Source organism: Richelia sinica FACHB-800 (assembly GCF_014698825.1).
GTDB lineage: Bacteria > Cyanobacteriota > Cyanobacteriia > Cyanobacteriales > Nostocaceae > FACHB-800.
Genome location: NZ_JACJTT010000034.1, coordinates 1 through 57,671 on the forward strand (window position 1 = coordinate 1; position 57,671 = coordinate 57,671).

Annotated in this window: 58 protein-coding genes (1 of these 58 running past the window's edge); 29 read left to right on the forward strand and 29 right to left on the reverse strand. The window is 39.5% G+C overall.

The window, feature by feature from the left end; all coding sequences use genetic code 11:
• Window positions 1-297: 297 nt before the first annotated feature.
• A complete protein-coding gene (locus tag H6G73_RS19030; protein ID WP_190607339.1) occupies window positions 298-1,269 on the reverse strand; it encodes a stage II sporulation protein M in 972 nt (323 codons plus the stop codon).
• Between the two features lie 85 nt (window positions 1,270-1,354).
• Here H6G73_RS19030 and H6G73_RS19035 point away from each other — a divergent pair, with 85 nt between their 5' ends.
• Entirely contained in the window at window positions 1,355-2,212 is an 858-nt protein-coding gene (locus H6G73_RS19035; protein ID WP_190607341.1) for a glycerophosphoryl diester phosphodiesterase membrane domain-containing protein, read from the forward strand.
• 3 nt (window positions 2,213-2,215) lie between these two features.
• Window positions 2,216-2,998: an RDD family protein gene (locus tag H6G73_RS19040; RefSeq protein WP_190607343.1), complete on the forward strand. Its 783-nt coding sequence runs from the start codon at window positions 2,216-2,218 to the stop codon at window positions 2,996-2,998.
• Window positions 2,999-3,008: 10 nt separating this feature from the next.
• Here the strand turns inward: H6G73_RS19040 and H6G73_RS19045 are convergent, their stop codons facing one another.
• Window positions 3,009-3,632, reverse strand: coding sequence for a class I SAM-dependent methyltransferase (locus tag H6G73_RS19045; protein WP_190607344.1), 624 nt, complete (start codon window positions 3,630-3,632; stop codon window positions 3,009-3,011).
• A 93-nt stretch (window positions 3,633-3,725) separates the two neighbouring features.
• Between H6G73_RS19045 and hemH the strand changes: the two genes are divergently transcribed.
• From hemH to H6G73_RS19060, 3 genes are all read left to right on the forward strand, one after another.
• Window positions 3,726-4,889, forward strand: a complete 1,164-nt coding sequence (gene hemH, locus H6G73_RS19050) for a ferrochelatase (protein WP_190607346.1) — start codon at window positions 3,726-3,728, stop codon at window positions 4,887-4,889.
• Window positions 4,890-5,005: 116 nt separating this feature from the next.
• Window positions 5,006-6,277 carry an MFS transporter gene (locus H6G73_RS19055; RefSeq protein WP_190607348.1) on the forward strand — a complete coding sequence of 424 codons (1,272 nt, stop codon included), beginning with the start codon at window positions 5,006-5,008 and terminating at the stop codon, window positions 6,275-6,277.
• A 67-nt stretch (window positions 6,278-6,344) separates the two neighbouring features.
• On the forward strand, window positions 6,345-7,298 hold the full coding sequence (locus tag H6G73_RS19060; RefSeq protein ID WP_190607350.1) for an N-acetylglucosamine kinase: 954 nt from the start codon (window positions 6,345-6,347) through the stop codon (window positions 7,296-7,298).
• A gap of 277 nt (window positions 7,299-7,575) precedes the next feature.
• Here H6G73_RS19060 and H6G73_RS19065 read toward each other — a convergent pair whose 3' ends face one another.
• From H6G73_RS19065 to rsmA, 4 genes are all read right to left on the reverse strand, one after another.
• Window positions 7,576-11,226, reverse strand: a complete 3,651-nt coding sequence (locus H6G73_RS19065) for an NACHT domain-containing protein (protein WP_190607351.1) — start codon at window positions 11,224-11,226, stop codon at window positions 7,576-7,578.
• 228 nt (window positions 11,227-11,454) lie between these two features.
• The gene (locus H6G73_RS19070) at window positions 11,455-11,778 is read right to left on the reverse strand and encodes a DUF3082 domain-containing protein (protein WP_190607353.1); all 324 of its coding nucleotides are present in this window, start codon (window positions 11,776-11,778) and stop codon (window positions 11,455-11,457) included.
• Window positions 11,779-11,803: 25 nt separating this feature from the next.
• Window positions 11,804-12,751: a 4-(cytidine 5'-diphospho)-2-C-methyl-D-erythritol kinase gene (ispE, locus tag H6G73_RS19075; RefSeq protein ID WP_190607354.1), complete on the reverse strand. Its 948-nt coding sequence runs from the start codon at window positions 12,749-12,751 to the stop codon at window positions 11,804-11,806.
• A gap of 17 nt (window positions 12,752-12,768) precedes the next feature.
• On the reverse strand, window positions 12,769-13,590 hold the full coding sequence (gene rsmA, locus H6G73_RS19080) for a 16S rRNA (adenine(1518)-N(6)/adenine(1519)-N(6))-dimethyltransferase RsmA (RefSeq protein WP_190607356.1): 822 nt from the start codon (window positions 13,588-13,590) through the stop codon (window positions 12,769-12,771).
• Between the two features lie 221 nt (window positions 13,591-13,811).
• Here rsmA and H6G73_RS19085 point away from each other — a divergent pair, with 221 nt between their 5' ends.
• Window positions 13,812-14,420: a hypothetical protein gene (locus tag H6G73_RS19085; RefSeq protein WP_190607357.1), complete on the forward strand. Its 609-nt coding sequence runs from the start codon at window positions 13,812-13,814 to the stop codon at window positions 14,418-14,420.
• 15 nt (window positions 14,421-14,435) lie between these two features.
• Here H6G73_RS19085 and H6G73_RS19090 read toward each other — a convergent pair whose 3' ends face one another.
• Window positions 14,436-15,530, reverse strand: coding sequence for a hypothetical protein (locus tag H6G73_RS19090; RefSeq protein WP_244997434.1), 1,095 nt, complete (start codon window positions 15,528-15,530; stop codon window positions 14,436-14,438).
• 266 nt (window positions 15,531-15,796) lie between these two features.
• Between H6G73_RS19090 and H6G73_RS19095 the strand changes: the two genes are divergently transcribed.
• The gene (locus H6G73_RS19095) at window positions 15,797-16,906 is read left to right on the forward strand and encodes a serine/threonine-protein kinase (RefSeq protein ID WP_190607359.1); all 1,110 of its coding nucleotides are present in this window, start codon (window positions 15,797-15,799) and stop codon (window positions 16,904-16,906) included.
• Window positions 16,907-17,077: 171 nt separating this feature from the next.
• Here the strand turns inward: H6G73_RS19095 and wecB are convergent, their stop codons facing one another.
• Both wecB and H6G73_RS19105 read right to left on the reverse strand, forming a co-directional pair.
• Entirely contained in the window at window positions 17,078-18,190 is a 1,113-nt protein-coding gene (wecB, locus tag H6G73_RS19100) for a non-hydrolyzing UDP-N-acetylglucosamine 2-epimerase (protein WP_190607360.1), read from the reverse strand.
• Between the two features lie 131 nt (window positions 18,191-18,321).
• Window positions 18,322-18,693: a hypothetical protein gene (locus H6G73_RS19105; RefSeq protein ID WP_190607361.1), complete on the reverse strand. Its 372-nt coding sequence runs from the start codon at window positions 18,691-18,693 to the stop codon at window positions 18,322-18,324.
• A gap of 611 nt (window positions 18,694-19,304) precedes the next feature.
• Between H6G73_RS19105 and H6G73_RS19110 the strand changes: the two genes are divergently transcribed.
• From H6G73_RS19110 to H6G73_RS25015, 9 genes are all read left to right on the forward strand, one after another.
• Window positions 19,305-20,594: a type IV pilus twitching motility protein PilT gene (locus H6G73_RS19110; protein WP_190607363.1), complete on the forward strand. Its 1,290-nt coding sequence runs from the start codon at window positions 19,305-19,307 to the stop codon at window positions 20,592-20,594.
• A 41-nt stretch (window positions 20,595-20,635) separates the two neighbouring features.
• Window positions 20,636-21,391, forward strand: a complete 756-nt coding sequence (locus H6G73_RS19115) for a circadian clock KaiB family protein (protein ID WP_190607365.1) — start codon at window positions 20,636-20,638, stop codon at window positions 21,389-21,391.
• Between the two features lie 131 nt (window positions 21,392-21,522).
• Complete coding sequence (locus H6G73_RS19120) at window positions 21,523-22,305, forward strand: MBL fold metallo-hydrolase (RefSeq protein ID WP_190607366.1); 783 nt, start codon at window positions 21,523-21,525, stop codon at window positions 22,303-22,305.
• A 53-nt stretch (window positions 22,306-22,358) separates the two neighbouring features.
• Window positions 22,359-22,685 carry a divalent-cation tolerance protein CutA gene (gene cutA, locus H6G73_RS19125; RefSeq protein WP_190607369.1) on the forward strand — a complete coding sequence of 109 codons (327 nt, stop codon included), beginning with the start codon at window positions 22,359-22,361 and terminating at the stop codon, window positions 22,683-22,685.
• A 30-nt stretch (window positions 22,686-22,715) separates the two neighbouring features.
• Window positions 22,716-23,270 carry a 1,2-dihydroxy-3-keto-5-methylthiopentene dioxygenase gene (locus H6G73_RS19130; protein ID WP_190607370.1) on the forward strand — a complete coding sequence of 185 codons (555 nt, stop codon included), beginning with the start codon at window positions 22,716-22,718 and terminating at the stop codon, window positions 23,268-23,270.
• A 133-nt stretch (window positions 23,271-23,403) separates the two neighbouring features.
• Window positions 23,404-24,036, forward strand: coding sequence for an HAD-IB family phosphatase (locus tag H6G73_RS19135; protein WP_190607372.1), 633 nt, complete (start codon window positions 23,404-23,406; stop codon window positions 24,034-24,036).
• A 122-nt stretch (window positions 24,037-24,158) separates the two neighbouring features.
• A complete protein-coding gene (gene mtnB, locus H6G73_RS19140) occupies window positions 24,159-24,785 on the forward strand; it encodes a methylthioribulose 1-phosphate dehydratase (protein WP_190607374.1) in 627 nt (208 codons plus the stop codon).
• A 19-nt stretch (window positions 24,786-24,804) separates the two neighbouring features.
• The gene (locus H6G73_RS25010) at window positions 24,805-24,996 is read left to right on the forward strand and encodes a putative quinol monooxygenase (RefSeq protein ID WP_313948595.1); all 192 of its coding nucleotides are present in this window, start codon (window positions 24,805-24,807) and stop codon (window positions 24,994-24,996) included.
• The gene (locus H6G73_RS25015) at window positions 24,974-25,105 is read left to right on the forward strand and encodes a putative quinol monooxygenase (RefSeq protein ID WP_313948597.1); all 132 of its coding nucleotides are present in this window, start codon (window positions 24,974-24,976) and stop codon (window positions 25,103-25,105) included. The genes H6G73_RS25010 and H6G73_RS25015 overlap by 23 nt, the downstream gene beginning before the upstream one ends.
• A 32-nt stretch (window positions 25,106-25,137) precedes the next feature.
• Here the strand turns inward: H6G73_RS25015 and H6G73_RS19150 are convergent, their stop codons facing one another.
• The 8 genes from H6G73_RS19150 to H6G73_RS19185 form a co-directional block, all read right to left on the reverse strand.
• Window positions 25,138-26,586, reverse strand: coding sequence for a Ni/Fe hydrogenase subunit alpha (locus tag H6G73_RS19150; RefSeq protein WP_190607376.1), 1,449 nt, complete (start codon window positions 26,584-26,586; stop codon window positions 25,138-25,140).
• A gap of 168 nt (window positions 26,587-26,754) precedes the next feature.
• Window positions 26,755-27,369, reverse strand: a complete 615-nt coding sequence (locus tag H6G73_RS19155) for a CP12 domain-containing protein (RefSeq protein ID WP_190607378.1) — start codon at window positions 27,367-27,369, stop codon at window positions 26,755-26,757.
• An 84-nt stretch (window positions 27,370-27,453) separates the two neighbouring features.
• A complete protein-coding gene (locus H6G73_RS19160) occupies window positions 27,454-27,999 on the reverse strand; it encodes an NADH-quinone oxidoreductase subunit B family protein (RefSeq protein WP_190607380.1) in 546 nt (181 codons plus the stop codon).
• Window positions 28,000-28,022: 23 nt separating this feature from the next.
• Complete coding sequence (locus H6G73_RS19165) at window positions 28,023-28,544, reverse strand: DUF3122 domain-containing protein (protein WP_190607382.1); 522 nt, start codon at window positions 28,542-28,544, stop codon at window positions 28,023-28,025.
• A gap of 36 nt (window positions 28,545-28,580) precedes the next feature.
• A complete protein-coding gene (hoxU, locus tag H6G73_RS19170; RefSeq protein ID WP_190607383.1) occupies window positions 28,581-29,297 on the reverse strand; it encodes a bidirectional hydrogenase complex protein HoxU in 717 nt (238 codons plus the stop codon).
• Window positions 29,298-29,421: 124 nt separating this feature from the next.
• Complete coding sequence (gene nuoF / locus H6G73_RS19175) at window positions 29,422-31,023, reverse strand: NADH-quinone oxidoreductase subunit NuoF (RefSeq protein ID WP_190607385.1); 1,602 nt, start codon at window positions 31,021-31,023, stop codon at window positions 29,422-29,424.
• On the reverse strand, window positions 31,010-31,522 hold the full coding sequence (hoxE, locus tag H6G73_RS19180; protein ID WP_190607387.1) for a bidirectional hydrogenase complex protein HoxE: 513 nt from the start codon (window positions 31,520-31,522) through the stop codon (window positions 31,010-31,012). The genes nuoF and hoxE overlap by 14 nt, the downstream gene beginning before the upstream one ends.
• A 2-nt stretch (window positions 31,523-31,524) precedes the next feature.
• Window positions 31,525-32,061, reverse strand: coding sequence for a universal stress protein (locus H6G73_RS19185; protein ID WP_190607389.1), 537 nt, complete (start codon window positions 32,059-32,061; stop codon window positions 31,525-31,527).
• Window positions 32,062-32,986: 925 nt separating this feature from the next.
• Here H6G73_RS19185 and H6G73_RS19190 point away from each other — a divergent pair.
• Both H6G73_RS19190 and H6G73_RS19195 read left to right on the forward strand, forming a co-directional pair.
• On the forward strand, window positions 32,987-37,489 hold the full coding sequence (locus H6G73_RS19190) for a response regulator (RefSeq protein ID WP_190607391.1): 4,503 nt from the start codon (window positions 32,987-32,989) through the stop codon (window positions 37,487-37,489).
• A gap of 53 nt (window positions 37,490-37,542) precedes the next feature.
• Window positions 37,543-37,929: a response regulator gene (locus tag H6G73_RS19195; protein ID WP_190607393.1), complete on the forward strand. Its 387-nt coding sequence runs from the start codon at window positions 37,543-37,545 to the stop codon at window positions 37,927-37,929.
• 158 nt (window positions 37,930-38,087) lie between these two features.
• Here the strand turns inward: H6G73_RS19195 and H6G73_RS19200 are convergent, their stop codons facing one another.
• Window positions 38,088-38,822, reverse strand: a complete 735-nt coding sequence (locus H6G73_RS19200) for a glutamine amidotransferase (RefSeq protein WP_190607395.1) — start codon at window positions 38,820-38,822, stop codon at window positions 38,088-38,090.
• Between the two features lie 477 nt (window positions 38,823-39,299).
• The gene (locus tag H6G73_RS19205) at window positions 39,300-40,256 is read right to left on the reverse strand and encodes a diiron oxygenase (RefSeq protein ID WP_190607396.1); all 957 of its coding nucleotides are present in this window, start codon (window positions 40,254-40,256) and stop codon (window positions 39,300-39,302) included.
• Window positions 40,257-40,644: 388 nt separating this feature from the next.
• Between H6G73_RS19205 and H6G73_RS19210 the strand changes: the two genes are divergently transcribed.
• The gene (locus H6G73_RS19210; RefSeq protein ID WP_190607398.1) at window positions 40,645-41,688 is read left to right on the forward strand and encodes an adenosine deaminase; all 1,044 of its coding nucleotides are present in this window, start codon (window positions 40,645-40,647) and stop codon (window positions 41,686-41,688) included.
• Between the two features lie 10 nt (window positions 41,689-41,698).
• Here the strand turns inward: H6G73_RS19210 and H6G73_RS19215 are convergent, their stop codons facing one another.
• Window positions 41,699-41,842: a hypothetical protein gene (locus H6G73_RS19215; RefSeq protein ID WP_190607400.1), complete on the reverse strand. Its 144-nt coding sequence runs from the start codon at window positions 41,840-41,842 to the stop codon at window positions 41,699-41,701.
• Window positions 41,843-41,886: 44 nt separating this feature from the next.
• The gene (locus tag H6G73_RS19220; protein WP_190607402.1) at window positions 41,887-42,222 is read right to left on the reverse strand and encodes a rhodanese-like domain-containing protein; all 336 of its coding nucleotides are present in this window, start codon (window positions 42,220-42,222) and stop codon (window positions 41,887-41,889) included.
• Window positions 42,223-42,426: 204 nt separating this feature from the next.
• On the opposite strand from H6G73_RS19220, the gene mutL reads away from it, so the two are divergent.
• A complete protein-coding gene (mutL, locus tag H6G73_RS19225) occupies window positions 42,427-44,097 on the forward strand; it encodes a DNA mismatch repair endonuclease MutL (RefSeq protein WP_190607403.1) in 1,671 nt (556 codons plus the stop codon).
• A 414-nt stretch (window positions 44,098-44,511) separates the two neighbouring features.
• Window positions 44,512-44,784, forward strand: coding sequence for a hypothetical protein (locus H6G73_RS19230; protein WP_190607405.1), 273 nt, complete (start codon window positions 44,512-44,514; stop codon window positions 44,782-44,784).
• Between the two features lie 121 nt (window positions 44,785-44,905).
• Here H6G73_RS19230 and rsmG read toward each other — a convergent pair whose 3' ends face one another.
• Window positions 44,906-45,661: a 16S rRNA (guanine(527)-N(7))-methyltransferase RsmG gene (rsmG, locus tag H6G73_RS19235; RefSeq protein WP_199317773.1), complete on the reverse strand. Its 756-nt coding sequence runs from the start codon at window positions 45,659-45,661 to the stop codon at window positions 44,906-44,908.
• 73 nt (window positions 45,662-45,734) lie between these two features.
• A complete protein-coding gene (locus H6G73_RS19240) occupies window positions 45,735-46,406 on the reverse strand; it encodes an ABC transporter ATP-binding protein (protein WP_190607407.1) in 672 nt (223 codons plus the stop codon).
• A 19-nt stretch (window positions 46,407-46,425) separates the two neighbouring features.
• Between H6G73_RS19240 and H6G73_RS24900 the strand changes: the two genes are divergently transcribed.
• From H6G73_RS24900 to H6G73_RS25170, 5 genes are all read left to right on the forward strand, one after another.
• Entirely contained in the window at window positions 46,426-46,560 is a 135-nt protein-coding gene (locus H6G73_RS24900) for a hypothetical protein (protein WP_256443755.1), read from the forward strand.
• Window positions 46,561-46,693: 133 nt separating this feature from the next.
• Complete coding sequence (locus H6G73_RS19245) at window positions 46,694-47,593, forward strand: Sll0314/Alr1548 family TPR repeat-containing protein (RefSeq protein ID WP_190607409.1); 900 nt, start codon at window positions 46,694-46,696, stop codon at window positions 47,591-47,593.
• A gap of 223 nt (window positions 47,594-47,816) precedes the next feature.
• Window positions 47,817-48,269, forward strand: a complete 453-nt coding sequence (locus H6G73_RS19250) for a DUF3531 family protein (protein WP_190607411.1) — start codon at window positions 47,817-47,819, stop codon at window positions 48,267-48,269.
• An 8-nt stretch (window positions 48,270-48,277) separates the two neighbouring features.
• Entirely contained in the window at window positions 48,278-48,709 is a 432-nt protein-coding gene (locus H6G73_RS19255; RefSeq protein ID WP_190607413.1) for an NUDIX hydrolase, read from the forward strand.
• 109 nt (window positions 48,710-48,818) lie between these two features.
• Window positions 48,819-49,052 (forward strand): Uma2 family endonuclease, encoded by a 234-nt coding sequence (locus H6G73_RS25170; RefSeq protein ID WP_190607415.1) that lies wholly within the window; start codon window positions 48,819-48,821, stop codon window positions 49,050-49,052.
• Between the two features lie 12 nt (window positions 49,053-49,064).
• Here the strand turns inward: H6G73_RS25170 and H6G73_RS19265 are convergent, their stop codons facing one another.
• Window positions 49,065-49,397 carry a hypothetical protein gene (locus H6G73_RS19265; RefSeq protein ID WP_190607417.1) on the reverse strand — a complete coding sequence of 111 codons (333 nt, stop codon included), beginning with the start codon at window positions 49,395-49,397 and terminating at the stop codon, window positions 49,065-49,067.
• Window positions 49,397-49,789: a hypothetical protein gene (locus H6G73_RS19270; protein ID WP_190607419.1), complete on the reverse strand. Its 393-nt coding sequence runs from the start codon at window positions 49,787-49,789 to the stop codon at window positions 49,397-49,399. The genes H6G73_RS19265 and H6G73_RS19270 overlap by 1 nt, the downstream gene beginning before the upstream one ends.
• A gap of 184 nt (window positions 49,790-49,973) precedes the next feature.
• Between H6G73_RS19270 and H6G73_RS19275 the strand changes: the two genes are divergently transcribed.
• Window positions 49,974-51,398: a DUF3370 domain-containing protein gene (locus H6G73_RS19275; protein ID WP_190607420.1), complete on the forward strand. Its 1,425-nt coding sequence runs from the start codon at window positions 49,974-49,976 to the stop codon at window positions 51,396-51,398.
• A gap of 93 nt (window positions 51,399-51,491) precedes the next feature.
• Here H6G73_RS19275 and H6G73_RS19280 read toward each other — a convergent pair whose 3' ends face one another.
• The gene (locus tag H6G73_RS19280; RefSeq protein WP_190607422.1) at window positions 51,492-51,797 is read right to left on the reverse strand and encodes a small RNA NsiR4-regulated ssr1528 family protein; all 306 of its coding nucleotides are present in this window, start codon (window positions 51,795-51,797) and stop codon (window positions 51,492-51,494) included.
• 154 nt (window positions 51,798-51,951) lie between these two features.
• Here H6G73_RS19280 and H6G73_RS19285 point away from each other — a divergent pair, with 154 nt between their 5' ends.
• Window positions 51,952-52,338: a hypothetical protein gene (locus tag H6G73_RS19285; RefSeq protein ID WP_190607424.1), complete on the forward strand. Its 387-nt coding sequence runs from the start codon at window positions 51,952-51,954 to the stop codon at window positions 52,336-52,338.
• A 156-nt stretch (window positions 52,339-52,494) separates the two neighbouring features.
• On the opposite strand, the gene H6G73_RS19290 is transcribed toward H6G73_RS19285, so the two are convergent.
• From H6G73_RS19290 to H6G73_RS19300, 3 genes are all read right to left on the reverse strand, one after another.
• The gene (locus H6G73_RS19290) at window positions 52,495-52,758 is read right to left on the reverse strand and encodes a hypothetical protein (protein WP_190607426.1); all 264 of its coding nucleotides are present in this window, start codon (window positions 52,756-52,758) and stop codon (window positions 52,495-52,497) included.
• 65 nt (window positions 52,759-52,823) lie between these two features.
• A complete protein-coding gene (ppc, locus tag H6G73_RS19295) occupies window positions 52,824-55,856 on the reverse strand; it encodes a phosphoenolpyruvate carboxylase (protein ID WP_190607427.1) in 3,033 nt (1,010 codons plus the stop codon).
• Between the two features lie 409 nt (window positions 55,857-56,265).
• Complete coding sequence (locus tag H6G73_RS19300) at window positions 56,266-56,502, reverse strand: hypothetical protein (RefSeq protein ID WP_190607429.1); 237 nt, start codon at window positions 56,500-56,502, stop codon at window positions 56,266-56,268.
• A gap of 218 nt (window positions 56,503-56,720) precedes the next feature.
• Between H6G73_RS19300 and H6G73_RS19305 the strand changes: the two genes are divergently transcribed.
• Window positions 56,721-57,671: the 5' end (the start) of a DUF1574 family protein gene (locus H6G73_RS19305; RefSeq protein WP_190607431.1), read on the forward strand. Its footprint extends 2,007 nt past the window's final position; 951 of the gene's 2,958 nt are visible here — the first part of the coding sequence; it begins with the start codon at window positions 56,721-56,723; the stop codon falls past the right edge of the window.

Here is a 57,671-nt window from a genome sequence, read left to right on the forward strand (position 1 = left end):
CAAGGACGTTCTGTTATTGACTTTTTTGACCAAGCTATCAAAGCAATGGTTAACCCTGCTGTGCAGACTCCTTCTTTAATTCCTCACATTTAGACCTGAATCCTTACAGATAAACACAAGGGTAAAATCTACTGTCATTCCCAACTAAATCAAGGCACAGAATTTGTCGTTGAACTACCCATTCATCAGATCAAAACTACCAAACCCCTAATTAAGGTTAAAGAAACAAATTAGTCAATTTTCGTAGGACATACTTTCATCTAGGGCTTGATAGAGAAAATTGAGAAAGGGCGTAATTTAACGCCCCTTTAATTTTCTTGATGGATTTCTTCGACAATACATGACTAACAGAATAAATAAACTCAAGCCTGTTAAATACTTGATTTCATCAGGCACCATTGGATTAGGGGAGAAAAATCCCTCAATAATACCAGCAATTACCAACAAAGGTATAATCCCAAATACCAATTTTACTGCAAGAGAACCAGATAACTTTAGGGCATCCCAACGGCGATATTGACCAGGAAATAAAATTGCTTTAGCAATCACAAAACCTGCACCACCCGCAAAAAAGATAGCAGGTAATTCCAGTGCACCGTGGGGAAAGACAAATGCCCAAAATGGATAAGCAAGATTATTTTGCCCCACCAAAGTACCAATGGCACCAATTAATAAGCCATTAAATACCATTAAATAAGCAGTATATAAACCGGCACTAATTCCCCCCGTCACAGCACCAAAGGAAACAGAAATATTATTAATCATAATATTAGTTGATGCCAAAGGCTCTATCCCCACAATTGAACCCATCCATAACTTACCTTCATCTCTGACTTGAGAAATTAACTGGTCTGGGACTATTAACGTTAAAAAACCGGGGTCTTGCCATGCGTACCACCAAGCTACTAAGGCACTAAATAAAAATAAAGCTGTAGCAATAAAAATATAAATAAATGTTTTCTGGACAACAGATGGAAATCCCCATAAATAAAAATCTACAACTGCTTGCCATTCTTGCCGTCGAGAACCTTGATATATCTGAGTATAGGCACGAGTAGTTAAGGATTGTAAACTTTGAGTTAAAGTCTGACCAGCTTTTTGTGTACGGGCCCTAGCCAAATCTGCGGCTACGGATCGATACAAGCTGGCTAATTCGCGAATTTCTCCAGCCCGGAGAGATTTTAATCCCTTGGTTTCTAGCTTCTTTAACAAAGAATCTAAACGTTGCCAGTTTACTTCTTTTCGTCCTATCCAACGTTGAATATTCATAAAGTTTGAGAATAATAAGTTGAACTTAGATTAAGATAGCGTGAAAAGCAGTATTTTAATTTCCAAAAGCGTTTATTTTACGCCTATGTCTAAAAATTTTGGTTCACCTAACTCTATGCAGCCCCTGAATGTAGGTAATGTGGTGAGTGCTGGATTGAGATTATATAGGTCTCATCTCAAAGAATATATTTTATTAGCCTTAAAGGCTCATTTTTGGTTACTAGTTCCCTTTTATGGTTGGGCTAAGTTTTACGCACTATCAGCATTAATTGCTCGGTTATCCTTTGGCGAATTGGTTAATCAACCTGAACCTGTAGAATCAGGAGAAAGATTTGTTAATTATCGAATTGGCAAGTTTTTTACGTTATTGTTTCTCCTATTTGGAGCCAGTTTAGCCATAATGATAGGCTTAGTAGCTTTATTGTTTGTAGCTAATTTCGCTATAGGGGCTATCTTTGGTACACTAGCATTTCAGTTACAGAATATTGGATTGATACTAATGACGATTTTGGCTTATATCGTCGTCAATTTAGTAATTTTCTTGGCTTTATTTTGGATATTTACGCGATTCTATTTGGTGGATTTACCTCTAGCTATTGAAGAAAATGTCAATGCTAGTTCTAGCATTAGTAGAAGTTGGGAACTAACTAAAGGTAATGTTTGGCGACTGATGCTAATTTCCTTTGTTGCTGGATTAATAACCCTGCCTTTACAAATTCTGGTACAGATTGTTAGCGCAATTCTTCAATATTTATTTGCATATATATTTTCAGAAAATTCATTGCTCATGAACTTACTGGTTGCTGTATTTCTCATTGCTCTCTCTTTTGGTGCAGGGGCGTTAATACTACCATTTTGGCAAACAATTAAAGCTGTGATTTACTTTGATCTACGCACTCGTCGTGAGGGTTTGGGTTTACAGTTACGCGATCGCGAGATTTGAACTATGCACTTATTCAACCGTGTTAAATTCCGCACACCTGAAAGCGTTGAACTAGAGTTTACCCTGGCTGGTATTGGCAGTCGTGCCTTAGCTTTAGTCATTGATTATCAAATTTTAGCACTCCTACTCGTCCTATTTATCTTCATCTGGCTCTTTATTTCCGAGCAATTAATGGATGTAGGAGTAGAATTTTTTGGAGCCTATTTTGGTTTATGGTTAACAGCCATATCTTTACTCATTTTAGCGAGTATTTACGCAGGTTACTTTGTTTTTTTTGAAACTATTTGGCATGGACAAACACCTGGTAAACGGATCGCTAAAATTCGAGTAATTCGTGATGATGGCAGACCCATAAGTTTACCACAAGCTGCCCTGAGAGCTTTACTTCGTCCTATAGATGAAATATTATTTATTGGCGCTTTTTTAATTATTTTTAATCAGGCAGAAAAACGGCTGGGTGACTTGGCAGCAGGAACTATTGTCATTCAAGCTGACACAGGGAATAAAAACACTAATTTAGTCATTTCTGAAGGCGGAAAATCATTTTATTCACAGCTATCACAAATGGCAGATTTATCACAGTTATTACCTGATGATTTTGCCATTATTCGTGAATATTTACTTCGGCGTAACGGCATGTCTAACAAATCAAAGGCATCCCTATCATTAAAATTATCTCAACAAGTACAATCAATTATTGGCTTAGAAACTTTACCAGCAGACATATCTGCTGATGTGTTTTTAGAAGCTGTGTATTTAGCTTATCAACAATCAGAATTGTACTAAAACATCATTTTCATTTTCGTGCTTGAATCACCTGTAAACTGCCTCCGGCATACAACTTAGGTGCAGGTACACTAAAGCCGACTTGGGTCAACAACTGTGGTAAATCTGTTTTTAACAATTGCCAAGCTGTTTCTGTTTCAAATAACCAAAAAAACATCGCCACACCAGGCCAAAATATGGGATTGGTTGGGGGATGAAAATCTACTAAAGTAAATAATCCACCAGGTTTTAACACGCGATAAACCTCTTGAAGGATTTGCCATATTTGTTCAGGCTGCATTTCATGTAAGGCTGCGCTGGTATGGACAACATCAAACTGGTGATCTGCAAAGGGCATATTTTCAGCAAAAGCTTCTACATAGGTAGCATTAGACACATTACTCCTAGCACGCTGGAGAGAACGAGGGGAAGCATCCAACCCTGTAACATTTGGTGACAGCTTCAGTAAAAATTCCGTTGCTTGACCACTCCCACAACATAAATCTAGAATTTGACTACCTGAGTCAATTGTTAAGCCTTGCAAAGCCAATTGCCGGAATCGAGCCTCACCCCCGACGCTTAAAGCCGCTAAACGGGAGATGCCATCGTAAAGCCATTGATAACGGTAGCTTAAGTCTCTTAAAATTGTTGCCATTGAATCTTTCCTGAGTGTTAAGCTTTATATTTAATAAAGATATATTGTTAACATTAGTAAAAAAACTGTAAGGATTGGGGGAAAGTGACTGCTATGGGTCGTGTAGGCGTTTTATTACTCAATCTCGGTGGCCCGGATAAGTTAGAGGATGTAGGGCCGTTTCTGTATAACTTGTTTTCTGATCCAGAAATTATTCGCCTACCATTTCGCTGGTTACAGAAACCCCTAGCGTGGTTTATTGCTGTCCGCAGAACTGGGAAGTCCCAAGAAAACTATAAGCAAATTGGCGGCGGTTCACCACTGCGACGGATTACAGAAGCACAAGGAAAGGCACTGCAAGAGCAGCTGACAGCGTTGGGACAAGAGGCTAATATTTACGTAGGAATGCGTTATTGGCATCCTTATACAGAGGAAGCGATCGCTCAACTTACCACAGATACCCTGGATAAGCTGGTCATTCTTCCACTCTACCCCCAATTCTCTATTAGTACCAGTGGTTCGAGCTTCCGGCTATTAGAAAAACTGTGGCAAGAAGACCCCAAACTGCAACGCATAGATTACACCGTCATTCCTTCTTGGTACAAGCAACCAAACTACCTGCGGGCTATGGCGGAACTCATTGCCCAAGAAATTGATCAATTTCCAAATCCTGATCAAGTCCACATCTTCTTTAGCGCCCACGGTGTACCGAAAAGTTATGTAGAAGAAGCCGGCGACCCCTACCAACAGGAAATTGAGGAATGCACCTATTTAATTATGCAGACCCTCAAACGCCCCAATGACCACACTTTAGCTTATCAAAGCCGTGTCGGCCCAGTAGAATGGCTGCAACCATACACAGAAGACGCACTGCAAGAACTAGGCGCTAAGGGTGTAAAAGACTTGGTAGTAGTTCCCATTAGCTTTGTTTCTGAACACATTGAAACATTGCAAGAAATAGACATTGAATATCGAGAAATCGCAGAAGAAGCGGGAATTCATAATTTTAAGCGTGTTCCTGCACCTAACACCCATCCCTTGTTTATTCAAGCATTAGCAGATTTGGTAATTGATGCCCTAGAAGAACCAAATCTCAAACTTTCCCAAGTCACCCAAATGAAGAAAAAGGTGAAAATGTATCCTCCAGAAGCTTGGGAATGGGGTATGACCACCAGTGCGGAAGTTTGGAACGGCCGTATTGCTATGCTTGGTTTTATTGCCTTGATTATTGAATTAATTACCGGTCAAGGTTTATTACATCTTGTGGGACTTCTGTAAATCCTGTCTATCTTCAAGGGAGGATGCGTCCCTTGGCGCATCATCAAATCTTGACATCAGCCCTGTCAAATCTCACCATGGTGGGTGTGAAATTTGAGTTTTGGGATTGAGTATCCATGTCAACTGACCCTTCCAGTCCTTCCCCCTGGCGATTTATTCCCACACTATATTTTGGCGAAGGAGTTCCCAATGTCATTATTAGTACAGTAGCTGTAGTTCTTTATAAAAAGCTGGGAATAGATAACAACCAAATTACCGCCTGGACTAGCTTTCTGTATCTTCCTTGGGTATTGAAAATGTTTTGGGGGCCATTGGTGGATATTTACGCCACCAAAAGAACATGGATACTCACAACTCAATTTGCTATGTGTTGCTGCTTGAGTTTAGTGGCTTTATCCCTACAACTACCAAACTTCTTTTTTATCTCTTTAGCTGCATTCACTTTAGGAGCATTTGTTTCTGCTACCTATGACATTGCCACAGACGGTTTCTACATGCTTGCCCTGAATTCAGAACAGCAGGCTTTTTTTGTAGGTATTCGTTCCTTATTCTATCGTTTGGCGATGTTGTTTGGCAGTGGATTTTTATTAGTTTTAGCTGGTTATTTAGAAAATAAATTAAATTATCATACTGCCCTGAGTTGGAGTATGACTATCGGGTTTGCAGCACTGATATTTGCTATTTTATTTATTTATCATCGCTTTACTTTACCCTTTCCTGAATCTCAAAAAACTAATAAATTGCCTCCAGCAGCAACATCAATTCCCTTTTGGCAAATCATTAAAACATATTTCCAGCAAGGAAAAATTGGCGCTATTCTAGCATTTATCTTGCTTTATCGATTTGGGGAAGCAATGCTGCTCAAAGTTGCGGCATTATTTCTAGTGGATGAAGTTGCTCAGGGAGGATTAGGTTTATCTACAGATGAATTTGGCTTAGTTTACGGAACCTATGGAGTTTTATCATTAATCATTGGTGGGATTTTAGGTGGAGTATTAATTGCCCGCTATGGGTTAAGAAAATGTTTATTACCGATGGCATTGGCTTTAAATCTGCCTAATATTTTTTATGTATATTTAGCTTATTATAAACCCGGACTCTTATTAATATATCCTTTAGTTTCCTTAGAACAATTTGGTTATGGTTTGGGATTTACTGCCTTTAGTGTCTATTTAATGTACATTTGCCAAGGCGAATATAAAACTTCTCATTATGCCATTTCCACTGGTTTGATGGCCTTGGGATTGATGTTGCCGGGAGCAATTAGCGGTACTATTCAAAAATCTCTAGGATATCCTTTATTTTTTGTTTTGGTTTGTTTATTGACTATTCCAGGGATAATTACTATATTTTTTATACCTTTAGCAGAGGAAAAATTGGATAAGTGACCAATTTCAATGCTAATAAAAATAATTTTTTGATTGCTGAAAAAATAATTAACTTTTCAGGTAGAGCATGAGCTACGTTTTAGGTATAGATGGTGGTGGGACAAAAACTGTATGTATTTTAATGGATGAGAATCGTCAAGTTGTGGGACGTGGTGAAGCAGGTGCATCTAATTATCAAACTATTGGCATATCTAATACTATTAATTCCATTAATTTAGCAATTCAAAGAGCAATCGCCGAGAGAAAAGATTTAACTATTATCGGTGCTTGTTTAGGGTTGGCTGGTGTCAGTCGTCCTAGAGATATCGAAGTAATTAAAGATTTATTAATGGATTTACAGTTTTACCAAAACTTGCCTTTAAATTGGCAATTAAAACTAGATAGTATTGTCATTTGTAATGATGCTTTTATTGCTTTAGTTGGCGGTCTTGGTCACGGAACAGGAATTGTAGCTATATCTGGCACAGGTTCAATTATTTTTGGTCGTAATCATCTTGGTGAAACAAAACGTGTGGGTGGCTGGGGTCATATTTTAGGGGATGAAGGTAGCGCCTATCAAATCGCAGTTTCAGGGATGCAAGCGGCATTAAAATCCTATGATGGTAGAGAAATTTCAACTAGTTTAGTTGCTGGTTTTCAAGAACATTTAGGATTGGCAAATATAGAAGATTTAATTGAAGTTGTCTATCGTCGTGGGTGGGGAGTGAAAGAAATAGCCGCTTTAGCTGCAATTGTCGATTCGGCAGCAGTTAATGGTGATGCTATAGCTAATCGCATTATTGAGGATGCTGTGCAAGATTTAGTCAAGGCAACATCGACTGTAATTGAGGCAATTTTTCACGATAATGAAGGCTGTGAAATCGTTACATCTGGGGGTGTATGGCAAGGTAAAGCCAATATGCAAGGCAAATTTGCAGGATTAATTGGGGAAAAGTTTCCGCAAGTGCAAGTGATTTCTCCCAAGTATGAACCTGCTTATGGTGCAGCTTTATTGGCTTTAGAAAATATTCGCTGTTGTTAGTGGTGTATTCAAGAGTTTATCCTTCCAGCGGGTATTATTTGGAGTTGATGGCTAAAAAACGAAATGAGTTACTTTCGGTTGTTGAACCTCAAGGTGGTGTGGGAAAGCGGTTGAGTTTGTTTTGAGTGGGGAATTATACTAATAATGATAGCGATCGTCTATGGTAATGGGGTGATCGCATAGTATGACTATAATGGGTTTCAGGATATAATCAGTATAGTGATATAAAAATTCAAGCAATTAGGCTAATATTAATCACATGATATAAGGAAATTATTCAATCATTTGGAACTAACAACATCTGCGCCTCAATATTTGCCCAAAGTTTGGGTGACACACGAATAGATGCTTGTTTACACTGAATGAGCAAGTTATTTGCGTAAAGATAATTTTCAAGAGATTCGACCTCCGACTCAGATAGGTTAATCATATCTGGTGTAAGATTAAAAACATTGAATAAAATTTGTTGAATACGCTGAATAAATGTTCGATAAGCTGCCTGTGCTTGTTTTTTATCAGGTATGTTAGTTTTCAGTGTATTAAGTTCACAAATTAACATAGTAAAATTAACGTTATTAAATATTTTTAATTCTTCAAGTTTGCGAATGTAATTAATAACTTGAGTAATGTCGTTTGTACTGGTAATAGTTATAGCATTCTCAATAGAGATAGAGATAGAGTAGGTATTAGCAATAGAGATAGCGTAGGGGTTGGTACTGATGATAGCTATGGCAACTGCACGTTTCCCAACTGGTTTATAATCACCTTGAGAGCCTACTGTGACTTCTTCCGCCCAAGTCAATAAAGCTGTTAATTTTGGGGTATTGATATATTTTTGTAGTTCCTTTTCCATCCACAGTAACAAATCATCCGCACCACCCCGCATTACCCCAGCAACTAATAAAAATTTCTCTTTCCAGCGTTTATGCGTCAGATGTTCATTAACTAATTTTTCAACTAGGCGATGATCATCAATATATTGTGCTGTTAAATATTCCTGTAGCGTCAAATGAGAAAATGAAAATACATCTTCTGCACGTCTTACTAAAATTCCTTGTTTGCTAACAATAGCATTTAAAACCGCTTCACCATCTAAATCCTCTGGTGCATTTAAATTACTTGATAAGAAGTTCTTAATTTGTTCAACAATTTCCTGTTGGGAGAAAAACAGCCGATTAGACACAAAACCTGTATAGGCAATTTCTGATAATAATACTTCTTCTAAATCTGTATACAGTCCTTGATAAATTTCATCCCGTAAAATTCGCTTTTCTGAAGCCCATTCTTCTAACAATATCCGCAATGCTTTTCTACATAACACACTGCGATTATTAGGAAAATTTTGGGAACGTTCATATACTAAACAGAGAAAAGTCAGTAATAAAGGTGTATGTGCCAACTCTTTTGCAGCTTCATTTTCTGGCTTTTGTAGTAATTCCCAACATTTATTACTTGTTTGTGCTTGTTTATCATCTTCTTGATGAAACCAGTTATTAATAAATTGTTGAATTTGCTCATCATCAAAATCAGTCATAGCCACATCAGTAAACCGGCGGAAATTATGACGATAAGCTGCTGTTCGACAGGAAACTATAAACCGATTTTTATCATATTTGTCAACAAAATTTTGAATTTTATTAATTGTCGTAGTTAAGTTTTGACTAGGGACTTCATCCAAACCATCCAATAAAATTAATAATTTACCTTGTTCTAAAACTTTAGCTGTAAATTTTTCTGGAACTGGACAGTTACAAGTACGAAATTCTTCAATAATAAATTTTTCAATATTAATTTCGCTAGATGTAAACCTTTTTAATTCAATAAAAACCGGAATACAATCATGTTTAAATTCTCCTTCTTTTCCTTTGAGTGCTTCCAGTCCCATTTTTCGTAAAAAGGTAGACTTACCCGTACCTGGTTCACCAAGCACCATCAAATATTGTTTTTCGTTAACAACTTGAATTCCTGGCAGTTTTTTACGCCCTTGAGAATTGAACCTCCGTCTTTTTGCTTCACGATATGATCTTTCCAATGTCTCAATAGATGGAAAACTACGAATAGCTTCATCATTTAGAAATTGTACTGCTGTATAAACAGATTCACACTTAACAGGTTCACGCATTCCCAGAACTTTAAGAATACCGTATCTTTCTTCGTAGTAAAGCTTGATGTATTCTCGTATCTCTGGTGTTATCAGATAGTCAATATTATTGGTAATGGTAATTTCATTTTTTAGCTTTCTCAGTTTGTCATTCAGTTCATGATTTATAACAAAAGGATTTATCAGGTCAAAAGCATCAAAACCTGATTGAACATCCGCTTCAATTATTTGTAAAATAATCTCTTTCAAAGTATCAAATTCAAAATCAGCTATTTTAGTCAAAATATACTCTTTAACCAGAGGGAGAACATTGTAACATCCATTCTGTTGATTAACCAAAGACAGTTTCTCTAAAGCTACCAAACCATCTTCTGTATCTAATTTTGACAAGTTTGCTATTTTTCCTAAAAATTCACGATTATTTTTATAAGTAGATATACAGATACAAATTAACAAAGTATAAGCTGCTTTTTCTTTAATTAAAGACAGAGCATTTTCAAAGCAGAATCTGGCAATGTCACCCTGTGCATTACCAAGCCTATGGAAAACATTTTGTATTTCATAACCGTATGCAACTTGAGAAACACTCCAGACTACTGCTAACGGTACACCTCCTGTACGTTTGAAAAGTAGTTCTGCTTCTCCTTGACTTATTTGTACCTTCTTCTTGTCACTTTCTTGTCTTATTAAAAAGAATGTCTCATCCTTACTCATACCAGTTAATCGAATCGCCGCAGCAATATCAATCCGATGACGAGTAGTTACAATACATTTAGTTGGAGGTGGTAGTTCCCGTATAAATGTATAAACTCGTTCATCATCTATTGTTTCTAAATTATCAATAATTAAGAGCGTTCTTTGATGACTTAATTCACGATTGACAAGAGTATTTTGATTATCAAATTGACAATCAGTGATATTATCTTTTTCCAGACAAATTGCAATAGCAGTATAAATATCGTGGATACTTTGGTTAACTTGCGGTCGTGATTTAATACCATCTGCTGTTAGTATAGCCGATTTAGCTGATATCCATATAATTGCTTCAAATCCCTCACCTTTAGGGAGTTTTTCAAATTCATTTAGATAGTAGTGGGCAATTTCAAGTGCTAATGCTGATTTACCAATTCCACCTACACCGTCTATAACAATAGCCCAAACTCGATCCTTTGGATGTAAAAGCTTTTGTAAAGAGGCTAGTTCTTCTTTACGACCTACAAAATTTGTATAATCAGGCTGTGGCAAATTATGCAATACTTTTTTGCTATTTACTCTAGCAGGTGAGGGAACAGAAAGAATTTCTCTCTTTAAGGCTGAAACTTCCGTTGGATCTGCAACAACTACATCTTGACCAACTCTAATTAGTACAGTTCCTTTTCTAAAGGTCAAACCACGAGTGGGTAAATCACTATCAAGTTTAATTACATCAGCCGCAGGAGGAATTTCTATAACTAAAATGTTTATGTTTTCCTTATATAATATTAACTCCAACTTAATATCTGGAGGTGAAGGGCTGCATACACGTCTCAATCTTCTTAAAGTAGTATTTCGCAAATCTTCAAGTTTGAATACATTATCAATATAGGATACATCGTATAGTTGACGTGGTTGATTGGATGTTTCTTTTTTATCATCAACACCAAATATCAAATATGCCGATTCACCTGCATACCCTAAATTTCCATTCGACAATGAAATTAAATCTTTTAAGAATTCTCCCCAACCCTTTTCATCTAATTCATTAGTACCAGAATACCACTCACTCTTAAACTCAAGCTTTGGATTTTCTTGTTGTTCAATTTTCTCTTTTAGTTTGTTTTTTTCCATACAAATTTATTAATTATTAATTAGTGTGAAGTATAGCTTTTTCTCTTTTTTAAAGTAGGTAATAGCGCACCATCCCCTCAAGCGGGGATGGTTGGGGAGGGGTTTATTCAATGTGTTGGTTGCTTTGGGAGAATTAGTATTATTTACTTTGCCAAAAGGCAACTACAGAGGGGTGTTATTATGTGCATCTTCAGAAAAAATTAGTATTACCTTTTGATTGGCAGTAATTTAATTGTTTTTCGGTTTGCTGAGTTGTTGTAATAATATTTGTGCGCCTAAAGCTAATAAACCAACGGCTACAAGTCCAAAGACTCCAGCACCTAAAGCGACTACACCGACAACTAGAGTTCTGACGGCTGAGGCTATTTTAAATACGATTTCGTTATCGGTATGGATGGGTTTAGCAGCAAAGGTAGTAGCGATCGCTATCATTAAGGAATAGGCAGCATAGGCTAATCCCCCGGAAATGACTGACCCCGTTAAACACCGGAATGGACTAGTGGTTACATCTGTGGGCGTTGTGGTGGTTGGTGTTAATTTTGGTTCGTTCATAAATTCGGTTTGGGGTGTAGGTACTTCAGGCAGCTAGATTAATCCCATGGGCAATTGTCTTGGTTACAAACAATTCTAAATCGGGATTGGGAATGGCTGTTCTAATTTGCTGTTTCACTACTTCGGCTTGTTCTGGAGATTCAACAATGGCGAAGACGGAAGGGCCAGAACCAGACATCATACTTGCTAAAACGCCTGGTTGTTGAGCGAATAATTCTCGCAGTTCCACTACTTGGGGATATGCTGGCAATACGACTTTTTCTAAATCATTATGTAATTTACTAGCGATCGCTACTGTATCTTGATGTGATATCGCTTTGACTATTTCCCCAGAATGGACAGCGTGGGCACGGGACGCAAAACCATCACTATCTCGAATGTAGGAACTACCAAATTCTTGTCGATAGGTTTTGTAAGCCCAAGGGGTGGAAACTTCTAAACTTCGATATTTACCTAAGACTAAATTGATGTTCTCTAAACCAGGGAGGGGGGCTAGTTTTTCACCCCGACCAGTAGCTATGGCTGTGCCTCCCCCAATACAAAAGGGGACATCGGAACCGAGAGTTGCCCCTAATTCCTCTAGTTCTGGTTGGGTTAAACCCAGATTCCACAATAAGTTTATCCCAACTAAGACCGCTGCGGCGTTGGTGGAACCACCAGCTAAACCGGCGGCTACGGGAATGCGCTTTTTCACGGTGATATCTACGCCACCAAATTGACTATAAGCATCGGGAAACTGTTCTGCCATCAGTGCCGCAGCACGATAAACCAGGTTAGTTTTATCTGTAGGCACTTGGGGATGATCGCAATAGACGCGGATATAATCGGTGCTAGCAGCATGAATATCAATTTGGTCTGCGAGGCTGATGGTTTGCATGATCATCGCTAATTCATGATAACCATCGGGGCGATCGCCGATAATTTCTAGGTAGAGGTTGATTTTGGCTGGCGCAATTAAGCTATAAGAACGCATAACAAGGGGAAATTTTGCTAATCATCACCCACTACTATCTGATTACTCAGGGCCACCCATTGGGCAACGCTGAGGTCTTCAGCCCGTGCTTGGGGATTTATTTCTAATTGTTCCAGTAATTGAGTCAAGCGATCGCGTTCTATTACCGATTGCAAATTATTTCGTAACATTTTTCGTTTGGCCCCAAACCCTAATTTGACCAATCTCTCTAGTTTTTTGGGGTCATTGGCTGGTATTTCTATGGGTTGGGGAGTGAGGCGCACCACCGCTGAATCTACCTTGGGAGGGGGGTAAAATGCCCCTGCGGGGACGTGACAAATTAATTCACACTTGGCTAAATATTGCACCCGCACTGATAACGCCCCAAAATTTTTTGACCCTGGTTTGGCATAGAGTCTTTCTGCTACTTCTTTCTGAATCAGCAGGACGATGGAGGTGAATGGTTGGGGCTGAGGATGGGCAATGGTTCCCAACAACTTCTCAATGATGGGGCCAGTGATGTTGTAGGGAATATTGGCCACTACTTTGTTTGGTTGTTGAAAATTGGCAAAGGGTTGTAGCAGAGATGATAAATCCAGGGTGAGGAAATCCCCTTGCAGTAGTAAAAAGTTGTCGATATTACCAATCTTTTTCGCCAGGAGTGCACACAAGTCCCGGTCAATTTCCACCGCTACCAGGGACTGGACTAGGGGTAATAAGCGTCGGGTGAGAATGCCAGTACCAGGGCCAATTTCCAGAATGCGATCGCTTTCTGTACACTCAGCCGCTTTGACAATTGAGTTGAGAGCTTTTTCGCTTTTGAGCCAATGTTGAGCAAATTGCTTGCGCGGTCGAACCATTTATTTGCCAATGATATTGATATATCCAGAAGGATGAGGTAGATGTTTTATTATTGTCTACTATCACTCATTCTTTATAATAATTTTTTAGTTGGTTCTGATACTACATTGTTTTCTTTGCCAGGGGATAATATTTCCATAACGCCTCAATCAGGAATTAGTCTCTAGTTAAATACTAAAGATTAAAAACTCAACATTAATAACAAATTAGGTTTGTTCTGATGTCAAAGGTTTATACTACCCACGAGCTAATTCAAATTTTGGCAGCCGAACGCCAAGCTTGCTTAAAGGGAGAACGCCTAAAGTTAGAGGTGACAGTCTCTGGCAATCCACTCATAGACCAGTTTATTAAACCAGAGGGACTGCAAAAATTTACTGCCTATCAAGATTTTAAAGCCGCTATTCATCAATATCAGATAGATCATCATGTGTCTGGAATTGTCTGGAAAGAAGTCACAATTAAGGGACAAACTTTAAAATACCCAGAAATAGATGCTCATTTAATTGCCCTACCTGGTGATTTAGAGTTATTAAAGATAGCCAAACCAGCAATTTTAGATTTTTGGTCTGTCATCACTCTGAATATGGATTTATTTCTCAGTTTTAATCATGGCAAACAGTATCAACAAATTACTCCCGTTGATGTAGACAGAATCGCCCAAAGAACTGAATGGGCAACTTTATTAAAATGGGAAAATACTAACTTTTTAGAAATTGTTTTGCAATTGGGATGGGGCAAACCAGAAGAAGCTTGTTATCAAAGAGGTAGACCCCATTCTGGTAGCGAATTTATTCACGCGGTTAACCCTGGTAATTACCCTATTGGTTAATGAAGTAGTCTGATTTCACTCCAACAATTCTGAGGAAAACATTAAAGACAGGGTTTGAAATGATGGCATTAAAGTATTGACTTGCTCAGGAGTCAGGTATTCTTGGATTTCAAATCTGAGTAAATGTAGCATCTGCCGCACTAATTCCCATTCCACCTTTAATGTGGGATAAAGCATCACACATAAGGGAAATAATTCTTCTTGAATGGCAGAGATGTTGCCTTCTAAAGCGGATAACCAGAGGTAGACTTGGAACATCTCCACATCTCGCACACTGGAAGTTTTCACGATACTGTCATGTAAACTCCCAGACATAGAGGTGTAATTGGGAAATAGTTCAATCACTCTTTTGCAAATCTTCTTGGCAATTTTTGTGCTGACTGGTAATAGTTTCTGCACAGCCATAATTACAGGTGAATTATAATCATGTTTGGCTGCCGCTTCATAGGCACGCTGTAAAGGCATATACAAGTGGTCATCCACTACTTTAAAATAAGCACCAACCAGCGATCGCTCGTATGGATTTAACTCCTCTAACAGCATTTGCCCAGTGTAATGAAATTGCAAACTGACAAAACCAATGACTCTAGGGTCAGGAGTTGTATATTTCTTTCTAATAGCTCCTAAATCTGCACCAATCACTTTAGCAAGATGCACAGGTGCAATATTTTGAATATATGCTTCCAAAGCCTGGTCATAAACCAAATTTCTTTTCTCGGCTAATTGATTGACAGGAGAGAAAAAATCTGCGGTTTCTGATTGTGCATATACATCCAAGGCTTTTTGGTAAATTTTAAAAGAATCTGCGGCAATATCCCAAGGATTAATTACATTTGCATCGATGCGATGCAGTTTCACTTGTTCTGATAGGATAAATTCTGTTTTGCTCCAAGCCTTGGCACTGACAGTCCGCAAGGATGTCAAAATTTTCTGAGAGGTTTGTTTACGTCCTTCTGTTGATACTATCTCTGACCAATTAATCTGCTCAGGATTTTCTTGTTCTTCAGTATCCACCAGTAGGTTTTGTAAGTATTTCTTGGCCCACTCCTGTGCTAAAAATCCACCGCTTATTTCTTTTGCAACATCTGATAGCGAATCTGTATCGTTCACTGGATTTAAATCTTTGCCTAAGACTTGTCTAATGAGAAATATTATTTCTTGGTTTTGTACTAGTATTTAAATTATCTTAAATATTTTTAATATTATTTGCTACTGAGTCTAAAATTGAAAGATTTTGCCTTTGTATCTGCTGATAGATCACCATCAAAATCTGTTGACGGTTTATGTCAATTCAGGAGAAAACAGTAGTAACAAATATTTTTGACATTCCCATAGCGATCGCAAGGCACAATAGAGACAAATCAGCTGTCAGCCTTATGAGTTACTGCCTTAACCCCCAATGTCCTAAGCCAGAAAATCCTGATCATGTCAAGTTTTGCTTGACTTGTGGGACAAAATTATTGCTCAAAGAACGCTATCGGGCCATTAAACCGATAGGACAGGGTGGGTTTGGTAGAACTTTTCTCGCGGTGGATGAGGATAAACCCTCTAAACCACCTTGTGTGATTAAACAATTTTATCCCCAGGCCCAAGGGACTAACACTGTCCAAAAAGCGGTGGAGTTGTTTAACCAAGAGGCTATACAACTTGATGCGTTGGGTAAACATCCCCAAATTCCTGAATTGCTGGCTTATTGTACTCAAGATGACAGGCAATATCTTGTCCAAGAATTTATCGATGGTAAAAATTTAGCCCAGGAGTTAGGGCAAACAGGTGCTTTTGATGAAGGACAAATTCGCCAATTTCTCCAGGATTTATTAAATGTCTTGCAATTTTGTCACACTCGACAAGTGATTCACCGGGATATTAAACCTGAAAATATCATTCGTCGCAGCAGTGATGGCAAATTGGTGTTAGTAGACTTTGGTGCGGCTAAGTCTGCGAGTGGTACAGCCTTAAACCATACGGGTACAAGTATTGGTAGTCCTGAATATGTAGCCCCAGAACAAATGCGGGGGAGGGCAATTTTTGCCAGCGATATCTATAGTTTAGGGGTGACTTGCATTAATTTGTTAACGGGGCGATCGCCTTTTGATTCCTATGATACTCACAATGCGGCTTGGATTTGGCGAGAGTTCTTGCAAAAACCCGTTAGTCAGCAACTCAGTCGCATTATCGACAAAATGGTAGAAAGTATCCCCAGTCGTCGCTATCAAACTGTTGATCAGGTTCTCCAAGATTTGCATCTTCCACCTGCTATTACCAATTCACCAACGGTGGTAGTCTCACCTAGCACCCCCACACCACAACCGATTTTCATTCCTCAACCCTTAGGTCTAGACAAAGAATTAGACGAACTTAAAACCCAATTTACAGGGGGGAAGGTGCAACAGCAAAATCAGCCTTCTGCTGCACCAATTCCCAGTAACAACATCATTGATCAAGAATTGGAAGAATTAAAAGCTAAATACCTGGGTAATAGTTAAGCGGGTTGAACGTAGAGACATTACATGTATAGCTGGAGACAAGGGAAGGGAGACAAGGAGGAAAGGAATATCTTCTTTTTCCTCCCCCTCTCCTCTACTCCCTCTCTTTCTGTCACCTGTCACCTGTCACCTGTCACCTGCCATAACATCTCTACACATCAACCCATTTACTTATTTCCCTAAATAATTCTCCACAATTTCTAAAATTCGCTCAGATGCGTGACCATCTCCAAAGGGATTAATAGCATTGGCCATGGTGGCATAAGCTTGAGGATTGCTGAGTAATTCACTGGTTGCAGCTACGATATTCTCGGTTTTCGTTCCTACTAATTTGGCTGTACCTGCGGTCACTGCTTCTGGTCTTTCTGTGGTTTCTCGCAATACTAAAACTGGTTTACCTAAACTGGGTGCTTCTTCTTGCAATCCCCCCGAATCTGTTAATAATAAATGCGATCGCCCAATTGCCCCTACTAATTGGCCATAATCTAAGGGTTCCGTTAAGAAAATGCGGGGATGACTGCCTAACAGTTGTTGTAAAGGTTTCCGCACAGTTGGGTTACGGTGCATGGGTAATAACAAAGCTGTATCGGGAAATTTCTCTAAAATCTCTAAAAAACTTTGCGCGATCGCTTGTAACGGTTCTCCCCAATTCTCCCTTCTATGCACCGTCGCTAAAATCGTCCGGTAATCATGCCAATTTAAACCAGGAACATCACAAGCTGGGTTTTGTGCTGCCACATTCAACAGTGCGTCAATCACCGTATTTCCCGTCAGGTGAATTTCTCCCAACACCCCCGAACCGCGCAAATTCTCCACCGCTAAGGTAGTGGGGGCAAAATGCAACTGTGTTAACTGAGAAATTAATCGTCGATTTGCTTCCTCTGGGTAAGGATTAAATAAATCATCCGTTCTTAACCCAGCTTCCACATGACCAACAGGGATTTTTTGATAAAAAGCCGCTAAAGCCGCAGCAAAAGCCGTCGTTGTATCTCCCTGAACAATTACTAAATCTAACTTTTGTTCTGTAAATAAAGCTTCTAACCCTTGCAAACTCCGACAAGTAATGTCATTCAGAGATTGCTGAGGCTGCATAATCTCTAAATTTTTATCTGCTTGCAGGTTGAACAATTGCATTACCTGTTCAACCATTTCTCGATGCTGTCCCGTCAGAATCACCTGTAAATCCAAATTTCGAGACTGTTGGAAAACCTGAATGACTGGTGCTAGCTTAATCGCTTCTGGACGAGTGCCCAAAATAATACCAACTCGTTTTTGATAAGTCATTAGTTATTGGTCATTAGTCATTAGTCATTAGCTATTAGACAATCGACCACTCACAACTGACAACTGACCAAAATGAAAAACCCGGCATAACCGGGCAGATGTACTGTTTGTCGTGTTTTAGTTTGTGTTGATTATTTAATTTCACAAGTTAAAGGACAAGCTGCGTAGATAGTAGGGTTAGCTTTTTCTACTTCACCATGCAACCAGCTTAACCATTTCACCTGTTTGGGATGAATTCCCTTGGCAGTTAACACACCAGCAGTCATTAAAACTGCCATGACATTAAACAGTACCAATCCGCCCGCTACTAACAGCACGGCGCTCACAGGCATTACAGACTGTAAAACAATCGACAACAGGCATCCGACCGTAGCCATGAATACAACTAATGGAAAGCCGACAACCAACAAGCATACTGCCAATGTGAAAGTCCAAATTAAAAAGCTTTTCATCATTAACAAGGAGTAGGTCTTACCTAGATTAGAGCTTTGAGCCGAAACCATGACTTTTCCTCCTAAATAAATAGCAAAGTTAAATTTCAGTTGTAATCGCTGTTGGCGAGATAACTGAATTTATTCAGTGAAATTCAGTATATAAAAAGCTTTGGCAAAGATGAGCATTTGTTTATTAAACTTTACATTTAATTTCTGATGATTATGAATGTAAAGAACAGGGCAACGATATTTATGTAGGGAGCTTTTGACATCCATCGCTAGAAATAGGCTTGCTGGGATCAACTACTTATGATCGATCCCCGGAATCTAAGGTGGAGTTGGCTTAACATTTCTTATAATAAAAGCCATGTCTTCTCATAATTTTCTCAGCAAGCTGAAAATTGGATCTATTGGTGATTTTGCTGCTAGTTATGAGAGAGCGATTTTCATCTTTCCGGGTTCTTTCTCATTTAATTGCTCTGCCGCTTCGCAATATAAATATAAAGTATGAGTAAATACATATTTTTCATAGAATATTTACGGAGACTAGCCAGGGTAAATCTGTGTTAAACAAGTTTATAAGTAAGCAGGACACAGGAAACAGTGAACAGTCACAACTGGTTACTGATGTACTGGTAACTGATAACTGAATCACTGATAACTGCCCAATGTGAAGTGATATGACAGAACCACAATCTCGCAATCTACCACCAGTACCACCACCAATGCCTACGGCTGCTACACAGCGCCAAGCAACCCAAACATTAGATATGTCTACGCAACGGTCTGGTAGCGTTTCTGGCACACAGAACGCACCACCGCCACCACCAGCACCTGCGGCCAATCGTGTAGCTGCACCACCACCACCACCGACCCCCAAAACAACACCTACACCAACTACTCAACCATCCAGATTGACCTTAGCCCAGATTATTCAGGAAGCCTTTGATAACGGCTATTCTGACGTTCACCTGGGTATTGGTGAAACTCCCCGCTTCCGTAACCGCGGTGAAATTCAAATGACTGATTATCCAGTCACTGATAAAGAAACTTTTATGGGTTGGTTACGGGAGATTATGACCGATGGAGAAATTCAAAAATTCCAAGATAACTTAGAGTTTGACGGTGCAACACAATACGAATTTGCCCGTGTGCGGATTAACGTCTTTGATACTCTCAGAGGCTACGCAATGGTATTGCGGTTAATTCCCCTGAAAATTTTAACCATTGAGCAATTAAGATTACCCCCTGTATTCCGGGATATTTGTCATTACCACAAAGGGTTGATTTTGGTAACAGGCCCCACAGGTTCAGGTAAATCAACTACTATGGCGGCGATGATTGACTATATCAATCGGGAAATGCCTAAACATATTATTACTATTGAAGATCCCATTGAATTTGTTCACCAAAGTCGCAAGGCCTTGATTAAACAACGGGAAGTGGGTATGCACACCCGCAAGTTTGATAACGCCTTAAAAGCAGCTTTGCGGGAAGACCCAGACTTGATTCTGGTGGGGGAAATGCGGGATAAGGAAACGGTGAATACCGCCTTAAAAGCTGCCCAAACTGGTCACTTGGTGATGGGAACCTTGCACACCAATAGCGCGGTTAAGACTATTGAGCGGATTCTCAACTTGTACTCTGGGGAAGAACAGGACGCTATGCGTGTGGCTTTGGCTGAGTCCTTAGTTGCTGTTATTGCTCAAGGTTTATGTCGGACAACCGATGGTAAGCGGGCTGCTTTCCACGATATTCTAATTAACACCGATGCTGTGAAAGATTGGGTTAAAGATGGTAAGTATGATGAAATTGCGGAATTGATGAAGCAAGCCAGCTTTGACGGAATGGTGACAATGAATCAATCTTTACTGAATTTGTACCAAGAAGGACGTATTACAGAAGAAACAGCATTGGAAATGTCACCGACTCCGAACGAAATGGCCCAGTTCCTGAGAGGACGTGTTTAATCTGCCTACCCCTGTTTACACCTTAGCTCCCTGTAATCAAGTTGACGACAGATAAACTATCTAACCCACAGTTATTTAAAGGCATTGCTCTGTTTACGCCTGGAGGAGATTTAATTTATTGTCTCGACTTTAGTAAACAGGGACGATGGCATGTAAATTTGTGTGTGGCTTTGCAGGAAATCCTGGATTTACCAGAGCCACCACATTTTTTAATACCTTGTTACACTGCTACTATTGACCATTGGTTAGATCCGCGGACTCAAACGATACAAACTTTTGCTGAGGCTTATCCGGCAGTCATCCGTCATCAGGCATTTTTGAATGCGGTGTTTAATACGAGGGATTTAGTTTGGCAAACAGCACCTTGGCAAGAAGGTTTGTGCGATCGCATGGTGATGGCTAGTTATCGGTCGGCTTTTCCCCAATTGTGGGAAGACCATGATTTAGTTGTGCGTCTTGACCCAGGTAATAGCACACCACAATATCAGCCGCCGATTATCAATCAACCAGCCGCAGTTAATACCCAAGGCTATGTATTGCGCTTATTTGTAGCTGGTCATAGTAAGACCAATGAGCGCATGTTGAAGAACTTACACCAGTTGTTAGAGCGATCGCTTGGTTCTCCCTATACCCTGAAGGTGATCGATGTTCTCACCCACCCAGAACAAGCGGAAATAGACCAAGTTTCTGCCACTCCCACCTTAGTGAAAATTTGGCCCCATCCCATCCGTCGGATTGTGGGTGATTTAGATAATGTAGATAAAATGCTGCAAATGTTAGGGGCGAAAAAGCTGTAAAAGGGTTGCAGATAGTTTGCCTCACGCAGAGGCGCAAAGACGCAGAGAGTAAGGAAGAGTTTGGGCTAAGAAACTCAAAATTGATGTAATATAAATTCTGATATTGTTAGCAAGATAAAATAGGGTTATATATGTATTTGACTTGGTTGGATAACAACAGTTGGTTAATAGAAATTGGTGGACAAAGAATACTTCTTGACCCTTGGTTAATTGGTTCTTTAACTTTCAATAATTTAGATTGGTTATTTAAAGGTAATCGACTTAAAGACCAACCTATTCCTGACAATATAGATTTGATACTCCTATCTCAAGGATTGGAAGACCATGCTCATCCAGATACTCTCAAACAGTTAGATAAAAATATCCCTGTTGTTGCTTCTGTTAATGCCACTAAAGTTGTTGAAAAGTTAGGTTATCACCAAATTCATACTTTAGCTCATGGTGAGACATTTACTTTAAATAGTCAAGTGGAAATCAAAGCTTTACCGGGTTCTTCCCTTGGGCCAGGAGTAATTGAGAATGCTTATCTGCTTCAGGAATTAACTAGTAATTTCACTCTTTATTATGAACCTCATGGTTATCATTCACCTCAATTGCAACAACTGGCACCAATTGATGTGGTTGTGACACCAATTATTAACGTATGGTTACCATTATTAGGGTCAATTATTCAAGGTATGGATAGTACCTTAAAGATAGTCAAGTGGTTACAGCCCCAATACTTGTTACCAACAGCAGCAGGTGGAGATGTTGCTTTTGAAGGACTGCTCGTTAAATTGTTAAAACCTCAAGGTAGTGTAGAAGATTTTCAAGCTTTACTAGATAAGAATAATTTAAAAACTAAATTATTTACTCCCAAGCCTGGTGAGAAAATTTACCTACCAAAACAGTCAAATCAGGCAGTACAAATTTAAAATTAGTCTTGTTGCTGGGTTGATTTTAGTTAACAGCCAGGGGTTTTGTTGACATGAAAATGTATTATGTCACTTTAAATAATGCAGAAGAAGCAAGAACTATAGGTAGAAAATTACTTGCGGAAAAATTAGCCGTTTGTGTTAACTGGTATCCCATTACCTGTGCTTATATTTGGCAGGGGGAAATTAATGAAGAACCAGAAGTTGTTTTGATAATCAAAACTCAAGCTGGCTATGGTTCAGAAATTGAAAAGGTAATTCGTCAAAACATTAATTATACTAACTTTATTGCTGAAATTTCGCCTTCATCTATTAATCAGGGATTTCTCGATTGGTTAAATGCAGAAATTCCTGTAAAGAAATTGCAATCTACGATTTGATAATTTTTAGAAACTCTGTGGATGTGAAATATGGCAATTCTTAAATTAGAAAATGGTCAAACTTTAAGGAATGTGCATGACATTTCCCAAGAATTAGCGCCCCTAAATATTCAACTTAATCGCTGGAGTTTAGGAGACAATTTAGAGTTACATCATTTACTGGCACAAGATAGCCTAAATGAGGCAGAAAAAGAACAAGTTCTTCAAACTTTAGACCATTATTTTGAGGAACTACAACAAAGTGCAGGTTATCAATCTCGTGATTTAGTTGTTCTACATCCAGGAATACCTAATATTGATGAGTTAATGGCAAAGTTTGACCAAATTCACACCCATGCAGATGATGAAGTCCGCTATGTAATTGATGGGGAAGCAGTCTTTGGCTTTGTGCGTCCTGATGGTTCCCAAGTAGAACTGACCGTACAACCGGAAGAGTATATTAATGTTCCCGCAGGAACTGAACATTGGTTTTACCTGACTTCCGCAAAACGAATCAAAGCTGTGCGTTATTTCATCTCTACAGCAGGTTGGATACCTGAATATACGGGGAGAGAAATTCGCAGTCGTCAAACTTTATTAATATAGTAGGTGACAGGTGACAGTGCTAAAAGCCTTTGGTTATCTAAGTTTTAGTGTTAGTTAATTTCCTAACTGCTTTGCCCATTGCTATAAATTGATGATAGCCAATTACTAGAGAAAAAGTTTTGGTAAAAAAGAAGTGAAGAGAATTGTCTTTTGTGACTTTGATGGCACAATTACTATTGAAGAAACTTTTGTCGCTGTTTTAAAAAAGTTTGCACCAGAAATTTCCGCCAAGTTGCTGCCAGAAATGTATGCAAAAAGGCTGACATTGCGAGAGGGTGTTAAGGCAATTCTGCAATCAATTCCTTCTGCTAGCTATCCAGAAATATTAGAATTTACCAAACCGCAATTAATTCGTCCTGGTTTTCAAGAATTTATTGATTTTCTGCATACACAGCAAATTCCCTTAGTCATCATCTCTGGAGGACTGCGGGGCATGGTAGAAGTGGTTTTGGGTGAATTAGTACCAAAAATGGCGGGGATTTATGCTGTAGATGTAGATACAAGTGGTACTTATCTAAAAGTAAATTCTCAATATGAGGGAGGTACAGAATTACTAGCAAAGGTGCAGGTGATGGAGAAATACCATGCTGATGAAAAGATTGCTATTGGTGATTCTATTACTGATTTAAATATGGCGTTGCAAGCTGATTTAGTATTTGCGAAAAATCCTTTAGGCAAGTATTTAGCAGAATATCAAAAACCTTATATTTTTTGGGATAATTTTTTAGAAATACGTGACTATCTAGATAAATCATGGAATGATTAAAGGTGCGCTTACTCCGTGAGACAACACACCCTACATAAATAGTTTTCAAAAACTCTCTGAGATATTTAGCCTTGACTTACTGATTTACTTAATTGCTAGAGATATTGCCTGTAATCAATGTCATGACTTTTCCTCACATGATAGACCCACGAGACGAATTAATTGCAGCTGCTAGTTATTTTTACAGTCAACGTTGGATGGTAGGAACAGCAGGAAATCTTTCAGCTAGATTGCCTGATGGTAGTTTTTGGATTACGGCTAGTGGTAAATCTAAGGGTCAATTATCATGGGATGATTTTGTGCAGATATATCCAGATGGTAAGCTAGAGTCAGCAAATACAGATTTGAAACCTTCAGCGGAAACGGCAATTCATCAGCTAATTTATCGTCTTTTCCCTAAATCACAAGCCTGTTACCATGTTCATTCCATTGAAGCTAATTTGGTTTCTAACTTTGTCACAAATGAGGTTGTATTGTTACCACCTTTAGAAATGCTCAAAGGATTAGGAGTTTGGGAAGAAAATCCTATTTGTGAAATGCCAATTTTTCGTAATCATCTTGAAGTTTCCCGTATTGCTGACGATATTCAAGCGCGGTTTGAGTTAAATCCACCAAAAATACCTGCTTTATTGATTCGTAATCATGGTGTGACTGTGTGGGCTAATTCCCTGGAAATGGCTCGTAATTATATAGAGTTGGTAGAATATATCTTCTGCTACATGGTAAATACCCGTAGAATAGGGATATAAACTTAGGGAGTATTTACCAATGACTAATCAAAGGGTGCATGTTGTAGCTCGGATTGTGGCTTTACCCGATAAAGTAGAGGAATTGAAAGTATTGTTATTGAGTCTGATTGAACCGACTAGACAGGAAGTAGGGGCAATTAAATATCAACTTTTCCAAAATCAATCTGAATCCGACGGATTTTACATTTGTGGAAGAATGGTCATCAAATGAAGACCTTGATGTTCATTTAAGTTCACCCCATTTGCAAGCGGCAGCAGCCCAGCTAGAGGGATTAGTAGCTTTACCGCCAGATATTCGCCGTTATCAGATTTTGGCTTAGATATATGGATGTGAATATATTCAAATTCAAGTTTATTCTCGGCAAATTTGATTGACTATACTTCCATCTGCTGCCACTAATTCAATATGTAAAGGCATTTGTCCGGCTGCATGGGTCGAACAACTCAAACAAGGGTCAAAAGCCCTAATTCCTGCCTCGACCCGATTTAACATTCCTTCTTTAATTTCTGTGCCTTGGATAAAATGGCGGGCTATTTGGGCGACTGTGCGGTTCATGGCCAAGTTATTTTGACCAGTGGCAATGATTAAGTTGACTTTCTGCATTAAGCCGTCTTCATCAACTCGATAATGATGAAATAATGTTCCCCGTGGTGCTTCACTGACACCCACAGCTTCTAGTTGGTTAATTCCCGCTTCGGCACGAAGGCGAGTTGATAATATATCTGGGTCATCTAAAAGAATTTCTATGTGTTCAATGGATGCCAGAATTTCAATTAAGCGGGCGTAGTGATAGAAGAAGGATGATTTGACTGTGCCGCTACCGTAGCTGCGGAATTCTTTTAATTCTTGGTCAGCTAGAGGTGTGCCTATGCGATGACAAATGTTGAGTCTGGCTAAGGGGCCGACGCGATACATCCCGCTATCTAAGCGACAATGGTCGCTGGAGTCAGGATAGCCAAGGGGACGATAGTAGGGTGATTTTAAGTAAGAATCTGCCTGGACTGCCTCACCGAGAAAGTCGTGATAGTTAGCGGGGTCAAGATTATCAGCTACTATGTTGCCGGCACTATCCACAAATCGCAAATGTCCGTCGTAGGTTTCCCATAAACCGTCTGGTGTGACTAAACCCATAAATAAGCTGGGAAAGTTACCAAAGGTTTGGGCTTCTTTTTCGTAGTCTTTGAGTAAACCTTTAAATAAGGCGATCGCATTAATAACGGTTGTGCGGGCTTCTGGAATCCTGTTTTGGATATGGGTGCGGTTTTGTTCAGTTAATGGGTCACTAACTCCACCGGGAACGGCCCAGGAGGGATGAATTTTCTTTCCTCCCAGTAATTCAATGATTTCTTGTCCAAATTGACGCAGACGTATTCCACCTCTAGCTAATTCTGGGTCAGATGCAATGAGACCGAAAACGTTGCGTTTAGTTGGGTCGCTATCCATACCTAATAATAGGTCTGGGGCACTGAGGTGAAAGAAACTCAGGGCGTGGGATTGGACGATTTGCCCTAAATTCATCAAGCGGCGGAGTTTGGTGGCTGCTTTAGGGATGGTGACAGCGAGAATGCGATCGCCTGTTTTCGCTGATGCTAATAGGTGGCTGACTGGGCAAATACCACAAATTCTCGCTGTAATTCCTGGCATTTCTGGGAAAGGACGACCAACACAGAATTTCTCAAATCCGCGAAATTCTGTGACATGAAATCTAGCATCATGAACTTGACCGTCATCATCAAGATAAATACTAATTTTTGCGTGTCCTTCGATGCGGGTAACAGGATCAATAATGATTTTTTTCATATTTATTAATTAGTAATTGGTATTAGTTATTGGGAATAGGGAGATAGGAAATTTAGGTGGGTGTTGCTAGATGAATTTTGTTTCGCGCCAAGACGCAAAGGCGCAAAGGCAAGAAGATAAGTTTATTACGAACAAATTCATCTTTTCCCTATTCCCTATTTTTGGAAATTAAACTTCATAGAGTCTAGCTTCTACTGCTTCTGGATACTCGTTACAGTATTCTTCAAAAGCAGTTTTTATCGGTTTGGCTGCCCGTTGATGGGATATTTCTGCTTGAATTTCTTCGACTACATCCCAAGCGGCTGCACATTCGGCGGAATTTATCCCTTTTTCTGAACACACAATTCGCGCTTTTTTGATTTCGTCTTGTAGTTCTTGTTCTAACAGTATTGAGCGTGGTTTTTCTAGTGAATGGCTGCGCGCTAAGATATCACTGAGAGAAATTATTCCTAATAGTTCACCACTAATTACAGGGGCACGGCGTAAATGGTGAGCGGCAAATAATCTCGCTACATATTCTAAACCTAGTTCGGGATTAACGACGATACAAGGTTTAGTCATAATTTCATACACACGGACTTTATTGGGGTCTTTGCCATGGGCAATGACTTTATAAACAATATCGCTTTCTGTAACTATTCCATAGGCATCTTGTTGGTAACGACGATCAACAACTAAGGCCCGCCAGTCTCTTGCTCGCATTAATTCTACTGCTTCGGCAACTGTAGCAGAACTACGAATCATTGCTACATCTTTGGTCATTACATCTGCTGCTGTTAACATAAATTTACCTCTAGGAAATAAGTTCAGGAGTTGAGAATCAAGAATTGTTTTTTGTAAAAATCATTAATCACCTATTTGACATAATTAACCAAATTTGATTAATTCCCTTCCTTCTAAGTGGGGCATTTCACCTCGTAATAAAGGTTCTAATGCGGCGCGAATCCGGGGGGCAGAAGGGGGACAACCTGGTAAATAAATATCAACTGGTACTACTTGATGAACTGGCACTACTGTGTCAATTAAGGGCGGAACTATTCCCGGTGCATGGGGGATTTGTTGATTAATATCAGCACCTTCTATATAGGCTAGTTGTAAGGTAGCTTCTGCCCCTCCTAATGGGTTACGTAGGGCAGTTACATTACCGGTAACGGCACAATCACCAAAGGAAATAATGGTTTTCGTGCGTTGTCTAATTTTGTGAATTAATTCTAAATGTTCTTCATTGGCTATTGCCCCTTCTACTAAGACGATATCTACATTTTCTGGATATTCCTTAATATCAGCAATGGGACTATAAACTACATCAACTTGTGCAGCTAAATCTATTAACCATTCATCTAAATCGAGAAATGACATATGACAGCCAGAACAACCGCCTAACCATACTGTCGCTAATTTCAAACGAGTCATGTTTTTCTCCGTTATGTGCTTGTTCAGTAATTAGTGTTGATGATTGATTGCCATTCTGTCACTACTGATAAAGGAACGGAAATCTTGATAGGTTCTTTATTGACTAGGGGAATTTCTAAGGTTAATTTTTCCTGGGGTAATTGGGGCAAAATTTCTCTAAAATCATATTGACCAATTGTTGGTGCTGGGGCTTCATCTAAAAACACATCAGCAGCATTCCAAATTTGACCAGTAGGAGAAATAATTTTTAATGCTTGGGGGTGAATTAATTCCGCAGAACCAGGAAAGCCAACTAAGCGAAGATTAATAGTTGCTGTTTGGGGAGATTTGCCAACATTTTTAAATAACACCACCTGCCAAACATGACCAAATTGGTCATCTAATTTTAGCTGTGAGCGATAAAGTATTTCTCCTGGGGTTGGTTCTAACCGCGCGACAGCAGCAATGGCTGTTGTAAAAGGGAGGTTTCCTAAACCCAGGAACATAGATAAAGTCAACATTCCTAAGGATATTAGCCATAAGATTTTGCCAAGATGGCGTAACATGAAATTCACCTCCTGGTACTGGTACAAACACAAGGGCTAGAAATTCCACTGTTTTTTCTCCCTCGCTGTCACCAAGAAATCGATTTTGGTGCGATCGCGTTTCATTTCTCCCACGCTGGAACCTTGGTCAAATAGTGCTCCTGTAGGACAAGCATTTACGCATTTACCACAAGAAGTACAGGTTTGGGAAGTTCCCCAAGGTTGATTTAAGTCGGTAATAACATGGGATTTTGCCCCTCTCCCTGCCATATCCCAAGTATGTGCGCCTTCGATTTCATCACAGACACGAATACATCTGGTACAAAGTACACAGCGGTTATGGTCAATGCCAAATCGGTCATGAGAAGTATCTACGCTACGATTAGGGAATTGATATGCTAGCCGCACGTGATCCATACCCATCTCAATGGCTAAATCTTGCAATTCGCAATTACCATTAGCCACACAGACAGAACAAATGTGATTACCTTCGGCAAACAACATTTCAATAATTGTGCGACGATATTTTTGTAGGCGATCGCTATTCGTACTCACCTCCATTCCTTCCGCTACCTTCGTCACACAAGCAGGTAACAATTTATTGCTGCCAGCAATTTCCACCAAACATAACCGACAAGCACCTACATCACCTACCCCCTCTAAATGACACAGGGTAGGAATATGTACACCAGCCTCCTGGGCAGCCTCTAGTAAGGTTTCATCCTCACGGGCGCTCACCATTTGCCCATCAATTGTTAAAGTTTTTACAGCCATAATAATTTGCTAATTGGTGATTGGTTCTGAGTCCCTTGTTCATAACCTCTATCTGTGTCACCTGCCTTCTTCCTGTTCCCTGTCACCTGTTCCCTGTCCCCTGTCACCTGTCACCTGTTCCCTATCATCTAATCAAAGCCAAATACTCCTCCCGGAAATACCGCAAAGTGCTAAACACAGGATTAGGTGCAGACTGACCCAAACCACACAAGCTGGTGTTTTTCACCATGTCGCACAACTCCTCCAACAATTGCAAATCAGTCATTGACGCTTTACCTTCCCGAATCTTTGTCAACAACTGATGTAACTGCACCGTTCCCACACGACAAGGAATACATTTACCGCAAGATTCATCCATACAGAACTCCATGAAGAATCTCGCCACATCTACCATATTGGTGCTTTCGTCCATGACAATCATCCCTCCAGACCCCATCATGGAACCTAAAGCCGTCAAGGACTCATAATCTACAGGTGTATCAAAGGCTGAGGCGGGAATACATCCCCCAGAAGGGCCGCCTGTTTGTATCGCTTTAGCAATACCGCCATCAGGAACACCACCGCCCATTTCCTCAACGATTTGCTGTAAGGTTGTTCCCATGGGAACTTCAATTAAGCCTGTGTTGAGGATTTTCCCCGCCAAAGCAAATACCTTTGTCCCTTTGCTTTTCTCTGTGCCAATACTCGCAAACCAGTCAGCACCGTTACGAATAATCGGCGCTATATTGGCAAATGTTTCGACGTTGTTAATTAAAGTGGGATAGCCCCATAATCCAGATTCTGCTGGATAGGGTGGACGGGGATGGGGAACACCGCGTTTACCTTCAATGGAAGCCATTAACGCCGTTTCTTCACCGCATACATAAGCCCCAGCACCAATGCGGATTTCCACTTTAAAATCAAAGGGTGATTCAAAGACTTGGGAACCTAATAAACCCAACCGTTGGGCTTGCTGGATAGCAGTTTGCAACCGTTTAATGGCAATGGGATATTCTGCCCTAACATAAATGTAACCTTGGGTAGCACCAATGGCATAGGCAGCGATCGCCATTCCTTCCAAAACTCGATGGGGGTCACTCTCCAGTACACTCCTATCCATGAATGCACCGGGATCACCTTCATCAGCATTACAAATGACAAACTTTTTCTCACCTGCGGATTTTGCCACCGTCGCCCATTTTAAGCCAGTGGGATAACCAGCACCACCCCTACCCCGTAACCCGCTTTTGGTAATCGCTTCAATTACCTGACTAGGTTTCATTTCCCGCAGAACTTGATACAGTCCTTGATAGCCATCGGCAGCAATATAAGATTGAATCCGTTCGGGGTCAACTTTGCCGCTATTTTCTAAGACAATGGGCTTTTGATAGGTGAAAAAGGGATGATTTAAATCATATTCTCTTAAATTAGTTGGTTCTCCACGCACCGCAGCAATAATTTGCGGCACTTCCTCTGGAGTCACTTGTTCATAAAGTTTTGTCCCCTCTGGCTGTACTTGGTTATCCACCTGTACCAATGGACCTTGACAGCAAAGCCGCATACAACCCACACCAGAAACTTGGACTTTATCTTCCAAACCCGCAGCTTTCACCGCTTTATCTAAATTGTCTTTGACTGCTTGGGAGTTAGAAGACAGACAACCCGCCGCCGTACAACAGCGAATTTGCACTGGTTTCGCCTGGGAACGTTCTTTTTGGCCTATTTCTAGTAATTCATTTAGTTCCATGTTGCAGCCATCCTTGAACTTTCTCACACACCATTTCTGGGGTCTGATTTCCGGCAACATTGCCATCAAATACCACCGCTGGGGCAATTCCACATGCACCAAGACATCTAGCTGTTAGTAAGGAAACCTGTCCATCACTGGTGGTATCTCCAGCGTGAATATGAGTAGCTGTTTCTAAACTGGCTAAAATTGTTTGCGCCCCTTTTACATAACAAGCCGTACCTGTACACACCACACAGTTATGTACACCCTTGGGGGCCAGGGAAAATAAATGATAAAAAGTCGCTACTCCATACACCCGACTGGGCGGTAATTTCAACTGATGGGCAATGTAAAGTAACAAATCTAATTCTAAATAACCAAATAATTCCGAAGCCCGGTGCAAAATTTCAATTAAGGCATCTTGTTGATATTGATGACGCTTGATAGTTGCATCCAACATCTTGAGACGCTTATCTCCACTAGGATGGGTTGTAGCCGATGACATAGAAGTTTTCATGATTATTTGAGGGAGTTCAACAGTTCAGTTGTCTCAGGAGTTGCTTGGGTAGCAGAGTCAACGGACAAATGTACAATGTGTACTGAGCAAGAAGCGTGGTGTAAAACATAGTTACTCACACTACCTAGCAAAATTTCTGACAACCCAGAACGCCCTCTCCGTCCCATGACAATTAAATCAGCTTGCCAAACTCTAGCTAGTTCACAAATCATTCGTCCTGGACTACCAGAGTTTTGAGTAAATTCTGTATTCACATTTTCAGTATTGGCTTGGGCACTAAAAGTCTGTAACAGAGCCAAGCCTTCTTGTTGAAAATGCTCCCATTGCTGTTGATAAAGTCTAAAACTTTGTTCGCTCCAACCAGGATAATAGTCAATATTCGGAAATATCAGGACATCAGGACTACCTTCTTCTTCTGGAGACAGGACATGTAAGAGCATTAATTTGGCTGATGTCAACTTTGCCAATGCTAATCCTTGTTTAAAAACGTCTTGTCTCATATCTGACCGATCTAAAGCAATCAAAATTTTCTTAAACATCTCCCCCCTCTCTTTAGCTTCAATAATTGGTAATAAAGATTTCTAGTTACGAAGTAGTGGTTAAGTAGAAATTAATTATGTATTAACTATTAGTGAATAAATTCAGAGAATCACCCTCTTAAATCTACTCAACTACAGTTTATAGAGAAACAATTTGAGGAACTTGTGAGGATGAATGGTTATCCCCTGGGTAAAAATTATGATTAGTCCTCTAGCGGGAGTTTTTACTTTTTCTTTATTTTTTAACTTGTGGAGTAATACTAGGCCAGTTGACAAAAATATTCAAAATATCCGTTTTTCTTTGCCAAAACCAACCTACATCCTTTTACCATCTGTCTCTAACTACATAGACAGATTCTTCTCTGCAATTTTTTGCACTTGTTAACTATATGTAACATTTATTTGCTAATGCAGTAGTAGGTATTGACAACTAGATGCTACAATAATTAAAATCACGTCTTTTAATCAAGATTTAGTAATATTGTCTCGGCAGTTGTCAATCAATTTTAAAAACTCTTAAATTCAATATTTACTCTATAGTCGATAAGACATTTAAATTGGTGGTAATGCCAAACTGTAATCATAAAATAAATTTCTAAAAATTAGTCCTTTAGGTGTATTTTAAACGACTAAAAAGTTGCATAACATTAATTAAGTCTTGGATGATCAGGCTCAATGATTAAAAATATTTTGCGAAGAATATTAGGGGGAAATTTTGACACAATAATTATTCAATGGTTATATAAAGATATATCAATTATGTATGATATCAGTGTCTATCCTGGAGTCTCACTCATGGTCAAACATCAGAGCTAGATTGATTTTTCTGACTGAATTGTTATATTTCTTGACAATGAACTTTTATTTAATTTTTTATTACTTCCGCACTATATCTTACGACCATTAAATCAGGACAGCTTTTAAAATGAAGATTTTAATTGTTGAGGATGATGAATTAAATGCCTATGCACTCACCGCAGTTCTCGCTGAACAAAATTATGCGGTGGAAGTAGCAAATGATGGGAATGTAGCCTGGGATTTAATTACAACTTATGATTATGATTTAATTCTTTTAGATGTTTTATTACCTAAATTAGATGGTATTAGCTTATGTCGAAAAATTCGTGCTAGTGGAAGAACATTACCAATTTTATTATTAACTGGTTGTGATAGTAGCCATGAAAAAGCCATTGGTTTAGATGCTGGTGCAGATGATTATGTAGTTAAACCATTTGATCAAGAGGAATTAGTTGCACGGGTTAGGGCATTATTGCGTCGTGGTGGTATTGCTGCTCAACCAATCTTGGAGTGGGGAAATTTACGATTAGATCCTAGTAGTTGTGAAGTCTCTTATGGGGCAAAAAATCTATCTTTAACACCAAAGGAATATGCTTTATTAGAACTTTTCATGCGAAATAATCGGCGGGTTTTTAGCTGTGGCATGATTTTAGAACACCTTTGGTCTTATGAAGATACACCAGGAGAAGAGGCAGTTCGCACTCATATTAAGGGTTTGCGAATGAAACTGAGAAGCGCAGGTGCATCCAGTGATTTAATTGAAACGGTATATGGTATTGGTTATCGTCTCAAACCTTTGGAAGAAGAAGGTGTTAAAAAAACTAAGGAATATAAGAAGAAAAATCATCAAAAAATAGACCAAGCTATTACAGATATTTGGCAAAAATTTCGTGGTCGTGTGGCAGAACAATTGCAAATTATTGAACAGGCAACTGTAGCCAGTCAAAACAAAAATTTAACCCCAGAACTGCGGCAGATGGCTGTGAAAGAAGCCCATACCTTAGCTGGGTCATTAGGAACTTTTGGTTTACCTTTGGGTTCAGAGGTAGCCCATAAAATTGAGAAGTTACTGAAATCAAATTCTTCTTTAAAGTCAACGGATATCAGTAATTTAGAAAAGTGGTTTAATTTATTGAAACAAGAAGTAGAAAATAAGGAAGAAACAACCATACCAGAAGTTCTACAACTACCAGAAAATACACCCCATCAAGAAGCCAAAATTTTAGTAGTCGATGATGACCCGCAAATTTTAGCATTATTACAAACTTTACTCCATCCTTGGGGACTAAGAGCGATCGCCCTCAGTGACCCCCGACAGTTTTGGCCGACCTTGGCCAATGTCCAACCGGATATGCTGGTTCTAGATGTGGAAATGCCTTACACCAACGGTATTCAACTCTGTCAAGAAGTTCGCAATGACCCCCAATGGAGTGAGTTACCAATTCTTTTTCTCACTGTTCACAACGATGGGGAAATAGTCAATCAAGTTTTTAGTGTAGGTGCAGATGATTTTGTCAGTAAACCCATCATTGGCCCAGAACTAGTAACCCGCATTATTAACCGTTTAGAACGTGTCAAGCTATTAAAACGCATGGCACAAGCTCAAAATAGCCAAACAACAGAAACAAAAAATAAAACTGCAAATTCAGCTAATTTAGAATTAAAATCAGTTCATCTTATTAGTCAAGAAATTGCCAGAATAAATAGGACATTACAAACTTTAAGTGCTTGTAACCAAGCTTTAGTTCGGGCTGAAAATGAAGATAATTTACTTCACCAAATTTGTCAAATTATTGTGGAAGTTGGTGGCTATCGTTTTGCTTGGGTGGGTTTTGCTGAAAATAATCTGGAAAAAAGTATTCGCCCTGTTGCTTATGCAGGTTATGATGCAGGATATTTACAATCTCTTAACTTGACTTGGGCTGATACAGAATATGGAAGAGGCCCCACTGGTAGAGCAATTCGCACAGGTAAAACATGTATTGTTCAAAATATTGCTGGAGATGCTAACTATCTCAGCTGGCAAGCACAAGCTAGTCAAAGGGGTTACGCGGCTTCCATTGCTTTACCGTTAGTTCTTGACCATCTTCAACCTTTAGGTGCATTAAATATTTATTCCACTACAACTGATACTTTTGATACCGAAGAAGTCAATATGCTACAAGAATTAGCAGATGATTTAGCCTATGGTATCGTGGCTTTGAGAAATCGGCACAAACGTCGATTAGCAGAAATAGAACTGCAACAAAGTAAGGAAAGTTATCAACAATTAGTAGAACTGTGTCCAGAAGCAATTTTTATTATTGATCATCAAGAAAATTTTATTTTTTTAAATAGTGCCGCAGTACAGTTATTAGGTAATAGTAATCCACAGGCAATATTAGGAAAAAATTTATTAGATATTGTCCATCCCCAGTCCCAAGAAATTATTGCCCATAATATCCAAATTTTAAAAACATTGAAAAATTCTGTACCTTTACAAGAAGTTCAGTTTCTTAAACTTGATGGCACAGTTATTTATTTAGAAATAGTAGCAGCAGCTTTTATTTACCAAGGTCAAACGGCAGCACAAATAGTGGCCCGTGATATTACTCTCAGGAAACAAACAGAATTAGCTCTGCATCAGGCAAATAACGAATTAGAATTAAGGGTAGCAGAACGCACAGCTGAGTTAATTACTGTTAATCACCAATTGCAATCCGAACTAGATGAAAGGAAGCGTACCCAAGAAGAATTAAGAATTTCCCAAACTAGATTTGAGCGAATTTTGAGTATTGCAGATGATGCGATTATTTCCATTGATGGTCAACAGCAGATCACTTTATTTAACCAAGGTGCGGAAAAAATATTTGGTTATTCAAGTGCAGAAATTATGGGTAAAAAGTTAGATGTACTTTTACCGATGCGCTTTGCAGAAGTCCACCGTCAATATGTCAAAGATTTTGGGCAAGGAACGAATTTAGCAAGACGGATGGGAGAAAGGCGAGAAATATTTGGTATTCGTCGAGATGGAAGTGAATTTCCCGCGGAAGCTTCTATTTCTAAGTTAGATATTGGGGAAGAATTTGTCTATACAGTCATTTTGCGAGACATTACTGAACGTAAGCAAATCGAAAAAATGAAAGATGAATTTGTGTCAGTAGTAAGTCATGAACTCCGCACCCCTCTGACATCAATTCATGGTTCATTGGGAATGTTAGCTAGTGGTTTATTATCCACAGATTCAGAACAAGGAAAAAGATTATTACAAATTGCTACAGATAGTACAGAACGTTTAGTCAGACTAATTAATGATATTCTCGACATTGAGCGCATCGAATCTGGCAAAGTCAAAATGGAGAAAGAAATTTGCCATTTAGATGATTTAATTGATTCAGCCTTAGATGTGATGCAATCTTTAGCCGCAAAAGCTAATGTACAGTTATCTATTAATAGTATTTCTGCGCAAATATGGGCTGACCCAGACCGCATTGTCCAAACTTTAACTAATCTATTAAGTAATGCAATTAAATTTTCTCATCCTGGTTCTACAGTTTGGCTAACAGCCTCAAAAGAAGCGGATAACCTACTATTTATGGTAAAGGATACTGGTCGGGGAATACCTGCTGATAAATTAGATAGTATTTTTGAGCGATTTCAACAAGTGGATTCTTCCGACTCCCGCAACCATGATGGAACTGGTTTAGGTTTAGCTATTTGTCAAAGCATCGTTCAACAACATAGTGGACGTATTTGGGTAGAAAGTGAATTGGGAGTTGGTAGTAGTTTTTACTTTACTTTACCCATGATGGAGAGTTATCCAGAACCATCCATCAACCTTACAGAAATGGATGCTGTCAACCTACAACAGCCCTTTAATCAACCGATTAATTCCCAGTATTCTCCCTTAGTTTTGGTGTGTGATGATGATTCAGTAATTCGCAATGAATTAAGACATTTACTAGAAAAGGGAGGATATCAAGTAATGACAGTCGCTACAGGGGAGGAAGCGATCGCTACTTCTGTAGCTCACCATCCTGATGTTATTTTACTCGATTTGCTCATGCCGGGAATGAATGGTTGGGAAACAATGGCCGTCTTGAAAGAACAACCAGATACCCAGGATATACCCATCGTTATTTGTAGCGTTTATAAACCGAATAAAACTAATCCAGCTAATGCGGAATTTGTAGACTGGTTGAGTAAACCAGTGGAAGAAATTTCCCTGCTGCATTCCTTACGAGAAGTAGTAGTAGAACCTTCCCGAAAAATGCGAATTTTAATTGTGGAAGACGACCATGATTTAGCAGATTTATTAGCTACTGTATTTGAACGCCACGATATTGAAACTTTTCTCGCGAAAACAGGTAGAGAAGCTATTCACTTGAGTCAAAAAATTAATCCTGATTTACTAATTTTAGATTTAATTTTACCGGAAGCAGATGGTTTTGCCGTAGTTGATTGGTTAAGGCAGCATAATCAACTTTATAGCATTCCTATGGTTGTTTATTCAGCTAAAGATTTAGATGAATCAGAACGCCATAGACTCAAATTAGGATATACAGAGTTTTTAACCAAAGGTAGAGTGACAACACAAGAATTTGAACATCGAGTCATGGAACTGCTACAAAGGATTACACACCAGATATGAATTAAAAATTAATCAATGATTTTTCATAAATTCTATTAACCAGGGGGCAAATAATGAATAAAAAGCGGATTCTTGTCGTTGATAATGAGCAATATATTCAAGAAGTAGCAAAAATTTGTTTAGAAACAGTAGCTGGATGGGAAGTAATTACAGCTAGTTCAGGAAAAGAGGGTATAGTCCAAGCAGAAACTCATCAACCAGATGCGATTTTACTCGATGTGATGATGCCGGATATGGATGGAATCACAGCATTTGAACATTTACAGGCTAACCCCGCAACTAAAGAAATTCCAGTGATTTTATTAACAGCAAAAATCCAAGCTACAGACCGTCGTCGTTATGCTCAATTAGGTATGAAAAAAGCCATCGCTAAACCTTTTCAACCATTAGAATTAGCAGGTCAAGTGGCATCAGCATTAGGCTGGACATTTGAGAATTAGCTCATCAATCTTTAATAGCAACAGACAAAACAGTTAAGACACAAATACAATAGACATCTTGCAAAAACCATTCTTTTCTTTACTTTTCTCTGCGACTCTGTGTGAAACAAAAACAATATTTATGTGAGATGTCTATTGATGCCTAGCAGTTATTAGTGTCATCGTGCTAAAACGGGTATTTCTAAGTTAGAGTCAACAGAAGCTAACCAAGCTCGCCAGAATTTAATAGCTTGCGTTTCTAACTTAGGCGCATAATTAGCAGTATCTTGACGTAACTGTTTGACGCTAATACCTGGAGTGGCATTGATTTCGCAAGCATGACCAATAAACCAACGTTCCAAACCAGAAACAGTTACCTCAGGATGAAACTGTAAACCCAAACCGTATTTACCCCAGGAGAATGCCTGGTTGTCATATTTAGCACTTTTAGCTAACAGAGTAGCACCATCAGGCAAGTCAAAAGTATCTCCATGCCAGTGCAACACAGATGTATGCTCTGCATTTAAATGACCAACCGCAGAATTTACGCCAGCATTAGTTAAAGTTAATGGAGACCAACCAATTTCCTTTTCTCCCCCAGGAAAAACCCTCGCACCCAGAACGCGAGCCATCAATTGAGCACCCAAACATATTCCCAGAGTTGGTAAATCTGCTGCTAGACGATGCTCCAGTAAATGTAATTCATGAACGATAAAAGGATAATCCTGTTCATCGTAAGCACCAATAGGGCCACCCAAGATGACGAGCAAATCTGCATTTAGAGGAGCGATATCAGCCAAATTATCACGTCCGGCTTCAAAATATGTAACTGCATAGTTTTGCTGTTTCAAAACTCCAGCTAAAGTCCCTAAATCTTCAAAGGCTACGTGTCTAATTACTGTTGCTCTTTTCATTGTTATCACCAATTAAATCAAGTTAATTATTGTTTGGGTTGCCAAAAACGGTACATTCGCAGCAAAGACTTGGGAATAACTAGGATATTCATATTTCCTTGTGCACAAAATCTTTGCTCAAGCAGGTTATCGAAAATTGAATTAGCTTATTTTTATTTTCGATAACTTATTTACTAACATTACCTCAACAGGTATAGTATATATTTCGATATTTTCACAACTTTACAGTCAAAAACGTGTAATTTCATGAGTTTTAACGTTGAATTTTTAGGCTAAATCAGCAAATTAGCTTGTGGGTAAAGGTGACTGCTTATTGAAGAGGGAAAACAGTTATGACCTTTAACTGAGTTTATGTGTAATAGTCTCTCAAAAATCCCGTGTAGATATATCCGCTACCTGAAACTAATTTCACACTTGATCACGGTAAACCGATTTAAGAAATTAGTTTACTTGACTAATAAACTGTGCGAGACAAGACTATACTAATTCACAATCAGCGAAAGCTTGTTGAACAGAAAATAATGAAAATACACCAGCAGAGTCAAACATTTTTATGGTTGGGGCTGCTGCTTGTTTAACTCCTGCTGCCACTTCTGATGACACATAAACTTCTTGGAGAATTCCTTCTGCTTCTTCCCGATTAAATCCTAAATGTCTGAGAAGGTTGTACTCATACTGACGGTCTGGTCCCAAAAATGCCCAAACTAGTTGTGGTAACAACTGCCCCATTTCTTCTTGTTCGTAAGGTGACAGGTTATGCCATAACAAGGGGAATAAATTGCGGAAATAAGCACTGTGTAAAGCTTCATCTGCGGCATGGTCTCCAATCACGTCACGTACTACTGATGCTACACGTGGGTCAGATGGAACATCGTGTAGAACTTTCGTGACCAATGTTTCCGAAATGGTGACGAAAAACAGCTTAATCAGCTGAGGAGAAATACGCGATTGATATTCAGAAATCAACCGTTCCAAAGTCCGTTCAAATTGGGGTCTACCGATGACGGAATAGTCAAGATTGAAGGTAGTTTCTACTTTGGTCGATAACATTTCTACAAATAAAGCATGTCCTCCTTCATCACAATAAATGCGGAGAGCATCATTTTGCTGTTCATTGGTTAAGGAAACAGGTGCTCTGCCTTGTGCTAAGGAACTGCATACAGGATTAACATGATTTAGTTCGAGTAAAGTTGTAAATTGCAAGTGAGCAAGTAGGCGATAAGCCAAAACTTTCAACCAATAATTTTCATTTGTAGCGATTGTTTGATGTGCGGCTAGTGGAACTAATTCTGGAGAAAAAGGTAGTCCAGAAATTTCACCGTTTCTAATGGGCTTAGTGCGTATCCAACTAATTTCATTCCAACGTTTAAAGGGGCTGCGATAGTTTTTAATTAAAGTTTTCTTAGAATTTAAATCTTGAGTTAATGTCAACATGTTTCTTTTTTCTGGGTGATTTGTTAATTAGTTCTACAAAATCATTGGAACTATTCCTGAAATCTCCGCAAGATTTTTTTGTTATTTAGTTAGGAAAAATCCGCAGGATTTATGCATAATTTTTGTCGGCGATTTGTGCTCAATTTCTTAGTGATTTATGTTAACTAATTGATGTGATGCAAATCACTAATGAAAAATTTGTTTAAGGTTAGAGAGTGTTGGAAAAGTTGTTAGCAGTCAAAATTTAAGCGAGTCGCTCATGGGTAAACCCCCAAGACCATGCCGGCTCACCTGTTCCCCGCAACCTGCTTACCTGTTTTTAGCCTACAGGTTTTTTATTTAATACTTTTGTTACAATTAGTGAAATTTTTATCTAAAAAATCCCATTATGGCCTTATATGCTGAATTACATAGACACCTGGGGGGTTCAGTCGTCCCCCGTGTGTTGTGGCGGTACTTTGAGCGCCATGCTACAGATTTAATTTCTCGGTTTAGCGAATATTCAGAGTTTGAAGATTTTTACACCCGTCCTCGCAATACTTTAGATGAATATCTAGAACTGCACACCTTAGTAGAAAGTGTACAAACCGTCGAAACCTTACCCTACTTTATTTATCGGTTGCTGCGCGGTGCCTATATCTTTGAAAATTTAGCTTATCTAGAACTGCGTTACACTCCCTATTTACGCACCCCTGAACATCTGAGTCAAAACGAACGCATTGACAAAATGGCGGAAATTGTGGAAGTGGTGGGAAAAGCTAGCCATTTACCAGAATATCCCATTGTTACTAGCCAAATTCTTTGTATGCACTCCCGTTTACCCTTTGAGGTAAATCGGGCAATTATTGATTTAGCCGCACAAAATCGACAATATGTGTGTGCAGTGGATGTAGCGGGGGGCGATCGCTATTATGCTGAAAGAATGGATGAATGGATTAGTTTATATAACTATGCCCGTTCTTTAGGCGTAAAGACCACCGGACATGTTTACGAAACCACCGATGGTTGCTATCCTCAACTGTTACCCTATTTGATGCGTATTGGTCACGGTATCCAAATTCCCCTGTTATATCCCGAACTGCTGCCAGAGGTAGCGAGAAGAAAACAGTGTTTAGAAGTATGTCCCACTACATATTTAAAAACAGGAACCTTACAAGATATCCGTCAATTAAAGTTGGTATTTGACCGCTGTTTTGCCGCAGGGGTAGATATTGCTATCTGTACAGATAACGCTGGTTTACATAATGTCCGTTTACCCTTTGAATATGAAACCCTACTGACCTACGACATTATTAACTTCCAACAACTACAAGCCTGTCAAGAAGCAGCATTTCGTCATGCCTTTGCTTGGCCCCATCAACAACATCCAGTATCTTTATTAAATGGATTACTTAATGTTGAATCAGAACAATTTTTAGCAGTTCAAGCGTGAACCTGGGTAATTAGACATCTGGTGGTAAAGACTGTAGAGACGTTACATGTAACGTCTCTACAAGGGTGATGAGAAAGGCATATTGAATTGCACCAGATGTCCCTTGGTAATTGATGATTGTTGATAAATCAAAAAATATTTTGCTCTTATCCACAACCCAGTTGCCAACACCCAGTTCATTGTATGTTAAGTTACTGCTTAGGCAGCAATACCCTCAACTGCACCACCAATGGTTTTCCAAGCCTGTAAACCGCCATTTAGGACTGCGACAGCTTTAAAACCGAGAAGTTGTAAAGACCTCACAGCTTGAGTAGACTGCGCTTGATTATCACCGTAGATATAGATGCGTCGTTCGCGGTGCAGAGTAGAGAGAACACAATCTTCTAATTGATCTAAAGGGATAGAAATTGCCCCTATAATATGACCTTGATTGTAAGCCAAGCGATCGCGTGTATCAATCACCGTAAAAGCAGGCCGTCCCCATTCGAGACGTGACTTTAAATCACGGACATCAGCAACTAGACTATTACTCATAAGCCGTTTTTGCTTATAACCTCACCAGCAATTTAGCAAATATCTTTTTGAATAGGAGTTACAGAAGTTGCAGAAGTTGCAGGAGTTACAGAATTTGTAGGAAATCAGATCGTTTCACACCACCATATATCAAAATATCAAACTCATCCTTTTCCTTGCGTCTTGGCGCGAAACCTAATTCAAAAACCAAACCACAAATCCTTTATGGCATCTACTATTCAAGCCTTACCCACAGAAGTGGTATATCTCATCACTGCTGGAGAAGTCATCGACTCTCTCGCTTCCGTGGTGCGGGAATTAGTAGAAAATTCCTTAGATGCTGGTGCAACACGCATCGTTATTTCTTTATGGCCGCAACAATGGCGAATTCGTGTAGCTGATAACGGTTGTGGACTCAGTTTAGAAGATTTACAAAAAGCAGCAACCGCCCATAGTACCAGTAAGATTCATTCTAGCGAAGATTTGTGGAAAATAAAAAGTTTAGGATTTCGTGGTGAAGCACTGCACAGTTTAACTACTCTCGCAGATTTAGAAATCTTCAGCCGTTCCACACATAGTACAGAGGGATGGCGAGTTATGTATGGCAACAATGGCGAAGTAACACAAGTAGATGTAGCTGCTATTGCACCGGGAACAGTGGTCACAGTTGCTAATTTATTCGCTAACTGTCCTGGTCGTCGTCAGGGTTTACCCCCCACAGCGCAGCAACTGAAGTCCGTCCAAGGGATAATTCAGCAAATTGCCTTATGTCACCCCCATGTCACTTACCAAGTGTGGCAAAACGACCGAGAATGGTTTACTATTTACCCTGCACCAACCGTCGGAAAACTCATCCCGCAAATTCTTACCCAGGTGCGACAAGGTGATTTAGAAGAAATCAATTTACCAGTACCTCACCCGCAGTCATCTACAATTACTAACTCTTCCTTAAAAGTAGTTATTGGCTTACCAGATAGATGTCACCGTCATCGTCCTGACTGGGTGAAGGTGGCAATTAATGGCAGAATCATTAACTCCCCAGAGTTAGAGCAAACTATACTATCAGCATTTCACAGAACCTTACCACGCGATCGCTATCCTGTTTGCTTCTTACATCTTCTCATTTCCCCTGACCAAATTAACTGGAACCGCAACCCCGCGAAAACAGAAATTTATCTCCACGAACTCACCTATTGGCAAGAACAAATAACCCAAGCCATCAACCAAGCACTGCGTCTCTCCGAAACCAATCTTAAAGAATCTGTCCACACCACCAGAGTTAGCCAATTACTCAAAGCCGCAGAAGAAAAAGGTACCTACAAATTTAATTCTCAAAAACCTGATAGTCAAACTCAGCACTATGTCACAGCAGTGGCCCAAGTCAGCAATACTTACATAGTAGCGGAACATCCAGGGGGAATGTGGCTAGTCGAACAACACATAGCCCATGAACGAGTTTTGTTTGAACAATTGTGTGATAGTTGGCAACTTATCCCCGTTGAACCACCAATCATCCTCTATCAATTATCTAACAACCAAGTTGAACAACTACAACGCATTGGTTTAGATATTGAACCCTTTGGAGAACAACTTTGGGCCATACGCAAAATTCCTGCCATGCTACAACAGCGAGAAGACTGTGCTGATGCCATTCTCGAACTAAGTCGTGGTGGAGACTTGCAAACAGCACAAGTAGCCGTAGCTTGTCGTAGTGCTATTCGCAATGGTACACCCATGACTTTACCAGAAATGCAGAAATTACTAGACGATTGGCAACGCACCCGTAACCCCCGCACTTGTCCACACGGCAGACCTATTTATTTATCCTTAGAAGAATCTGCTTTATCTCGGTTTTTCCGTCGTCACTGGGTGATAGGCAAAAGTCATGGCATTTAAATGTTACGAAATATTTCTTTGACAAATCTGCTTGTCACTTAAACAACAGCTAGTTTGTGATTATTACAGGATTGGTATCAATGAATTTAGTTACTAAAAATCCTGAAAAAGCTTGCAGCACAACGCTTTGACGGTATTTACCAGTAAATCACTAGCTTATTGCCAAAAGTGACATGATCACTATCCTGAAATCGAGTTGTTTTCGTTCACAATGTCATGTAAGCATAACATTATTATCAATAACTCGAACAATAACTATTTATTTCACACAAGAAAAATTAAAACTCCAGCAGTTTTTTCATGCGGAGGTCATTCAAAAATATTGACTTTACCATACAAGTAATAAAGCAGTTGAGTTATCAAAAATAGCAACTCAACTATGGCTTTTTGAGTTTTATTTTAGGAGGAACACAAATGTTTAATCTCGATAGAATTTCAGAATATGATTTGCTCAGTGAAATTAGTCCAGAAGTTGCTGCTAACATTAACGGTGGACAAAGCACTGGACAACCTGGTGGACAAGGTGAAACTGCTGGTGGAGGTAGTAACGGCAGTACAGGTCAAGGTAAGTTTAATAAAGAAAAATATCAGCAAGCTTTAGGTCTTGCCTATCTCAGTCCACCAGCAATTGGAAGAGTCACAGATGATGAAGCTTTATTAGCTCAATTCGTAGCTTGGGAAGATTAGTTATTCCCAATTTCGACAGTGACGTAATTACAAAATTCCAGCAGCAAAGCTGTTAAAATCATCAGTATAAGAAACCTAGTTTTAGATTAGCTGGGTTTCTTATTTTTCAATTTATTAGCAATTAAATTGGTTTTTGAGTTGGTACACCCACAGCACGGGGAAATTTGCTTGGGGTATTTTCTACTTTGCGTAGATATAGACAATGACGAATACTATGAGCTAAGGGAGTAGTAAATTCTTCAATCAGTTCTACTACTCCTCCCAACTGTTTAACTGCATTCTCTAGACTTTTTTCTTCTTCTCTTGTCCAACTACCCCGATAAATCACTGCTAAACCATCTTTTTTCAGTAAAGGTAGAGTATATTCAGCACAAGCAGAAACTGTACCTACAGCACGAATCGTCGCTAAATCATATTGTTGACGATGTTGATTTTGTTGACCTATTTCTTCTACTCTTCCAACTAAAGTTTTGCCATTATTTAAAGATAGATTAGTTAAAACCTGATCAATAAAATTAATTTTTTTGCGAGTGGAATCCAACAAGGTAACTTGACAGTTCGGAAAAACAATAGCAATTGGTAAACCAGGAAACCCAGCACCTGTACCAATATCAATCAGTTTTGTTTTATCTTGCAGAGTAGAAATAAATTGCTGCTGTGGTGCCATACCTCGTAAAGAATCCCAGAGATGTTTTTCCCAAAATTCTTCAGGCTCAGTGATGCGAGTTAAATTTAGCTGAAGATTACCTGCTAAAATTAATTGATAAAGTCGCTGTAGCTGGCTTTGTTCTTCTTGGCTCGGTTGCCAATTGATTGTTTGTTGCCAAGTTTCTGCCATTTCTGGCAAATTACTGATAGGTAAAGATTCTAAATCCATTGAACAAAACAAGACTGTATTCATCAAGAATTGGTTTAGAGAAAACTTCCCTCAACCTTAAATTTTGGTATTGTTAATTAACCGCTACTTCTTGCTCTTTATGTGCCAATGTTGCAGGGTCAACTGCTTGTAAAATACCATGTTTTAGCGTCCAGCATTTATCTGCAATGGGTAACATGTCCCCAGCGTCATGGGTGACGACCAATAATGTCCAATCTTGTTTGATTTGTCCTAATAAATTTACCAGTTGTCGTCGCATTGACCAGTCAAGACCAGCCGTAGGTTCATCTAGTAATAATAAATTCGGTTGACGAATTAATTGCACTGCTAAAGCTAAACGTCTTTGTTGTCCACCACTTAAAGCATGGGGAGGTGTAGAAAGAGATAAATGATCTAATCCTACTGCGCTTAATGCTTGTTTAACTCTTTCTGACCCTAGTTCAGGATGTCCTAAGCGCAATTCTTCTAAAATTGTTGCTCCGCAAAAATGCCGTTCAGGAAATTGAAATACTATTCCTGCTAATTGTTGTAGCTGTTCAGCGATTAATTCTTGTTCCCGCCATAGAACTGTACCAGAAGTTGGGTCAGCAAGTCCAGAGAGAATTTCTAATAAGGTACTTTTACCTGAGCCACTAGGGCCAATAATCAGCCCAAGTTGTTTAGATGGTAATTCTAGATTAACAGATTTGAGAATTGCGGTTGGGCAAGCTGTGGGATGATAAGTTAAATTTCTAAGATAGAGCATTTGTGCAGATCAGCAAAAAGTGAATAAATCTGAGAGACAAGGGAGAGCTGCTAGCTGGAATTGTTATTTTTTATCTATTGTGGCAGAGTTACTAGATAAAACTGCTAATAATGCCAATGGAACATTAAAAATTAAACCCAGTCTACTCATTTAGATAGTTATTTTATATATAATATGTTTTTCAAAAATGACTCTCAAGAAGATTTTAAGTTATATATAAAACTATTTAAACCGTAATAGTCCTGAGTTTTTGCTTGTTTAAATTATCCTCATTTTCTCACATCATTATGTTTGCTAGATTCCTGAATTTATCCAAGGTGACTTTTACCACTATTATATTTTTTAATTTATTGGTCACTCCTTTAATGGCTGGTGATCCCTTTCGGAGTCGAGACACCCATAAAATTGGTGAGCAAACGGAAGCTGCGTTTAAGGCAATTTTTCAAAAAGGAGACTATCTAGCGGCAGAACGTTATCTACAAAAGGCTCTGGCTACGGAAGTAGATGAACCTTTGGCTTATGCGATGAAGGCTTCATTAGCTTACGGAAATAAAGATTGGGCTACTTTAGATAACTATAGTCAAAAAACTTTAGAAACAGGAAAAAAGCTGGTTGCTAGTAATCCATTGCGTGGAAACTTATACACGGCGGTGGGATATTTTCTAGAGGGAGCGGTGATTCTTACCCGTGAGGGGACAGTAAATGGCGCTTCTCAAGCTTTAAGTAGGTTGCGAAAGGTATTTGAATATTTAGATAGAGCAGAGGCGATTTCTGCCAGAGACCCAGAGTTAAATTTAATTCGGGGTTATATGGATTTGATGTTAGCGGTAAATTTGCCGTTTACTAGCCCAGATGAGGCTATTGACAAGCTGGAAAGAAATGCTGCTCCCGATTATTTGGTAGACCGGGGGATTGCCTTAGCCTATCGAGATTTGAAACAATATCCTCAAGCTCTAGAGTATGCGAACCGGGCATTGAAAGCTACTGCGGATAATCCAGAAATTTATTATCTCAAGGCACAAATTCTGCATGAGCAAGGGAAAAAGGATTATAATCAATCGCTGATTAGGGATGCGATCGCTAATTTTGATCAAGCTTTAGCTAAAAAATTCCAACTTCCGACTCATTTAGTTAAACAAATCGAGTCAGAACGCAATCAGGCTATTAATCGGTTGAAGAATCCATGATAATGAGGGGGAGGAGTTCAGAAGTATGCCTACGACACGCTGCGCGAACAGAAGTCAGTAGGGGCGGGTTTACAGATATCATCAACTATGAACGAGAATTTTGGTAAACCCGCCCGTACAGGAGTATGCCTAGGGCACGCTGCGCGAACAGAAGTTCAAAAGTAGGTTTTCTTCTCTTATCTCTCATCTATCCCCCCTCTGTCCGTTTATCCCCATTGACAAAATGCACATTCAGTTTCGCGAGTTTAATCCTTTTGATATCTGGTTTTGGGTCAAGTTCTCTACCATTCCCTCGGAACGAGAAAAGGAATATGTAGAAGAAGTCTTTAACTCTTGGTTTTATTTGGGTAAGTTGGGTGCATTTAACGCGGAAAATCTCCAGGTACAAGAAACTGGTTTAGATATCAGTTACATGGATTATGACGCTAGTGGCTATGATAAAAGCTTATTGGCACTCATGCACAACATGGGTGAGTTTGAATATTTGGAACAATGGGGCCGGTGTTGGTTTGATTTGGGAACCAGTGATGCGATCGCTATTGACATTCTCATCAATGCCTTAACCCAGTTAAGTGAAGAATACGTCACTATTGAAGCTTTGTACATAGGCGGCGAAAATGAAGATTGGCCGGTCGAAGATAGTGAATCTCGCGCTTACTCTATTTACGATAATTAATCATCACAATGAATAAACCAGGTGAAATTCGCGTTATTGTCTTAGCATTAATTCGGGATGGAGACAGAATCTTTGTTTCTGAAGGTTATGACCCAGCCAAACAATCTACATTTTATCGTGCTCTTGGTGGTGGGGTAGAATTTGGGGAGCATAGTTATGATGCTTTACAAAGAGAATTTCAAGAAGAAATTCAAGCTGAATTAACTAACATTCGCTATTTAACTTGTATTGAAAACCTGTTCATTTTTAATGGTAAACAAGGTCACGAAATCATTCAGCTTTATCAATGCGATTTTGCGGATTCTAAGTTTTACCAAATTGACAGCATTACTTTCTCAGAAACTCCTGAGCGTAAACATCGCGCTCTTTGGGTAGAAATTTCTAAATTCGCATCTGGGGAATTAAGATTAGTACCAGAGGTATTTTTTCAATATTTGTAGTTGTGTATAGAGGCAAAATTCCACTTTCCCAATTGATTCTTGTCTAGCATTGGTATATCTGAATCTAGGATTGCTAGATTCAACCTAGTACATAAACAACTGGTGAATTATGTCTATTCCATTAGTGACCAGACGTTTTAAAGTTAAAGAATACCATCACATGAATCAAGCTGGTCTTCTCTCTGAAGATGACAGAGTGGAATTGATCAATGGGGAAATATTGGAAATGTCACCAATTGGTACTAAACACGCTACCTGCATGAGGAGATTAATTAACTTAGCGGTCAAACTTTATCTATTCCATCTTTTCCAGATATCAATATCAAAATTGAGCAAATTTTAGGATAGAACTTCATTAATCATATCTATCCTTTTTAGATTTAATTACTTCAATTACATTGTCATGTTTTTGCCCACCAATAATATCTTTTAAATGGATTTTGCCTTCAATATACTGTAAATGAATCCGCCAACCAGAAATTTTATCAATATCTGCACGGTAAATAGCCTGTTTAATGCCCATGACTTTATGTAATCTTGTTTTCGGAAAAGTTCTGGTGCGGTGACATTCATTGTCTTCTAATTCAGCTAAAGCTTCTAAAAAATTTAATTTCAATTCTTCTGGTAAAATTTTCATCGCTTCATGAATCACACCATATTCATCCAGAAGAGGTTTAATCGACGGCATTAGCAGCAGTGCACCTCTGTTTCTTGATTTTCTTCTACCGTAAAATCCTGATAAATTATTTCTGCAACAGCGTTATATGCTTTGTGTGCCTCTGCCGTATTCACTAATCGAAATAAAGTAACTAATATACAGCCGAAAATGGGATCATCATCAATGGTAAGAATGACTCTTTGTTCATCATTGATTTTGAGAGAATATATTGTTGAATCATAAAAATGATTGAGTTTAATATTTCGGAATTGTTCGCTATTTTCGTAAAATGATTCTTTATCTTCTGATGATAAAATTTGAAAATAGCGATTCATCTCTTTAATAAGTTTAAATTTCTCCGTATCTGTAAACTTTTCTAAATCCTTTTCAAAATCCTTTGTCGATTCAATGAGTATTTCCATTTCCATAACTCCTGAGTCGAAAATCCAAGGTTATTCTCAATTTAACTTATAACTATAGATAATTACGAGCTAATCAGCACATAGCAGTAAATTTTTAGCAATTCTCAGACTCCAATCGGAAATTAGCAGACACAGTTCTGTAATTATCACTATTCATTCTGCATTTGTAACCACATAGAAATTCATGAAAATAAAATTTCGTCAACCCAAAGTCCCAACACCCTTATTTATACTTTTATCTGGACTGGCTATTATTCCTATTGTTAGTTATACCCATAGTAATTTAAATGCTCAAGTTACACCCAAACCAGCACCCCAAGAAATTGTTCAATCCGGAGAAGTTCGCCCTTTACCAGGTCAGTTAGACTCTATTCCCGTCTTTAATAGTAATAGCCCAGAATGGATTAAAACGGAAGGCATTTTACTTTCTACTTTTGCACCTGAGGGGAAAAAAGTTCCCGCAGCCCATCTCAATTTTCCTTTTCAAGGACGGTTTGATTTATTTGCTCATCACTATACCCACACTCCCAAGGATTTGCAAACTTTGTATTTGGGAGTAATGTTACATAACCCTGGCAAGAAAACTGTGCGGGTAGATGTATTACAAGGTGCAAGTTATTTGATGCAGGATGCACCCTTTGTGACTCTACCACCCTACGTCGAAAATAATGATGGTAAGGCATTTGCAGGCCCCGGAAATAGGGCAGTTAGTGATGTGTTACGTGGAGTTCGTCAAAGAGAGTTTCCCGCTAGGTTAGTCATTCCACCGGGAGCAAGTAGGATGTTGCTCAATCATCCCATCCCAGTCAGGAATTTGGAAAAGCCTGTAAATGGTCGGTCGAGTTTTTTCCGGTTGCGAAGTAGCGGTAAAGTGTATGTTGCCAGTTTAGCGATGTTTGCGAAGAAAAATGCTGATGGTTCTGACCGGGGGCCGACTTTACAAGAATGGCAAACTTTACTAACAACGGGTAATTTTGCTGGGCCAAGAGATAAGACACCTACTCCACCAGATGCAACTGGCGGTAAATTAATTTATGGGCGTGTGGCTGGTGTATCTGGGGGTTCTCAATGGAAAGCCGATTTAGTAGATAATCTCAAAGACCAAACTCTAACTATTCCTCAGCCTGGTAAAGCCATTTCCTATGGTCTAGCAACTTTACGGGGGGGAAGATTAGGGACTGGTCAAAATCAAACGGCAAAAATGCTGGTACGTTATCCAGATACAGCCTATGAAGCCCATGGTAATTATGGGGTAGAATATAAGCTGAGTTTACCTTTAAGTAATAATACTCAAGAAACCCAAACAGTAACTGTAACTTTAGAAACGCCTTTGAAGGAAGATAAGTTAGCTCAAGGTGGGTTACGCTTCCGCAAACCATCTTTAGATTTTCCCTTTTTCCGGGGGACAGTGAAGCTTTCTTACATAGATGAAACAGGAAAACCACAAACCCGTTATGTACATTTATGGCATCGTGTGGGTCAAGTTTTGGAACCTTTATTGAAGTTGCCGTTAAAGCCAGGAAGTCAAAGTATGGTCAAGGTAGATGTGATTTATCCCCCTGATTCTACTCCTCCCCAGGTGTTGACAGTGCGAACTTTAGAAAAATAGCTTTGGGTTAAGCACCCTGTAGAGACGTTGTATACAACGTCTCTACAAAGATTTCAAATCACACGTATTTAATTTTCACCAGATGTCTGATATTTATTTACCACCGTAGAAAAAGGCAATTTCTTTTTCTTTGAGAGGTGCAAAACCAGCATCAACTAACTTTTGGTCTAATTCTGCTTGGGGGATGTGCTTGGCACCAATTCGCACAATTCGAGAACGCATGGTGTTAGATACACCGCTACGCTGTCTGTTTGCCTCTAGACCCATGACTGTGTGATAAAGTTCTAATTTAGCGGCTGGAATAGGGGAACCATCAAAATCTATTCCCCGTGCGATCGCTTCATCAATCGCGTCCGCACCTTTAGTTGTTTGAGTCCCTGGATTAATTTCTGTAGTCATGGTGATTTCTGCTCAAGGATATAGGTAGATTTTACCAGCCTTGTTACCCCATCTGGCTGGACTCCTTGAGGAGTGAGCTATTGGCGTATGGACTTGCCACTTTTCCAAATTTTGGTTTAACCTCGAACCAATGGTATAGCGATTAGGTGATGCTATGTCTGATGCCCAAACTCCTCGCAACCAAGACCGCAGCTTTGAGCAAGCCCTGACTAACCGAATTATCGATGATTATTTTGAGAATTCTGAAAGTTGGCTCAGAGCAATTTTACGGATGTGTTTTTTCTCTTTGGCCAATATCAATGGTGAAACGGTGTTTATCGTTGAATGTCCAAACCAGGCTGTGGCAAAACGCTTGAGTCGGAAAACCTATCCTTTTCGGGGCATCGTTTGTTTTATCACAGATAACTATAACAGTGGCGATCGCACTTTATTCTGTTATAAGGAACAAGCTAAGGGAACTTGGCGTTGTTTCGATACCACCACTCACACTTGGCAAGTTTTGAGTCGGTTACAATCCTCTCCAACTTCTACTGATAATTAGGGTTTAATTTTGTTTGGGTGACAGTTGACGGGTGAAAGGCGAAAGAATAGAACTTCTTTGTCCCTAACGCCCAGGATTTGCCATATTTTGTAGTTTTGCAACTAAAAAGAGAAAAAAATGTTTTTATAGTTTTTTCCCTGGCTGTGCCATCACCAATTACCAATGACTAGATTTTTTCGTGACCAAACCACCCACAAACGCCCCTAATACTGTACCTGTCCAAATTCCGCCTGTACTTCCTTGCCAGGTTGCACCTGGGGTAATTAAGGCATGACACATTTCCTTAAAACCCCAAGATTGGTTTTGACACTTTTGACTATGGAGTAGGACTGTGATTTGTCCTCCCATAACAGCACCACCTAAACCCGAAGTAAGTGCCAAAAAAGTGCAGATAAGGATGCGTTTGTATGTGTTGGTCATTGGTCATTGGCAATTGGTCTTGGTAATAGATCACAAATTTAACTGTTTTCTATTGCCATTACTCATCAACCAGTATTTCTCATTCCTGCCGCAATACCGTTAATGGTTAACAAGGCACCCCGTAACAATTCGCCCTTACTGTAACGGGAATGAATCACACCGGAAGTAGTGGCGCTCTTGTACTGGCGTAGGCGTTTGAGGAGAGAAACTTGGATAAATCCTAAAGGTACAATAGTTCCGTTGCGTAACTGGACTGAACGCTGCAAAATTGGATCTCCATCCAATAATTTTTGGTGTCCAGTGATTTTCAGGACTAAATCTCTAGTTAGATAGAATTCCTTAGCGATTTGGTCGAAGACTTTCTCAAATCGAGGTTTGTCTTCTGGGTTAGATAATTCTTGGACGTAGTGACGACCCATTTGAATATCTACTTTCGCTAAGGTCATTTCGACTTTAGAAACTACCATTTTGAAAAATGGCCACTTGAGATAAAAGTAGCGCAGTAGTTTCAAATGTTCTTCTGGTTTCTCATCGAGAAACTCCTGTAAGGCTGTACCCACACCATACCAGGAGGGAAGTAAGAATCTGGTTTGCGTCCAGCTAAACACCCAAGGAATAGCCCGTAAACTGCTTAAGTCTTTTTTACCAGAGGGACGACGGGCAGGACGGGAGCTAATTTGTAGCTGACTGATTTCTTCAATAGGGGTGACTTGGTGGAAGAAATCAATAAAGTCTGGTTGTTCGTAAATTAAAGAGCGATAATGTTGACGCGATCGCGCTGATAATTCTTCCATTATCTCATTCCAAGGCTCAATATCATCAAAGCCTGTTCTGAGTAAGCTGGCTTGTATAACCGCTGTGGTAATTGTTTCCATATGGTACAAAGCCAAATCTAACAAGGAATATTTAGAAGCTAAAACTTCCCCTTGTTCTGTAATTTTGATGCGTCCATTAATACTGTTACCTGGTTGGGCCAAAATCGCTTCGTAAGCTGGGCCACCACCTCTACCCACCGAACCACCACGACCGTGGAAGATTCGCAAATTCACGTTGTATTCTTCGGCAATTTTTTGCAGAGATTTTTGGGCTTTGTGAATTTCCCAGTTACTACTTAAAAATCCAGAATCTTTATTACTGTCTGAATAACCCAACATCACTTCTTGTAAGTTGGGAGTGAGGCTAGCGGAGGGTAGGGGGAGAGGTAAAGAGGGGCTGGAAGCATCAATAGTTTCTACTTTTGTTTTTGCGTACCCACCAGCTAATAAAGCCCGGTAAAGGGGCAATTCAAACAGTTGTCGCATCACGCTGCGGGAGCGTTGTAAGTCTTCTACCGTCTCAAATAAAGGTACGATTTGAATTGTCCCTACTGCTATTAAGGGGTCAAATAATCGCGCTTCTTTAGCTAATAACAATACTTCCAAAACATCACTCACATCTCGGCACATGCTGATGATGTAGGTTTGGCAAATATTAATGCCAAATTCTTGTTGGAGGGAACGTACCACCCGGAAAGTTTCAATCACATCATTGGTTTTTTCCGAAAATGGCAATTCGGCGGGAATTAAGGGGCGACGGGTTTGTAGTTCAGTAGTTAACCAAGCTACCCTTTCTTCCTCTGTTAAATCGTTGTAGGACTGGGGTAATACTTGGAGATATTCTAATATCTCATTCAGCGCATCCGCATGACGAGATGATTCTTGGCGAATGTCCAGTTGGGTCAAGTTAAAATCAAAAATTTCCACTTGACAAATTAAGTTCTCTAGTTCCTGACAACTTAATCCTGTTTCCGTCAAGTTGCGTTGAATTAGTCGCAATTCCGCTAAGAAATCCGCCCCAGAACGATACATTGGTGCATCTTCGTTGGAGGGGGTTTCGCGATTATACAAGGACAAATTGCGATCGCGTGTATTTTCCAGTCGGGTGAGAATATAGGATAGTTTGAGGCGATAGGGTTCTTGGCGATAACGCAACGCTAAAGCATCATACACTTCACTTAACTGGGATTGGTCTAACTCCAGTGACTCCAGTAAGTCTGGTAAAACGTCACTCCAGTGCATGGAAATACTCAACAACTCAATCAGCTTTTTCACTGACTGAATATATCTATCTAAGAGCATTTTCCGTTGGTAGCAAGCTGTTTTCCAAGTGACTTCTGGTGTTACCGAGGGGTTACCATCTCTGTCTGAACCGACCCAAGAACCAAAGGAACAGAAATTTGTGCTGGGTGGTTCTAGCCAAGGAAAAGTTTGACTCAGATTGTATTTGAACCGTTTATACAACTGAGGTATGCCATCAAATAACACTTCTTGGAAATAGTGTAGGGCATAATCTACTTCATCTAAGACCGTCGGTTTGAACTGGTGAAGTTCGTCTGTGCGCCACCATAGACGAATTTCCTCCAGTAATCTTTCCCTGACTTCTGCTGCTTCCCAAGGATAGGCGCTGGCCCGATGTTCAGAAGCGTCTAGTTGCTGTAACAGATTGACTACTTGACGTTGTTTGTCCCTAATGGTGTGACGGACAATTTCTGTCGGGTGAGCAGTAAATACTAGACGCACATCCAGTTGGGAAATTAAGCGTTGAATTTGCTGGGGCGGTACATTCAGTTGAAATAATAAGGGAAATAAGGCGGCAAATGTACCTTTTTGTTTAACTTGTGTGGTGAGGATATCAGAACCAAAACCCTTGGTAATGGGCAGGTCATCTTCTCTTTGGTTAGTAGAATAAATAATACTAGGAAAGTCGTCTACTTCTGAGGAGTCAGCATCTGCATCGGTGTAGCGGTTCAGTTGCTGCTTTTGCTCGTATTCCTGCTCAATAATATTAATCAATTGAAAATACAAAGCAAAGGCACGGGCAGCACGAATGGCTTCATTAATATTCAATTGTTCAATCAATTCTACGGCTGAGGAGGCTTGGCCGTTGGTAGTTTGTCCTTCTGGTGAACACAAGTCACGCAACTGCCGCAATAAATCTACCATTTTTTGACCACATTCTTGCCGAAGAACTGACTCCCACAATTCTTCTACTACTTGTAGGCGATGGCGCAAGAATAATTCAGACGAATACAGTACAACATCAATAGTGTCAGCGCTCATTACTCTTAAGATACTCACGGAATACTCTCTTTACCTTATTTACTTTACTTGAGTATCTAATATCAGGCTATTTGCTGCTGATTCTCAATACTCAGACAGTCCTCATGTTTAGTACAAAAATATTGCTCACTCCTAAACATATGCACTTCAATTTTATCCTATAACTCTGCTAACCAATATAGACCCCTTGCTACATAAGCATTCTGGCGATTAGACTTAGCAAAGTTACTATTTTACTGTTTAGGGGTAAAACTAACTTTAAGGAATGGGTATATAGGAACTGGGGCTGTTCAACAATATCAAAACTTACACCCCTAGTGTTAATAATCTTTCCCAGGGATGTTTTGTGCTATGGATTGTTCTTGACTACCCATAGGGCTGAAGTAAATACATTAATTATGTATAATCTTTAGCTGTGATTTGCTGTGTTGTCCTCTGGAAAATCAAGGATAGGCAAGCGATCGCCCCGAAATAACTCTTCACTAGCAGCACCCAGGGACGCTAAAGCTTGACTGGTAGCTTTTTCAGCTAAAAGTAAAGAAATGACAGCAGCTGTACCTAACTGAATGAGACAAGATTGGGGGATACTAAACAAAATTAAATTTAATTGCGAGTTAGGAGAGGACGTTGGAGTAATAGGTGCCATGGCTGAATTTTGGGTGACTGACAGATGAGTAAAATAGACGCAAAACTCGATCTTAATCGAATGTCCAACTTTACAAGACTATCTTGGCCCATTTTGCAAGCTATAAAGGTAACAAAATTGTTAAAAAAAAACTGCAAAATGTGATAATTCTATGTTGTTTTAGTTTACAAGTACAGGCAAAATCCCCAATCCTCCCTTCCTGTTAACGTTTACTTCCCATGAAAACAGTATCAATTGATAGCCAGCGATCCTTAGTGCAGTGGGTAAGCCAAGCAACAGGGATAAACACCTTCGGGGTGAAAGTGCGGTTGCTGGGAAATGACCTGCACATTTTATGTGAAGGTATAGAATGTCCCCAACGGTGGCACACTTTATCGGAATTGCTGCACGCACTACAGCATACAGATTTAGATGAACTAACCAGCGAAGAACAACCCTCAATATACCAAGTATTTGTTTACGGCAGAAAGAAAGGGGAATATCGCCCTCAATGGTGCCATAAGGTGTACTTGAATCAACTAGACAGACATCTGGAGCAAGTAGAACAATTGTTATTAGCGGACGCAGAACAATCTAAACAACCTGGTGGTGCACTGATTGTTTCCAATGAAAGTTTGGCACGACAAGGTAATCCAGATGCCATTGCTCGCTACCTGAGTGAAAATTTAAGTAATTTGGGTGTGGCAGTGAAAGTCCAGATTAAACCTCATAAATCTAAAGCCAACTCGGAATCTACCAGTAATCGCCTGTGGATATTATGTCAGGCTAGCTATAGTCCTGACCCATCCTTGTTAGCGGAACCAGTCGCCCAACATTTACGCCACCTCAAACTCAAAGGTTATGAAGATGCGGTGATTGTAGCGCAGGTGAGGGGGGAAAATGAGCCGGATTGGCGCTTGAGAATAGATTTAACTCCTCCAGAAGCAATGTTGAAAGAATGGGCAAGGTGGGGAGATGTGCAAGCGATCGCTCGCCTCTTAAATGAATTATTATCAGATTTAAAGATTGCTGTTCAAGCGTCCCTGAAGGAATCAACTTTACATCTTTTTTGTTCACCAGCATTTGACCCCTTAGAAACAGCTGAAGCCCCAGCCAAAGATGTATGTCTAGAGGCGATTTTACCCCAGTTAGAAGCGATCGCTCCCCAAGGTATCCTGGCTGCAACTATC

Bases quoted from the DNA above. Each gene is read 5' to 3' on its own strand.
- H6G73_RS19030 (WP_190607339.1), bottom strand. From the start codon at position 1,269: ATGAATATTCAACGTTGGATAGGACGAAAAGAAGTAAACTGGCAACGT.
- H6G73_RS19035 (WP_190607341.1), top strand. From the start codon at position 1,355: ATGTCTAAAAATTTTGGTTCACCTAACTCTATGCAGCCCCTGAATGTA.
- H6G73_RS19040 (WP_190607343.1), top strand. From the start codon at position 2,216: ATGCACTTATTCAACCGTGTTAAATTCCGCACACCTGAAAGCGTTGAA.
- H6G73_RS19045 (WP_190607344.1), bottom strand. From the start codon at position 3,632: ATGGCAACAATTTTAAGAGACTTAAGCTACCGTTATCAATGGCTTTAC.
- hemH (WP_190607346.1), top strand. From the start codon at position 3,726: ATGGGTCGTGTAGGCGTTTTATTACTCAATCTCGGTGGCCCGGATAAG.
- H6G73_RS19055 (WP_190607348.1), top strand. From the start codon at position 5,006: ATGTCAACTGACCCTTCCAGTCCTTCCCCCTGGCGATTTATTCCCACA.
- H6G73_RS19060 (WP_190607350.1), top strand. From the start codon at position 6,345: ATGAGCTACGTTTTAGGTATAGATGGTGGTGGGACAAAAACTGTATGT.
- H6G73_RS19065 (WP_190607351.1), bottom strand. From the start codon at position 11,226: ATGGAAAAAAACAAACTAAAAGAGAAAATTGAACAACAAGAAAATCCA.
- H6G73_RS19070 (WP_190607353.1), bottom strand. From the start codon at position 11,778: ATGAACGAACCAAAATTAACACCAACCACCACAACGCCCACAGATGTA.
- ispE (WP_190607354.1), bottom strand. From the start codon at position 12,751: ATGCGTTCTTATAGCTTAATTGCGCCAGCCAAAATCAACCTCTACCTA.
- rsmA (WP_190607356.1), bottom strand. From the start codon at position 13,590: ATGGTTCGACCGCGCAAGCAATTTGCTCAACATTGGCTCAAAAGCGAA.
- H6G73_RS19085 (WP_190607357.1), top strand. From the start codon at position 13,812: ATGTCAAAGGTTTATACTACCCACGAGCTAATTCAAATTTTGGCAGCC.
- H6G73_RS19095 (WP_190607359.1), top strand. From the start codon at position 15,797: ATGAGTTACTGCCTTAACCCCCAATGTCCTAAGCCAGAAAATCCTGAT.
- wecB (WP_190607360.1), bottom strand. From the start codon at position 18,190: ATGACTTATCAAAAACGAGTTGGTATTATTTTGGGCACTCGTCCAGAA.
- H6G73_RS19105 (WP_190607361.1), bottom strand. From the start codon at position 18,693: ATGGTTTCGGCTCAAAGCTCTAATCTAGGTAAGACCTACTCCTTGTTA.
- H6G73_RS19110 (WP_190607363.1), top strand. From the start codon at position 19,305: ATGACAGAACCACAATCTCGCAATCTACCACCAGTACCACCACCAATG.
- H6G73_RS19120 (WP_190607366.1), top strand. From the start codon at position 21,523: ATGTATTTGACTTGGTTGGATAACAACAGTTGGTTAATAGAAATTGGT.
- cutA (WP_190607369.1), top strand. From the start codon at position 22,359: ATGAAAATGTATTATGTCACTTTAAATAATGCAGAAGAAGCAAGAACT.
- H6G73_RS19130 (WP_190607370.1), top strand. From the start codon at position 22,716: ATGGCAATTCTTAAATTAGAAAATGGTCAAACTTTAAGGAATGTGCAT.
- mtnB (WP_190607374.1), top strand. From the start codon at position 24,159: ATGACTTTTCCTCACATGATAGACCCACGAGACGAATTAATTGCAGCT.
- H6G73_RS25010 (WP_313948595.1), top strand. From the start codon at position 24,805: ATGACTAATCAAAGGGTGCATGTTGTAGCTCGGATTGTGGCTTTACCC.
- H6G73_RS19150 (WP_190607376.1), bottom strand. From the start codon at position 26,586: ATGAAAAAAATCATTATTGATCCTGTTACCCGCATCGAAGGACACGCA.
- H6G73_RS19155 (WP_190607378.1), bottom strand. From the start codon at position 27,369: ATGTTAACAGCAGCAGATGTAATGACCAAAGATGTAGCAATGATTCGT.
- H6G73_RS19160 (WP_190607380.1), bottom strand. From the start codon at position 27,999: ATGACTCGTTTGAAATTAGCGACAGTATGGTTAGGCGGTTGTTCTGGC.
- H6G73_RS19165 (WP_190607382.1), bottom strand. From the start codon at position 28,544: ATGTTACGCCATCTTGGCAAAATCTTATGGCTAATATCCTTAGGAATG.
- hoxU (WP_190607383.1), bottom strand. From the start codon at position 29,297: ATGGCTGTAAAAACTTTAACAATTGATGGGCAAATGGTGAGCGCCCGT.
- nuoF (WP_190607385.1), bottom strand. From the start codon at position 31,023: ATGGAACTAAATGAATTACTAGAAATAGGCCAAAAAGAACGTTCCCAG.
- hoxE (WP_190607387.1), bottom strand. From the start codon at position 31,522: ATGAAAACTTCTATGTCATCGGCTACAACCCATCCTAGTGGAGATAAG.
- H6G73_RS19185 (WP_190607389.1), bottom strand. From the start codon at position 32,061: ATGTTTAAGAAAATTTTGATTGCTTTAGATCGGTCAGATATGAGACAA.
- H6G73_RS19190 (WP_190607391.1), top strand. From the start codon at position 32,987: ATGAAGATTTTAATTGTTGAGGATGATGAATTAAATGCCTATGCACTC.
- H6G73_RS19195 (WP_190607393.1), top strand. From the start codon at position 37,543: ATGAATAAAAAGCGGATTCTTGTCGTTGATAATGAGCAATATATTCAA.
- H6G73_RS19200 (WP_190607395.1), bottom strand. From the start codon at position 38,822: ATGAAAAGAGCAACAGTAATTAGACACGTAGCCTTTGAAGATTTAGGG.
- H6G73_RS19205 (WP_190607396.1), bottom strand. From the start codon at position 40,256: ATGTTGACATTAACTCAAGATTTAAATTCTAAGAAAACTTTAATTAAA.
- H6G73_RS19210 (WP_190607398.1), top strand. From the start codon at position 40,645: ATGGCCTTATATGCTGAATTACATAGACACCTGGGGGGTTCAGTCGTC.
- H6G73_RS19220 (WP_190607402.1), bottom strand. From the start codon at position 42,222: ATGAGTAATAGTCTAGTTGCTGATGTCCGTGATTTAAAGTCACGTCTC.
- mutL (WP_190607403.1), top strand. From the start codon at position 42,427: ATGGCATCTACTATTCAAGCCTTACCCACAGAAGTGGTATATCTCATC.
- H6G73_RS19230 (WP_190607405.1), top strand. From the start codon at position 44,512: ATGTTTAATCTCGATAGAATTTCAGAATATGATTTGCTCAGTGAAATT.
- rsmG (WP_199317773.1), bottom strand. From the start codon at position 45,661: ATGGATTTAGAATCTTTACCTATCAGTAATTTGCCAGAAATGGCAGAA.
- H6G73_RS19240 (WP_190607407.1), bottom strand. From the start codon at position 46,406: ATGCTCTATCTTAGAAATTTAACTTATCATCCCACAGCTTGCCCAACC.
- H6G73_RS19245 (WP_190607409.1), top strand. From the start codon at position 46,694: ATGTTTGCTAGATTCCTGAATTTATCCAAGGTGACTTTTACCACTATT.
- H6G73_RS19250 (WP_190607411.1), top strand. From the start codon at position 47,817: ATGCACATTCAGTTTCGCGAGTTTAATCCTTTTGATATCTGGTTTTGG.
- H6G73_RS19255 (WP_190607413.1), top strand. From the start codon at position 48,278: ATGAATAAACCAGGTGAAATTCGCGTTATTGTCTTAGCATTAATTCGG.
- H6G73_RS25170 (WP_190607415.1), top strand. From the start codon at position 48,819: ATGTCTATTCCATTAGTGACCAGACGTTTTAAAGTTAAAGAATACCAT.
- H6G73_RS19265 (WP_190607417.1), bottom strand. From the start codon at position 49,397: ATGCCGTCGATTAAACCTCTTCTGGATGAATATGGTGTGATTCATGAA.
- H6G73_RS19270 (WP_190607419.1), bottom strand. From the start codon at position 49,789: ATGGAAATACTCATTGAATCGACAAAGGATTTTGAAAAGGATTTAGAA.
- H6G73_RS19275 (WP_190607420.1), top strand. From the start codon at position 49,974: ATGAAAATAAAATTTCGTCAACCCAAAGTCCCAACACCCTTATTTATA.
- H6G73_RS19280 (WP_190607422.1), bottom strand. From the start codon at position 51,797: ATGACTACAGAAATTAATCCAGGGACTCAAACAACTAAAGGTGCGGAC.
- H6G73_RS19285 (WP_190607424.1), top strand. From the start codon at position 51,952: ATGTCTGATGCCCAAACTCCTCGCAACCAAGACCGCAGCTTTGAGCAA.
- H6G73_RS19290 (WP_190607426.1), bottom strand. From the start codon at position 52,758: ATGACCAACACATACAAACGCATCCTTATCTGCACTTTTTTGGCACTT.
- ppc (WP_190607427.1), bottom strand. From the start codon at position 55,856: ATGAGCGCTGACACTATTGATGTTGTACTGTATTCGTCTGAATTATTC.
- H6G73_RS19300 (WP_190607429.1), bottom strand. From the start codon at position 56,502: ATGGCACCTATTACTCCAACGTCCTCTCCTAACTCGCAATTAAATTTA.